Here is a 41,521-nt window from a genome sequence, read left to right on the forward strand (position 1 = left end):
CCTGTCGCCGACGCTTTCGAAACTTAATCCCCGGCACTTGCCCTTCGCTTCCTACCAAATTACTTCGTTAGCAGGATACGAAAGCAAACTAGACCTTAGAGGCCTGCCTTCAGGCTCGCTTCAATAAACTGGTCCAGGTCCCCATCCAGCACTGCCTGGCAGTTGCTGGTCTGAACGCTGGTGCGCAGGTCTTTGATGCGCTGGTCGTCCAGTACGTAGGAGCGAATCTGGCTGCCCCAGCCGATGTCGGATTTGCTCTCTTCCATCGCCTGCTTTTCGGCGTTGCGCTTCTGCATTTCCTGCTCGTAGAGTTTTGCCCGCAGCATCTTCCACGCTTTATCGCGGTTCTGGTGCTGGGAGCGCTCACTCTGACAGGCCACTACGATGCCGGATTCGATATGGGTCAATCGTACGGCAGAGTCGGTTTTGTTCACGTGCTGACCACCGGCACCGGAGGCGCGGTAGGTGTCTTCACGCACCTGGGATTTGTCCACTTCGATCTCGATGTTGTCGTCGATCTCCGGGGAGACGAAAACAGAGGTGAACGAGGTGTGGCGACGGTTGCCGGAGTCGAACGGGGATTTCCGTACCAAGCGGTGTACGCCGGTTTCGGTGCGCAGCCAGCCAAAGGCGTATTCGCCCTGGAAGTGGATGGTGGCACTTTTGATGCCCGCAACTTCGCCAGCGGAGGCTTCTTCCAGGGTGGTTTTGAAGCCGTGGGCTTCGCCCCAGCGCAGGTACATGCGCAGCAGCATTTCGGCCCAGTCCTGGGCCTCGGTGCCGCCGGAGCCGGCCTGGATATCCAGATAAGCGTTGTTCGCGTCGGTTTCGCCGGAGAACATGCGACGGAATTCGAGGGTTTCCAGCTGCTGCTGCAGGCCTTCGAGTTCGCTGGCAACTTCGGCTACGGAATCTTCGTCGTTCTCTTCCACGGCCATATCGAGTAACTCGCGGCAATCACTGATGCCACTGTCGAGATCATCGATGGTTTTCACCACGGCTTCGAGGGAGGAGCGTTCGCGGCCCAGGTCCTGGGCGCGGTCGGGGTCGTCCCAGACACTGGGCTCGGCCAGTTCCAGTTCGACTTCGGTCAGGCGTTCTTTCTTGCCAGCGTAGTCAAAGATACCCCCTAAGAACGTCGGTGCGCTCTTCGAGGTCTTTCAGCTGGTTGAGAAGCGGATTGATTTCCATAGATGCGTCGGCTTCTGTCGGTTAAATCGGGCGCGCATTCTACCTCAGGCTGCCCCGAGAAATAAGGGGGCAGCCCACCGGCGCGGGTGTTTGGCCGGAACTGCGCTCGCGTCAGCGGCCGATGTCCAGTGTAGACGCGATGGCATCTTGAGACGCCCGCAGCGACAGCGCTAGAATGGCCTGACCAATAACAACAATGATCAGGCCAATCTTTGAACGGAGCTGATGTCATGGCGACGAATATGAATCCCCCCCTTCCCCCCCTGTCTCGCCTGCTAACAGGTATATCCGGGACCTCCCGCATTCTGGGGCGCACAGGCCTTGCGGGCCTGTTACTGTCGGTCCTCGCTGTTTCTGCCTGTAAGGAAACGCAACAGCAGGCGTACGACGCGGTAGTCGCGGCCAAATCAGGGAATACCGCGCAAGTGAGCTACCCCACCATTGCGGAAGCTCTGGCACAGGCTCCGACACAGGGCGATGCCCCCTATGTCATCTACCTCCCTGAGGGGGAATACCGGGAAAAGGTGCTGGTGGACAAGCCCAACGTACACCTGGTCGGCGCCGGCCGCGATAAGACGGTCATCAGCTATGGCGACTACGCGGGCATGCCCGCCCCTGGCGCCAAACCGGGCTCGGGCGAGAAAATGGGTACCTTTGCCACCGCGACGCTGACGGTGGAGGCAAAGGACTTTCGCGCGGAAAACCTGACCATTGAAAACAGTTTCGACTTCCTCGCCACCGATGCCCTGCCCAAAGATCACACGGACAAGGTCAATGGCACACAGGCGGTTGCCCTGGAAACCGGCCTTAACAGCGATCGCTCGGCGTTCCGCAATGTGCGCCTGCTTGGCTATCAGGACACGCTGTTTGTGCAGGGAGGGCGCAGTTACTTTGTGGACAGTGTGATCGAAGGCAACGTGGACTTTATCTTTGGCGCAGGACAGGCACTGTTCGAGGACAGCGATATCGTGACGCGCCCGCGGGGTACGGAACGGAAGACAGTGGGTTACGTGACCGCACCGAGTACCGATATCAGCAACGCATTTGGGCTGGTGTTCCTGAACTGCAAACTGCTGAAGGCGCCGGGCGTGCCCGCCGGCTCGTCTCCGCTGGGACGCCCCTGGCACCCCACGACGACCTTTCCCGACGGTCGCTATGCGGATCCGGACGCCATCGGTGCCGCGGTGTTTATCAATTCCTACATGGATGATCACATCACCACAGATGGCTGGGCCTCCATGCGGGGCACCAGCCGGGATGGCAGCAAAAGTACGGTATTCACACCGGAAAGTGCGCGATTCTTCGAGTATCAAAGCCGCGGCCCCGGCGCCAAGTCACACCCTCTGCGACGCCAGTTAAGCGATGCGGAGGCGGAAGCCTATACCCGAGATCGCATTCTGGCGGGCTGGCAACCGTCTTTCTGAGTGGCGAGGCAGTGACCTCGTCAGCGTCTTATTCGCCGCTGGCGAGGTGGTCGAGAATTCCACATTCGGGGAAGTCATCGCCGGCACACGCCTCCGCAAGCCCCCGCAGACTGCTGCGCATAGCCTTCAGGCTTTCCAGCTGCTGCTCAACTTGAAGCAGTTTTTCTTCCACCAGCACTTTGGCGTCGTGACTGCGTCGATCAGGGTTTCGATACAGCGCCAACAGTTCGCGCACTTCCTCCACCGTAAAGCCACAGGCCCGCGCGCGCTGGATAAATTGCAGTGTGGCCACATCGGACTGGCTGTACTCCCGGTATCCATTGGGATTGCGCTGCGGTACCAGCAGATCTATCGACTCGTAATACCGCAACGCTTTTGCCGTCAGCCCCGCACGCTGGGCCGCTTGCGAAATATTCATGGTGAGTTCCTCACAGCAATCCTGTCCATTTGCGGAAATTCTGGAGGTTACCGTAAGGGGAAGGTCAACACGGCACCCGGGCTAGCGCTGCTGCGGCGCACTGCCCGATGTGGCCTGCTCGCAGTCCGTGAACTGGTACTGGCCTTCCTTGGCCGGATCGAAACCCAGCTCCAGCGCTGCATCGAGGAAGCTGGCGGGTATCCGGTGCATCAGCACATCGCCCGTAGCGCCGCCACATACCGCGGGATACATGCGATCGGTTCGCACCGCGCAGCGGGACTCCTGCACCCGGATGCCATTCTGTGCCAGCTCTGCACCACTGGCAGCGAGGCTTTTGCCGCCTCCTTCACACTGCTTGTTACCGCGCGCTTCCATCACCCACAGGCTTTGATTGTCCTGCGACGGCTGACTGGCACCGGGGTCTGCACCCGCCGCATTCTGCCCGGGCTGCTCCGCCCCGCCCTCGGGCTTCTGCTCGCTTGCGGACTCACTTGTAGACTCGCTTGTAGACTGAGTTTCCGGCGCTTGCTTTTGGGAAGAATCACACCCACTGATCGCCAGCAAGCACACGGCCGCAATGGCGACTCTTAGCCATGTATGACACATAAAGCTCTCCTTTTGCCGAATTTCCTTTTCTGAACCCGCTTTACCGAATTCTCAGGCTTTACCGCCCGCGCGCGAAACCTGTCTGTTTCAGCTTAGCGCGAGCCAGCCACCGACGCCGAGCATCAATGTGCCGGCAATCCGGTTCATCAGTCGCACATTTTCACCCTGGTGCAGCAAGCGACTCAAAGTGCGACCGCCACTGGCATAGATCAGCATACAGATAAATTCCAGTGCCAGGATGATACACAACAGTACCACCATCTGCGGCAGCAGTGGTTTCCCCTGATTAATAAATGGCGGCAGTAGCGCGATAAAAAATGCCCAGCCTTTCGGGTTTGCCACCGCCGTCAGAAAACCCTGGCTGACAAGGGCCCAGGGCGGAATTGCCGGTTGCTCACCACTCGAGGGTTCTACCAGAACCATACGCCCGCGCGCGCGCCACATCTGGATACCCAGATACGCCAGATAGGCGCCACCACAGTATTTGAACACCTGGAATGCCGCCGGGTATTTAAGCATGAAGCCGGCGACACCGAGCACCGCGGCAATGGCCACCAGCGCCACACCACACAATTCACCCAGCATCATCCAAAGGGTCCGACGCACACCAAACGCCATGCCCATGGTGAGCGCCAGGGTCATGCACATTCCCGGGGTTATGGAGACAAAGAAAAACGTTGGCACAAACAACGCGAGCAGAGACCAGTCCAGCATTCGATACTCCTCAATTGCATCCAGCTCAGTGATGGGTACCCTGGTGGTTTCCGAAATGGCTGACGAACATGCCGGCGAGCATCAGGCCACAGCCAATTAGCTCGCGACCGCTCAGCATTTCATTCAGGAACAACCAGCCCGCAACCACGGCAAACACAGACTCCAGGCTCATGATCACCGTGGCGTGGGACGGAGCGGCATTGCGCTGCCCCAGCAGCTGGAAGGTGAAGGCAATAGCGGTGGAGAAGATCATCATGTATGCAATCGGCCAGGCGGCGTCCCAGGCTGCCTGCATGGTTGGCTGTTCCACCATCAGCGAAGCCACGGCAGACAGCACCCCGCATACCAGAAACTGGATCGCAGCCAGACGCAACGCATCGTAGCGGTGTACCAGATAATCCGCGGAGAGCACCTGAATCGCAAACACAAAGGCGCTGGCGAACACCATCAGGTCGCCGATTAACTGTGCCTCTTCGGAAAAGTCCGCGAGCCAGTACAGCCCCATCAGCGCCAGGGCCACCCCACCCCAGGTCCAGCGGTTGGTCTTGTGCCCCAGAGACAAGCCGATAATCGGCACCAGCAACAGATAGAACCCGGTAATAAACCCGGCCCTTCCCGCAGTGGTATACAGCAGGCTGACCTGTTGCAATGCCGCGCCGAGAAACAGCCAGAAACCGAGCACCGCACCGCCTGGCAAGCATTTTCGCCAGCGATGATGTACCGGCGTGCCATCCTGCTCGCCGGGCTGCACATCCCGGCGCGAAGAGAGCCAGTAGACAATGGGAATCAGCAACAACCCACCCAGGAAAAAACGCCAGGCGTTGAATGCCAACGGCTCTATGTGCGCCATGGCAATTTTCTGCGGCACAAACGCGAGCCCCCAGAAAAGGGCGGCCAGTAATAACAGAAGCTCGGCTCTCGCCTGTTTTTGATTCATACCACTCACCGGGAAATAGCGGGCGCACCAGTTGCACCCGCTGAAAGAAATAATTTGGGAAACCCGCTGATGCTCAGAGGGGATGAATATGACTGACCATCAGCTGCAGGGACTGCCGCCCGCGAAACTCGTTGATATCGAGCTTGAATGCCAGCTGGACCCTGCCCACCTGAGCCGGCCAGAAATCCGTATCGATATTGAATGCGATGGCATCCAGCGCTTGTTGTGGCGCAGCTACCGGTGCAACCACCATTTTCAGATGGCGCTCGCCGACGATACGCTGCTGCAGCAACAGAAACTCACCGTCAAACTCCGGCTCCGGGAACGCCTGCCCCCAGGGCGCACAGGCGCGCAAAACCGCTGCAGTTTCCATCGAGAATTCTTCCGGCTGCAGCTCGCCATCGGTGTCAATTACGGCCTGTAACTGGGACTCGGAAATCCGGCTGCGTACCGCGGCCTCGAACGCATCAGTGAAAGCCGCCAGGTTTTCCGCCGGTAGGCTCAGCCCGGCCGCCATGGCATGACCGCCAAACTTGCTGATCAATTGCGGATGGGCGGCGGCCACATCGCTCAATGCGTCCCGGATATGCAGGCCGGGAATAGAACGCGCCGACCCCTTGATCAGGTTGTTGTCACCATCGGCGAAGGCAATCACCGGACGATGGAATTTTTCCTTGATGCGGCTGGCGAGAATCCCCACCACTCCCTGGTGCCACGCGGCGTCATACAGGCAAAGACTCCAGGGAAGCCCCTCTTCCCCGAGTTGCAGCTGGTCAAGCGCAGCCATCGCCTCTCGCTGCATCCCGGCCTCGATCGCCTTGCGATCGCGGTTCAAGCCATCCAGTTCTGCCGCCAGTTCTCGCGCCTCCTGCGGATCCTGTGTCAACAGGCAGCGGATACCGGTGCCGATATCGTCCAGACGTCCGGCGGCATTGATACGCGGCCCGAGGATAAAGCCAATATCCGTAGTAGACAGGCGGGCCCTATCCCGCCCCGCCACATCCATCAGCGCCTGGATTCCAGGGCGGCAACGACCTGCGCGTATACGGGCGATCCCCTGATGCACCAAAACACGGTTGTTCTGGTCCAGTGGCACCAGATCCGCCACTGTTCCCAGGGCTACCAGGTCCAGATACTCGGCCATATTGGGTGCTGCGATGCCGGTTTCCTCGAACCACCCCTGCTGTTGCAACACGCTTTTCAGGCGACTGAGGAGATAGAAGATGACGCCAACACCGGCGAGATTTTTACTGGGGAAATCGCAACCCGGCTGATTGGGGTTAATAATGGCATCCGCTTCAGGCAACTCATTGCCCGGCAGGTGGTGATCGGTGACGATGACTTTCATGCCCGCAGCTCTCGCCGCTGCCACCCCTTCGATGCTGCTGATGCCGTTATCGACCGTGATCAACAGGTCTGGATTGTACTCCCGCGCCACCTCGACGATTTCCGGCGTCAGGCCATAGCCGAACTCAAAACGGTTGGGCACCAGGAAATCCACCGGTCCGGCACCGAGCGCCCCCAGAGCCAGCACTGACAGGGTGCTGCTGGTGGCCCCGTCGGCATCGAAGTCGCCGACAATGAGAATTTTCTGTTGACCGCGCACGGCGTCCACCAGCAGGTTGACCGCCGCCTCGACCCCGCGCATGGAGGCGGGACTGTGCAAGCGCGTCAGTTGATGATCCAGCTCCTCGTCGCTGGCGACACCGCGCCCCAGCAATACCCGCTGCAGAATCTCTGGTGTCGTGGAAGTAAAACGGCCAGAGGACAAATCCACTGGCCGTCTTCGAATAATCGCGTTCATCGCATCCGGTCGCTGTCGGTTTTATGGTTCCTGAGTTTACCGGTATTCACCGGCAAACTGCCATTCTACCGCCGACCGGCTGCGGCTCAAGCAGCGCTTAGCCCAGAGCGCTTGAGATGAAATCGTGTACCGCAGAAAGGTCGTTTTGCAGAACTTGCATCCGCTCCTCCCGTTGCAGCAGGTCCTGCATATGGTGTGGCAGTGGAACCTGGGTGCCCGGTAATGCCTTGTCCACGGCCTCGCTGAACTTGGCCGGGTGCGCTGTTGCCAGACACACCATCGGCTCGGCCTTGGATTTGCGTGCGCGCCGCCCGGCTTCCACACCGATGGCCGTGTGCGGATCCAGCAGGTATTCGGTGGATTCGAACACCTCGCGAATCACCTCAACAGTGCGCTCGTCCCCTACCCGCTCGGAGGCAAACAGGGTGCGTGCTTTTTCCAGAACGCTGTCATCCAGCTTCAACGGCGCGCTGCGGTCTGCCAGCAGCTCCGCTACCGACTCGCCATTGCGATCGTAGAGATCGAACAGCAGGCGCTCGAAATTGCTGGATACCATGATATCCATACTCGGCGACAGGCTGTGCACCAGCGGCTTGGGGGAGTGATCGTTCGCACTGATACAACGGTGCAAGATATCGTTGGCGTTGGTGGCGATCACCAGCTGGTTGATCGGCAGGCCCATGCCGCGCGCCAGGTAGCCGGCAAAAATATCCCCGAAGTTGCCGGTCGGCACAGAGAAATTCACCGCACGGTGCGGACCACCGAGACTCAGCGACGCGTAGAAGTAATAGACGATCTGGGCCATGATCCGCGCCCAGTTGATGGAGTTCACCGCAACCAGGCGGCGGCCATCGGGCAGGAACGATTGATCCGCAAAGCTGGCCTTGACCATATTCTGGCAATCGTCGAAATTGCCTTCCAGCGCGATGTTGTAGACGTTGTCCGACAGCACCGTGGTCATCTGCTTGCGCTGCACCTCGGATACCCGGTTGTGCGGATGCAAGATAAAGATGTCGATATTCTCGCAGTGACGGCAACCCTCGATTGCCGCAGAACCGGTATCTCCGGACGTGGCACCCAGCACCACCACTTTCTCGCCGCGTTTTTTCAGCAACAGGTCGAACAACTGCCCCAGGAACTGCAGGGCAAAATCCTTGAACGCCAGGGTCGGCCCCTGGAACAGCTCCATCACCCACTCGTTATGATCGGTCTGCACCAGCGGCGCAATCGCAGTGTGGCGGAAATTGGCGTAGGCGCGGTCGATAATGCCGCGCATTTCGTCTTCAGTGAGATCTTCGGAGACGAACGGCCACATGATGCGGAACGCCAGCTCCCGATAATCCAGCCCGGCCATTTGCGCAATTTCTTCGCGGCTGAAGGTAGGCAGTTTTTCGGGAACATACAGGCCGCCATCGCTGGCGAGGCCAGTGAGAACGGTATCGGCAAAGCTGAGAGACGGCGCGCGGCCGCGGGTGCTGACAAATTTCACGGTGTTGTACTGGTCTGGATAATTCTTGATAGGGGGAATGAGGTGGGCGCAGCGCCCACCTCAATGCATAAAGTGCTGAATCGGATCAGCCGAGGGTTTCGACGCGAATGCGGACTACGGGGTCCTGGATGCTGTCCAGCGCCTCAATCTGGTTGACCGCCTCTTGCAGCTGCGCTTCACGCGCGCGACTGGTCAGCAGTACCACCGGCACCAGCTCTTCATCTTCCGCCGGCTCGTGCTGGATCAGCGCCTCGATGCTGATGCCCTGGTCACTGCAGATTTTTGCCACCTGCGACATAACCCCGGGCTTGTCGAACGCAGAGATGCGCATGTAGTAGCTGGTCTCGGCCTCAGACATGGGCAGGACATCATCCAGATTACCCTGGCTGTCCTGGGTCACACCCGCCAGCGGTACGCGCTGGTCGGGACGCACATTCAGGGTGCGCGCCACATCGACAATATCCGCAATCACTGCAGAGGCCGTCGCCTCGGCGCCAGCGCCGGCACCGTAATACAGGGTCGGCCCGACCGCATCGCCATTGACCAGCACCGCGTTCATCACACCGTTCACATTGGCAATCAGGCGGCGCTGGGGAATCAGGGTCGGGTGTACGCGCAACTCCACACCATCGTTGGTGCGGCGGGCAATGCCCAGATGCTTGATACGGTAACCGAGCTCATCGGCGTACTGGATATCCTCTTTGGCAACACCACTGATCCCCTCGGTGTATACCTTGTCAAAGGCGAGCGGCACGCCGAATGCCAGGGACGCCATGATGACCAGCTTGTGCGCCGCGTCGATACCTTCCACATCAAAGGTAGGATCCGCCTCGGCGTAACCCAGCGCCTGGGCCTGGGCCAGCGCCTCATCAAAACTGCGACCTTTCTCGCGCATTTCGGTCAGGATGTAGTTGCCGGTACCGTTGATGATCCCTGCCAGCCACTGGATACGGTTACCCACCAGACCTTCGCGCAGGGATTTGATGATCGGGATACCGCCTGCGACCGCGGCCTCATAGGCGATGGTGACGCCCTTGTCGGCAGCGGCGGCGAACAGCTCGTTACCGTGCTCGGCGATCAAAGCCTTGTTGGCGGTAACCACATGCTTGCCGTTGGCGATGGCCGCGAGCACCAGCTCGCGGGCCACGGTGGTGCCGCCAATCAGCTCAACCAGGACATCGACATCCGGATTGTTGACCACATCGAATATCTCGCGGGTGACGTTCAGGCCAGTGGTATCGCAGTCCGGATTGTCGCGCCGCGCGCCGATCTGAACGATCTCTACCGGGCGACCACAGCGCGCAGCAATCTCCTCGCAGTTCCGCGCCATGACATTGACCGTACCGCTACCTACGGTCCCGAGACCACAAATACCGATACGTACCGCGGGCAGGCTGCCCGCAGATTTGGAATTTTCTACTACCTTGGTGGCTTCGTCGGCAAATGCGCTCACAACATCCCTCCGCGCATGACTCTAATGGAACACAGCGCAATAACTGGCGTTTAAATCAAAAAAAGGTCGACAACCTTACTGAGATAAGGGGGAAATTGTCAATTAAATTGCGCAGGGCGGTCAAATAACCACCGCAACGCTATTCCACCCACAACCCCATAACGCAGAAGGCCGGCAAGTGCCGGCCTTCTCTGGGTCTTTCTGTCAGCGCCGGACTTAGATGCCCAACGCCTTGGCCAGGGTGTCCGGCGGCAGGTAACCGGGTACCACGGTGCCATCCTCCATCACAATGGTGGGCGTTCCGCGCACATCGATCACCTCGTTACCCATTTTGTACTGGGCCGCCACCGGATTGTTCTTGCATACATCCAGGGGCACATTCTTGCGATTCTTCAGATCAGTGAGCGTCTGGTTGGGGTCGTCTGCACACCAAGCAGTGGCGATCTTGCGGTAGCCCACGGAGTTCAGGCCCGCGCGGGGGAACGCCAGATAACGCACCTCGATCCCCATACGATTCAGCTTTGGCACATCGTCGTGCAGCTTGCGGCAATAGCCGCAGTCCACATCGGTGAACACGTAGATATGTGCCTTGGTTTCCCCTTTGGGAGAAAACACAATCATATCCTTCAGGTCCTGCTGACCCATCACTTCTGCGCGATGGGTACCGCGACGCTTCTCGGACAGGTTCACCACCTTCTGAGGGCCCACTTCAAACAGGTCACCGGCAATAAAATGCCCACCATCCTTGGATACAAACAGCACGTTGCCGCCATTCACATCCACTTCGTACAGACCGGGAACCGGGCTCTCGCGCACATCCCCGAAATTCGCCTGGGGATTTCCCGCGGAGAGCTTGGCCTTGATCTGCTTGGCCGTGGCGTCGTCCACGTCTGCGACAGCAACCTGCCCCAATACGAGTGATGCGGCAGCAACGAGCGCAGAAAGTGGCTTGGCTAGAAAGGTCATGATTCGGTTCGCTCCAGATTATTCGTCATTTTTCGACAGCGCTTGCGGTCGTGGGTTCAGCCCAGTATGGCACCTGTCTCTTGTATTCGAGCAGTTATGCGCGTTTTACTACATGCGGAGCACAATTACCACGCAGCGATCACCCCCGGGGATGATGCTCGCCGTGCAGGGCCTGCAATCTGGCCCTGGCCACTGCGGTGTATATCTGGGTGGTAGACAGGTCCGAGTGCCCGAGCAACAGCTGCACAACCCGCAGGTCGGCACCGTGATTCAGCAGATGCGTGGCAAAGGCGTGACGCAGGGTATGCGGGGACAGCGGCTTGTCGATACCGGCAACCTTTGCCCAGTGTTTGATACGGTACCAGAACGTCTGACGGGTCATGGCAGCGCCGCCGCGCCCCGGGAAACAGGCGTCACTCTCTCCCATCGCCAACAGCTCCGGGCGCGCCGCAATTAGATATTTTCCCAGCCAGTTCTCGGCAGCCTGCCCCATGGGCACCAGGCGCTCCTTGCGCCCCTTGCCATATACCCGCACCACCCCTTGGCGTAGATTCAGCTGGGACAAACTCAACCCCACCAGCTCACTCACCCGCAACCCACAGGCGTAAAGCAGCTCCAGCATGGCCCTGTCCCGCAGCCCGATCGGGGTCTCGGTGTCTGGAGCATCCAGCAGCAGCTCAACATCGCTCTCAGACAGCGATTTGGGCAGCGGCTTGGGAATCTTGGGATTGTCCACCAGTGCCACCGGGTCGTGCTCGATCATTCCCTGGCGCAGACAATGGCGATAGAAACTGCGCAGAGCCGCCAGCGCCCTCGCACTGGAACGCGCCGATTGCCCGGCCTCATGGCGAGCCCCCAGATAGGACAAGATATCCTCGCGAATAATCTGGCCGAGATCTTTTCCGGCGGCGGCACAGTAGTCTGCAAATGCCTTCAGATCCCGACCGTAGGCGGCGCGCGTGTGTTCGCTGACCCCGCGCTCGGCCCACAGCATATCTAGCCAGGCAGTAATCAACCCCTGCGGATTGTGGAAGTTGTTCATTGCGCCATTAAAGCACAGGCCTCCCCCTGCGGTTTCTCCAGGCATAAAAAAACCGGAGACAAGCTCCGGTTTTTTTATGTCGCAGGAAAACTCAGCCGAGTTTTTCCTTGATGCGAGCTGCCTTACCAGTCAGGCTGCGCAGGTAGTACAGCTTGGCCTGGCGAACGTCACCACGACGCTTCACAGCAATGCTATCTACCAGCGGGCTGTGGGTCTGGAAGGTACGCTCAACACCAACACCGTGAGAGATCTTGCGCACGGTGAAAGAGGAGTTCAGGCCGCGGTTACGCTTGCCAATAACTACGCCTTCAAACGCCTGCAGACGCTCGCGGTTACCTTCTTTTACCTTAACCTGTACGACAATGGTGTCGCCCGGGGCAAATTCTGGCAGTTCGGCTTTGAGCTGTTCAGTTTCCAGCTGCTGGATGATTTTGTTGGTCATTTGGAGTTCTCCAAAAGGGTTTTGTGTAGCCTCACGGCTAGATCACCGAATTACTCCCGCCTCCCGGCGAATTCGATATTAATTCTGCTTTTCCGGCGGCGCTTCCTGCAGGAACTCTTCCAGCAGTTGCGCCTGCTCCGGTGTCAGCGCCAGCTTTTCCAGCAGGTCTGGCCGGCGCTGCTGCGTGCGACCCAAGGCCTGCTTGAGTCGCCAGCGGCGTATCTTTTCATGGTTACCGGAAAGTAGGACCTCCGGCACCTTTTCGCCGCGAAAATCTTCCGGGCGAGTATAGTGCGGGCAATCGAGCAACCCCTGAGCAAAGGAGTCTTCCACCGCCGACTGGTCGTGCCCAAGGGCGCCGGGTATCAAACGCGTAACCGCATCCACCAGCACCATGGCAGCGAGCTCGCCACCACTGAGCACGTAGTCGCCAATCGACCACTCCTCATCGATGAGGGCGTCCACCAGTCGCTCATCCACCCCTTCGTAGCGCCCGGCCAAAAGAACCAGGTTACCGCTGTGGGAAAGATGTTCGACTCCGGCCTGATCCAGCTGTCGCCCCTGGGGGGACAGATAAATCGACCGCGCGGGACCCGCTTCTTCCGCCCAGGCACGCGCTTCGGAAAGCGCCTGGGACAACGGCTCGGCCAGCATAACCATGCCGGGCCCACCGCCGTACGGACGATCGTCCACAGTGCGATGCCGGTCACTGGTGAAATCCCGGGGATTCCAGCAGCGCACTTCCAGCAGGCCGTCTTTGACCGCCCGCCCACTGATACCGTAATCGGTCAGTGCTGAGAACATCTCCGGAAAGATGCTCACCAGAGCCACGCGCCTCGCCGCCATCAGAACTCGGGGTCCCAATCGACGGTAATCTGGCCCGCGTCGAGATCGACGCCTGTGATGAATTCACCGGGCAGATACGGAATCAGGCGCTCGCGCCCGTCATCACCGCCCCGCACCACCATCACATCGTTGGCACCGGTCTCCATCAGTCGCACCACTTCGCCGAAGCGGTATTCACGACCTTCAAACTGGCTCACCACCTGCAGGCCCTGCAACTGGTGCCAGTAGTATTCGCCGTCTTCCAGGTGCGGCATTTCACTGCCAGCAACTGCAATATCTCTCTGGCAGAACTGAGCCGCGAGATCGCGGTCGTCCACACCCTTGATATGTACGATCAGGCCTTTGCCGTGGCGCTTGCCTTCATCGATATCAAGAGACTGCCACTGCCCTTCTCCCTGCGTCCCGGCGCCCTGAAGCCACAAACGGGAAAATTGCAGGATATTGTCCATTGGCTCGGTGAAGGAATGCACCTTGACCCAGCCCCGGACGCCGTACACTGAAGTGATACGTCCGACTGTGACCAGTTCTTCGCGAGTTACCGAATGCTCAGCCACAGCCATACCCCGGATACAGACAAATGGGCAAAATCAGGGATCAGGCGGATTCTTTCAGCAGCTTGCTGACGCGATCAGAAACCTGTGCGCCCTGGCCTACCCAGAATTCAACGCGCTCACGGTCGATGCGCAGACGCTCTTCCTGACCACGGGCTACCGGGTTGAAGAAGCCAACACGCTCAATGAAACGACCGTCGCGGGATTTGCGGCTGTCAGTCACAGTCAGGTGATAAAACGGGCGCTTCTTTGCACCGCCACGAGCCAAACGAATGGTTACCATGTAGCTATCCTGTAGTTTCAACACTCACCAGTCACAATTTATGACCGGCATATCCCGCCTCACGGCGGTATTTCAGACATTTGCCGAGACAAAAATCTGCTTTTAAATCAATGCCCAGCGGCCAAGGGCCAGCTGAAAGGCGGCGTATTCTAATGCACCCTTTACGGTTTGTATAGCAGCGAATAACAACGCCAGAATCGCGGGTTACCCCGCCTTACTTTTTACGGAAACCCGGCGGCAGGCCGCCCGGCATTCCACCCATACCTCCGGACCCGCCGAGACCGCCAGTGCCACCGCCCATACCGGGCAGCCCGCCCAGGCCGCGCATCATTTTGCCCATGCCGCCGCCCTTGAGCTTCTTCATCATCTTGCCCATCTGCTTGTGCTGCTTGAGCAGGCGGTTCAGATCCTGGATCTGGGTGCCGGAACCGGCAGTGATACGACGCTTGCGGGAACCGTTCAACAGGTCGGGATTGCGGCGTTCATCCGGGGTCATGGAGCTGATCAGCGCATCCATACGGCGGAACTCCTTGCCCATATCCGCCTGTTGTGCCGCCTGGGCGAGCCCCCCCATACCGGGCATCTTATCCATCAGGGCACCAAGACCACCCATGTTTTGCATCTGTTGCAACTGATCGCGCAGGTCCTCAAGGTCAAAGCCCTTACCTTTCTGTACCTTTTTGACCAGCTTTTCCGCCTTGGAGCGGTCAATATTCTGCTCGGCCTGTTCGATCAGCGAGAGAATATCGCCCATCCCCAGAATCCGGGAGGCAATACGATCCGGGTGGAAGGTTTCCAGGGCATCGGTTTTTTCACCGACACCGATAAACTTGATCGGCTTACCGGTCACGTGGCGCACAGAAAGTGCCGCACCGCCGCGGGCATCACCGTCCGCCTTGGTCAGCACCACGCCGGTCAACGGCAGCGCATCATTGAAGGCACTCGCGGTATTGACCGCATCCTGACCGATCATTGCATCGATCACGAACAAGGTCTCCGCGGGATCCAGGACCTCGTGGAGCTCGCGAATCTCGTCCATCAGCTGGTCATCGATATGCAGGCGACCCGCGGTATCCACGATCAGCACGTCAGCGAACTGCTTGCGCGCCGCCTCTACCGCACCGCGCGCGATATCCACCGGCTTCTGATCCGGCTCGGAGGGGTGGAAAATCGCCCCAACCTCTCCCGCGAGAGTCTCCAGCTGCTTGATGGCCGCCGGACGATAGACGTCGGCGCTCACCACCATCACTTTTTTCTTTTCCCGCTCCTGCAGGTACTTGGAGAGTTTGGCGACACTGGTAGTCTTACCCGCCCCCTGAAGGCCCGCCATCAGGATGACTGCGGGCGGCTGTACGGCCAGGTTCAACGGCGTGGCCGCCTCCCCCATGACCTTGACCAGCTCGTCCTGGACAATTTTGACGAACTGCTGGCCCGGGTTCAGCGCCTTGCTGACCTTCTGGCCAACAGCGGCGGTACGCACCTGCTGCACAAAGGCTTTTACCACCGGCAGCGCCACATCCGCTTCCAGCAATGCCTTGCGCACTTCGCGCAGGGTGTCGCGGATGTTGTCATCCGTCAGGCGAGCCTTACCTGTGACTTTTTTCAGTGCCGACGACAGACGGTCGCTCAGGTTATCGAACATATCACCTTCTCAAATCGTAAATGCCGTAGTGGCCCGGCCTACCGCCGGTACCCCAAAAACGCGGCAGTATAGCTCAGGCGGGCTTTCCAGCACAGGCGCGCTGTGACACACTGCCTGCCCGGAACACATAATGAATCAGCAAGACGGATTTACCCTAATGGCGGCATTCGCCCACTGGATGGCAATTGCACTCTATATAGCCACTACAGTAGTAGCGGCTGTCACCCTGTCTCGCCAATCTCAGTCCCGCAGGCATACCCTGCTACTCGGGCTGTTCACCGGCGCCGTAGCGGCCCACGCCATCTCCCTGAAGTTCACCCTGCTGGCAGATAACGGCTTCCGCTTTGACCTGCTGGCGATGCTGTCGCTGATCACCTGGTCTGTCGCCCTGCTGCTACTGTGCCTTTCACTGCGGCACCAGCTTACACTGCTGATACTCGCAATTGCGCCACTGGCGGCCGTCAGTGAACTCGCTGCGGTACACGCCTGGGGCACCGCTATACCGCGCTCACAGATTTCGCCGGGCATCGCGGCCCACGCACTGCTTTCCATATCGGCTTATGCGCTGCTAACGCTGGCGACGCTCCAGGCCATCTACCTCTACTGGCTCAACCAGCAACTGCACAACCACCGCCCCGCCGGCATGAGCCGGATGCTGCCGCCGCTGCAGACCATGGAGAGCCTGCTGTTTGGCCTGATCGCGTTCGGGCAGCTATTGCTGACCGCATCCTTGATCACCGGCGCCCTGTTCGTAGATGACCTCTTCGCACAGCACCTGGTACACAAAACCGCTCTGTCGATTTTTGCGTGGATCCTGTACAGCATTCTGCTGTGGGGACACTGGAAAAATGGCTGGCGCGGCAACACCGCGGTACGCTGGACCCTCTCCGCATTTGCCGTTCTGCTGCTGGCATTTTTCGGCAGCAAACTGGCATTGGAAGTCATTTTCTCCGGCGGCTGAGCCGCCCGACTTGCGGCATGCGCCGTTCTGATCCAATATCGCCCTGATTCAACAGAAAGAGCTCCCCCTTGAACGACCTGCCGCCCGGCCTGTTATTTGCACTGATAGGCCTGCTGATTGTTATTTCCGCTTTCTTTTCCAGCTCCGAAACCAGCATGATGGCGCTGAACCGTTATCGCCTGCGTCATCAAGCGAAAAGCGGACACCGCGGCGCCAAAAGGGCCATGGAGCTGCTCGCACGCCCGGACAAACTGATCGGGGTCATCCTGATCGGCAACAACCTGGTCAATATCCTCGCCTCGGTAATCGCCGGCGCGGTATTTACCAAACTCTATGGCGAGGCCGGTGTCTGGTACGCCACCGCGGCGTTGACCGTCGTAGTCCTGATCTTCGCCGAAGTCACACCGAAAACCATCGCCGCCCTGCATCCGGAAAAGATCGCATTTCCCGCCAGCCTGCTACTGCGCCCACTGCTCTTTTTACTTTCACCTTTCGTGTGGCTTGTGGGCAGCGTATCCAACGCCCTCGCCCGTCTGGTGGGCGTGGAAGCGGGCAAGGAATCGGAGGCGGAACACCTGGCTCCGGAAGAACTGCGCTCGGTGGTGTTCGAATCCGGCGCACTGCTGCCGACCAAGCATAAAGGCATGCTGCTTAACGTACTGGACCTCGACCAGGCCACCGTGGAAGACATCATGATCCCGCGCAACGAGGTGATCGGTGTGGACCTGGACAACTCCGCAGAAGCCATCCTGCAGCAACTGGCCGAGAGCAGCTTTACCCGCCTCCCGGTTTACCGCGGGGACATCAATCAGGTAGTCGGCATACTGCACCTCCGCCGCGCGGCCCAGATACTGCGTGACGGACCAGAAGACCTTACCGCAGAGACGCTCAAGTCCCACCTCAATGAACCCTACTTTGTCCCCGAAGCCACCCCTCTCCCTACCCTGCTGATGAATTTTCAGCAGAAGAAACGCCGCATGGGACTGGTGGTAGATGAGTACGGCGAGGTAATGGGTATCGTTACCCTGGAAGACCTGCTGGAAGAGATTGTGGGGGACTTTACCGCAAGCCCGGTGCCGAGCGACGATGAAGAGATCGTCAAGCAGGAAGAAGGTTGGTATCTAGTGGACGGTGGCACGTCCATTCGGGAAATGAACCGCACCCTGCACTGGCACTTGCCCACTGACGGGCCCAAGACATTTAACGGGCTGATCATGGAGCACCTCGAAAGCATCCCGGAGGGCAATATCAGCCTCTATATCCAGGAATATCTGATCGAGATTGTGGAGGTGTCCGATAAGATGATTACCAGTGCCCGCATCAAAAAAGCTGGGAACTGAGTAAGCGCAGAATTCTGCTGACTGAACCCCGCAGGACTCAGACCAGCTCCAACTGACGCCGCACCGGTGCAAAACTTTTCCTGTGCACCGGTGTTGCACCCAACCGCGCCAGAGCTTCCATATGCGCCTTGGTGGGATAACCTTTGTGGCCCGCCAGGCCATATTCAGGATACTGCTGATCCAGCACCACCATTTCCCGATCCCGGGTCACCTTCGCCAGAATCGAAGCCGCCGCAATCGCGGCAACCCTGTCGTCCCCCTTGACCACCGTATCGCACTCGTAGTGCCACTGCGGCTTGCGGTTGCCATCTACCAGCACATACTCGGGCTGCACCGATAACTGCTCTACCGCCCGCTTCATGGCCAGCATGCTGGCGTGGAGAATATTTAGCTGATCAATTTCCGCGACCGTGGCGCGGGCGACGGCAAAGGCCAGCGCCTTTTCGCGGATCTCATCAAACAGCGCCTCGCGCTTTTTTTCGGATAATTTCTTCGAGTCCGCCAGCCCCGCCACCGGATTCTGCGGATCGAGGATGACCGCTGCAGCTACCACGTCGCCGGCGAGCGGTCCCCGCCCCACCTCGTCGACACCGGCTAGCAGATCACCGGTATAGCTGCAAACATAGGGCGGCAGGGATGATTTGGTTTTCATAGTGACTGAATACTTTGAATTTATCGCTGGATGAGATTACACACGGCATCCGCGGCTTTTTCGGAAGCATCGCGGCGCAACTCCTGGTGCATTTCACTGAAGGTTCTCCGCAGCTGATCTCCCAGCAGAGGATCGTCAAAATAGTTCAGCACCGCCGCCCCCAATGCCTCTGGGGTCGCATCATCCTGGAGAATTTCGGGCACCAGCTCACGCTGTGCCAGCAGGTTGGGCAAGGATACCCAAGGAGTGTGTAACATGCGGGAAAAAATGGCATAGGACAGGCTCGCCATTTTGTACGCCACCACCATGGGCTTGTTCATCAGCATGGTCTCCAGGGTGGCAGTACCCGATGCGATCAGCACCGCATCCGCTGCCGCCAGCGCCTGCTGGGACTGACCATCGAGGATGGTCAACGGCAGCTCCTCCGCACCCGGCAGGTCAGCAACCTGCTGTTGTAGTTGCGCCTTGCGCTCTGCACTGGCAGCGGGCAAAACGAAACGGAGATTGCGACGGCGCTGGTAACACCATTGGGCCGCCTGCAGGAAAAGCGGGCCCAACAAGCGCACCTCACCCCCGCGACTGCCGGGCAGTAGCGCCACTACATGATCGTCATCCGCAAACCCGAGGGCACGCCTTGCCGCCGAGACATCCACTTCCAATGGAATTTCATCCGCAAGCGGATGCCCCACAAAAGTCACAGGGACATTGTGCTCCCGGTAAAACTCCGCCTCGAAAGGCAACAGAGTCAATATATGATCGACCGCACGCGCAATTTTCTTGATCCGCCCCTGACGCCAAGCCCATACCGATGGGCTCACGTAATGCATGGTAGGAATCCCCGCGGAACGCAGCGCCTCTTCAAGGCCCAGGTTAAAGTCGGGCGAATCAATACCGATAAACAGGTCCGGGGGGTTGGCAATAAAGTACTGGCGCAGCGAACGGCGGATTTTCAGAAGCTCGGGAAGACGCTTGAGCGGCTCCACCAGCCCCATGACCGACAACCGCTCCATGGGAAACAGGGACTCGGCACCGAGCGCCTGCATACGAGGCCCGGCGATACCGGTCACCTCAACCCGACCAAAACGCTTTTGCAGCGCGGCTATCAGGCCAGCTCCGAGAATATCTCCCGACGCCTCACCGGCAAGCATACCGATGCGCAACACTTCTCGCTCAGACACGCAGTTACCTCAGCGAACGATGCCGCGGGTGGAGTTTTCCAGGGAGTCGATCCAGGGTTGGATGACCGCTGACTCCTGCCGCAGGCTGGCCAGGGATTCCAGCGCCTCGTCGGTGGTCAAACCGCGGCGATACACGATTTTGTAGGCTTTGTTGATCAGGGCGATCTCTTCCCTACTGAAGCCCCTGCGACGCAAACCTTCCGCATTGATGGTCTTTGCTTCCGCGGGATTGCCAGCCACCATCACATAAGCGGGGACATCCTTTCCGATACCCGCGCCCATGCCGGTAAATGCGTGCTCACCAATGGTGCAGTGCTGATGCACCAGGGTATACCCGCTGAGAATTGCCCAGTCGCGCACAAATACATGGCCTGCCAGGGCCACGTTATTTACCAGGATGGTGTGATTGCCAATAACGCTATCGTGACCGATATGTGCGTAAGCCATCAGCAGGTTGTCATTGCCAATGGTGGTCTCACCCCGATCCTGTACCGTACCGCGATGAATGGTGACGCCTTCGCGAATGACGTTGTTGTCACCAATTACCAGAGTGGTGGCCTCCCCCTGGTATTTCTTGTCCGGCGTATCCTGCCCTACGGTGGCAAACTGATAGATGTGATTGTTTTTTCCCAGCGTAGTAGGCCCACTGAGAACGACGTGGGAGGCGATTTCACAGCCATCGCCGATTTCCACGTCCGGCCCGATGACACTGTAAGGGCCTATCTTCACGCCCTCACCAATTTTCGCCGAGTCGTCGACGATGGCAGTCGGGTGAATACTGGTCTGCATTCTGTGGTCTTCTCCTCACCGGCTCAGTTCAGCCCGCGCCGACTACAGGCCAGAAAGACCCGAAACCGATAGCGCAGACGACTTCGCTACTTTACCCACGAACGGCAAATATAAAAAACTATTTGGTCACAATGAGCCGGACCCATCGCGACCAGGCTGCACTTGCAGCGGAATCAGATTTTTTTGACCGCGCAAAGAATGTCCGCTGACGCCGCCAGCTCGCCATCGACACTGGCCTTGCCGGCAAACTTCCAGATACCGCGGCGCTCGGAAACCACCTCAGATTCCAGTTGCAGACGATCTCCCGGTACCACCTGGCGCTTGAAGCGCACATTGTCGATACCCGCAAACAGATAAAGGTATCCATCTTCAGGTTTCTGGCCCAGGGTTTTGAAACCCAGAATTCCGGAAACCTGCGCCAGGGCTTCAACGATCATAACCCCCGGAAAAATCGGCACTTCCGGAAAGTGGCCGTTAAATACCTCTTCGTTTATCGAGATATTCTTATAGCCCTTGATCAACTTGCCCTCTTCCAGCTCGACGACACGGTCTACCAGAAGAAAAGGATAGCGGTGCGGCAGGTATTGACGAATTTCCTGTACGTCCATCATGGCGATTTGTCCCCAGAAACCACTTCGGGGCGCCAAACGCCCCGAATTTACTGATAAATATCTATTTTAGAACCGAGACCGGCGGCAAGCCGTGCTCAGTCCTCTCCACCTTTCGGTGTACTTTGCGAAATGTCTTCCCGAGAAGCCTTTTCCTGTACAGCCTCTTGCAGCGCCTTTTCAACACCCGTGAGGCGGCGCGCCATCTGGTCAAGCTGCCCGAAACGCACCGCATTGCGGCGCCAGGAACGACTATCGGAAAATGGAATACCACTGGAATAAGACCCGGCTTCCTCGATGGACTTGGTGACGAGGGTGCGCGCAGTGACGTGAGTGCGGTCAGCAACGGTCACATGGCCGACAATTCCCACACCGCCGGCGATCGTGCAGTGCTTGCCGATGATTGCACTGCCGGCAACCGCCGAGCATGCAGCCATGGCTGAGTAGTCACCAATCTGCACATTGTGAGCGATTTGCACCATATTGTCGATCTTGACCCCTCGGCCGATCAGTGTATTGCCGAGAGCGCCGCGATCGATACAGGTGTTGGCACCGATCTCCACCTCATCGCCAATCTCCACCCCGCCCAGCTGGTAGATCTTGGTCCACTTTCCATCGCTCGGCGCAAACCCGAAGCCGTCGGCACCAATCACAGTATTGCTGTGAACGATAACGTCGGCGCCGATGGCACAACCGTGGTAGATGACCACACTGGGAAACAGACGGGTGCGCGGGCCGATGGTGCTTCCCTCACCAACCACGCAACCGGGCCCGATCACCGCCCCCGCCGCCACACTGACGTGGGCCTCGATTGAGCTACCGGCCCCTACATGTACGCTGGGATGCACTTGCGCGGTAGCATCCACCCGCGCGCTGGAATCAACACCGGCAGCATATCGGGGGGTAGTATCGTAGATAGCCGTCGCCTGTGCGAAAGCGTGATAGGGATTGGGAACAATCAGTGCCGAAACCGGACAGGATTCCGCCTGCTCTTCAGTTACCAGCACCGCACAGGCACGGGTTCCGGCCAGAAAACGCCGGTAGTTGGCGCTCGCCAGGAAACTGACCTGGCTCGCATTGGCATCTTGCAGGGTGTTCAGCCCGGTGGGAACCAGATCTGCACTGGCCCCTGCCGCCAGACGCAATTCTGCGCCCAGCTTTTCAGCCAACAGCGCCAGTGTTGGCTGCTCGCTCATGTTAAAGCTCCAAACGCTAACTGAAACGGCTTACTTTGCCGCGTTCAGGCGTTTTACCAACTCTTCGGTAAGGTTGGCATTGGTACCGGCGTAAACCGCAGCGGTGGCATCCAGAACCAGGTCCAGCTTGCGCTCTTTGATCAGCTCTTCCAGAACGGCCTTGGCCTTCGGCAGCTGGTCTTTCTGGAGGTCCTGAACAGCCTGGCCTTCCATTGCACGCAATTTTTTAACCGCGGTTTCAAAATCGGAGCGCTTGAAGTTCATCTTGCGCTGATGCTCGGCCTTTTTCTCTTCAGACCAGGTAACGCCGTTTTTCTGGGCATCTTCTGCCATTTTCTGCACTTCAGAGCGGATACTCTCTGCACTGTTCTGCAGCTGCGAGTATTCGGAACTGGTTTTCAGGGCGTTAATTTTGGACGAGGCCTTCTCAGTGCTCATGATCGCAGCCTGAATATTAACCACCGCGACTTTGGTTTGCGCTACCGCCGCACCGGTGAACAACAGGCCCGCCAGCAGAATTGCACTTGCTTTTACAAATTTGAACACGTTTATTCTCCGTATCTCTGTCCATTTCCCGCACTAACCAGAGCGCGGATTATTATCAATTTCTCTACCCGTTTCCCGGGGCTGCAACCCTATCGAGAATTGGCGCTAGTTTCCATGAGTTTGTCTCGTCCGGATGAGCGGCTTACCCACCCGGGAAAATCACATAGGAACTAATTCGCGATTAGAAGCTGTTGCCCAGAGAGAACTGGAATACTTCGATTTCATCATCCTCGTTCTGCTCCAGCGCTTTGGACAGGCTGAAGGTCAGAGGACCAAAGCCGGTAATCCAGGTCAGGCCCACACCCGCTGAAACATTGAGGTATTTGGCGTCAATATCGTAACAGTTGAGCTGGGTAACGCCACAGTTGGAGCTGAATACATTACCGGCATCGATAAAGAACGCAGACTGCATGGAGCGCTGGTCTTTAACAAACGGAATCGGGAAGATGACTTCCGCACTGCCTTCAACCAGGATATTGCCACCAAAAGGATCCGGCCTGCGGCCGGTAGACTGGGTCGCCAGCTCGCCGGTTGCGGTGTTAAGCAGGTAGCAGCGCTTGGTCACGTTGCCCTCGGCATCCACCGCGCAAGCCTCACTCAGGTATGACTCGGCAGGCGTTGAGCGCGGCCCCAGGGAGTTGCGCTCAAAGCCGCGCACGGACCCGAAACCACCGCCGTAGAAGTTCTCAAAAAACGGCAGCTGACCAGTATCACCGTAACCTTCCGCATAACCAAGACGCGTGCGCAGGCGCAAAGTCAGGTCTTTGGTCAGAGGCCGGAAATACTGGGCGGTATAAATAAACTTGTAATATTCGAGGTCACCACCAGGCAGTGCAATCTCCATGGAAGCGCGCTGCGAAGCACCCCGGGTCGCAAGAATACCGCGGTTCAAAGTGGAGCGCGCATAAGAGGTGGTCAAGGACCAGGAATCGAACTCATCCCCGTAGAGATCCACAAAGCCATCGAAGTCAGTGTTCACCAGACCCGGCCCAATGGGCATACTCAGATCCAGGGCAACGCCGTCATCAACTGCCACGCCTAGCTCGTCCAGTACATCCTGACGATCACTCAGATCGATTTCGCCCGTCACATTACTCAGCGGACGCGGCGAAGCCACAATTTCCTGGACAGAGCTGCTGTGGGTGCTCAACTCCAGGTGGTTAAACCCGACATTCAGACCTATCCGAGAGATTTCAGAAATCGGGTAACCGAAGCTGAGACCCGCACCATAGGTGGTGGTGTTATAGCTGGAGAGGTTGATCTCGGAATAATCCCGCTCCTGATAGAACACATTAAATCCACGGCTGACCCCATCCGGCGTAAAGTACGGATCGGTATAGGAGAAGTTCACCACCGACTGGTACCTGGAGGTATTCACTGCAAAACCAACGGATTTACCGGTACCCAGCCAGTTGTTCTCCTGAACATTGGCGCCCAGCACCAGGCCACTGCCCTGCGCATAACCCACAGTGCCGCCGATAGTACCGGACGGCTGCTCTTCTACGGTGTACTCCACATCGATCTGGTCAGAAGTACCGGGAACCTCGGTGGTTTCCACCTGGACTTCCTTGAAGTAGCCCAAGCGCTCAAGACGCACCTTGGACTGTTCGATACGGGCGGAGGACGCCGATGCAGATTCCATCTGGCGCATTTCGCGGCGCAGCACATCATCGGATGTTCGCGTGTTGCCGCGGAAATTGATCCGTCGTACATAGGCGCGTTTACCCGGATCAATAAAGAAAGTCACCTTTACGGTTTTGTCTTCCTCATTCGCTTCCGGCATGCCATTGACTTCGGCAAAGGTATAACCCTCATTACCAAGACGCTTGGTAATGTAATCGGAAGTCGTGGTCATCAGTACCTGGGAAAAGGTCTGCCCTTTGCGTACCAGCAGCAAGCGGCGGATTTCCTCTTCGGACACGACCGGATCACCGGCAAGCTCCACATCGGAAACCGTGTACACATCGCCTTCCGTGATGTTGACGGTAATGAATACACTCTGCTTGTCCGGGCTCAATGACACCTGGGTGGAGTCGATCTTGAACTCCAGGTAGCCGCGATCGAGATAGTAGGACTCGAGTCGCTCCAGGTCGCCGGTCAGCTTTTCACGGGAGTATTTGTCGTCACTGTTCAGCCAAGATAACCAGCCGGTGGTCTGGAGTTCGAAAATCTCCGCCAGCTCATCATCGGAAAATGCGCGGTTGCCGACAACATTAATATGCTTGATGGCGGCAACGGAACCTTCATCCACCACAACCTTCAGTTCAACCTGATTACGCGGCAGCTCTTTGACTTCAGTTTTTACACTGGCGCCGTAGCGGCCCTGCGCTACGTACTGGCGCTGCAGTTCCTGGGCCAACCCCTCGAGGGTCGCGCGCTTGAAAATCTGGCCTTCCGCGAGGCCATTGTCGTTCATGCCCTTGAGCAGATCTTCGGTCTTGATCGCCTTGTTACCGGTGATTTCGATTTTTGAAATCGCCGGACGTTCACGCACGGTAATTACCAATACGCCACTTTCGCGGCCTATCTGGATATCCTGAAAGTATCCAGTACGGAACAGTGCGCGGGTTGCGCTCTGGATATCCAGGCTTTCGATCTGGTCACCCACCCGTACAGGCAGTGCGGCAAAAACTGAACCGGCAGAAACCCGCTGCAGGCCCTCAACGCGAATATCGTTGACCACAAACGACTGGGCATAGGCAGCAACTGGCAATGCCAAGCCAAGCGAAGCCGCTTTCAGGAAATTCTTCATCTACTAATTCCGAGTTGTTATTCGCAATTCCAGCCGGGCCTGATTGCCCGTTCATATTCCACCCCACCTACGGGAGGTAGAACCCTATAGACGCAGGATGTCGTTGTACAACGCCAGCGCCATGATGCCGAGCACCATCGCCATACCCACCTGCAGTCCAATCACCTGCACTCTCTCCGATACTGGAGAGCCCTTTATGGCCTCAATACCGTAGTAAAGGAGATGCCCACCGTCGAGAACCGGGATAGGCAGCAGGTTCAACACACCGAGACTGATACTCAGCAGCGCCAACAGTGACAGGAAAGACTGCCAACCTGCATCCGCCGAAGTGCCGGCCACTTTAGCAATGGTGATTGGGCCGCTCAAGTTACGGGTAGAGAGCTGCCCGAACAGTAATTTTTTCAGGCTTTCAAGCGTAAAGACCGTCTTGCCCCAGGTTTCCTCAAGCCCTTTATTCAGTGCGCCGAGTACACTGTAGTGATAGCGGCGCACCTTGTCTTCGGGCCAGGAAGCCGCCACCGGCAATACACCAATGCGCCCTATGGTCTCGCCGCTGTCCAGCTTCACTGCATCGGGGGTAATCGACACCCGTTGCTCCGCACCATCACGCATTACGACGACTTCCACCGCCTGCTCCGGGTGCGCCTTGATATAGTCCGTCCACGCATCCCAGCTATCGAAACTGCGCCCATCGCTACCGACCACTTCGTCGCCGGCCTGCAGACCGCCACGCTCGGCGGGGGTGTCGGGGTTTACCCGCGCAAGCTTCATACTCACCGAGGGTATCCAGAGCTTTAGGCCAATCTCTTCCAGGGGGTCCGGCACTTCCCGCCCGGCCAGCCAGCGCTCGATATCTGCGTACATGTGATACTCGAGGGACGAGTCCGGGTAGCGCACCGAGAACTTGATATCCCCGGAGTCCCCCAGTCGATTGGCCAGCTGCCAGTTCAGCGCCTGCCAGGTCGGCGTGGGCTGGTCGTCAATGGCAAGGATTTCCTGGCCGGATTCAAGACCGGCCACAGCCGCCAGGCTGCCCGGCTCCACCGAGTCCACAATTGGCACGGGGCCCGAGGTGCCACCGAGGAAAACACCCCAGAACAGCACGATCGCCAGCAAAAAGTTGGCAACCGGGCCTGCGGCGGCAATCGCCATCCGTTTCCAGACGCTCTTGCGGTTAAACGCCTGGTCCAACTCCTCTGGCGCCACTGTACCTTCGCGCTCATCGAGCATTTTTACATAGCCACCGAGCGGGATCGCGGCAATGGTGAACTCAGTACCGTGACGGTCGTACCGGGACACCAGACGGCGACCGAAACCGACGGAGAAGCGCAGCACCTTGACCCCGCACCAGCGCGCCACAATAAAGTGGCCAAACTCGTGAAAGCTCACCAGCACACCGAGGGCAATCAGGGCCCAGACTGCAGTCTGTAAAAAATCTAGCATGGGGTCAGTTTACATTGATCTCGATTGCGGGCACGGCATGCCCTTGTGGGTGCCGTACAGCTCTTCCAACACTTCACAGGCCCGCTCACGAGCGATCCGGTCAGCGAGTTCGACTGCATCCAGGTCTGTCAGTTCAACCACCGGGGTGGTTTTCATGACCTTTTCGATCACCCGGGCAATCCCCGGGAAAGGCAAATCGCCGCCGAGAAAGGCGTCGACGGCGATCTCATTGGCAGCATTCAGAACCGTGGGGGCACTGCCGCCGGCTTCCATCGCTTCCCGCGCCAGTCGCAGACAGGGAAAACGCGCCTCGTCCGGCGCCTCAAAGTCGAGCCGCCCTTGGGTAATCAGATCCAGCGCCGAAACCCCGCTGTCGATGCGCTCCGGGAATGCCAGGGCATGGGCAATCGGAGTACGCATATCCGGGTTACCCATCTGCGCCAACAGGGAGCCATCACGATACTGCACCATGGAATGGACGATACTCTGGGGATGCACCACCACCTGGATATCCGCCGGGGTGGCGTGAAAAAGATAGCAGGCCTCGATGAATTCGAGCCCCTTGTTCATCATTGTCGCGGAATCTACGGAGATTTTGCGCCCCATAGACCAGTTGGGATGATTGCACGCCTCATCCGGAGTCACATTATCGAGCGCCTCGAGCGCAGTGGTGCGGAAAGGCCCGCCGGAACCGGTCAGAAGAATACGCTCAACACCCGCCTGCCGCAGGTCATCACACGGATACGGCAGGCACTGGAATATGGCATTGTGCTCACTGTCGATGGGAAGTAGCTGTGCGTCACTTCCCGCCAGCGCCGCCATAAACAGCGGCCCGGCCATCACCAGGGATTCCTTGTTGGCCAGCAGCACCTTTTTGCCGGCTCGCACCGCGGCGAGGGTCGGTTGTAGTCCCGCCGCACCCACGATAGCGGCCATTACCACGGCCACCTCCGTGTCAGACGCCACCCGGCACAGGGCATCCACTCCCCACAGTACCTCGGTGGGCAAATCTTCGTTGCGCAACGCCAGCTGCAACTGCTGCGCCTTCTGCTCATCCAGCACCACCGCATAGCGCGGTGCGTACTTTCGGCACTGCTGCGCCAGTTCCTCGACCCGATCACGTGCGGTAAGGGCAAACACCGAGTACTTGTCAGGGTGACGCGCAAGTACATCCAGCGTGCTGACGCCAATGGAGCCGGTGGACCCGAGTACACAGACGGGTTGTGGGATCGTGGAATGCATGGAAACGAACTACCTCAGGGCCCCGATAGCGAATCGGACAGATCCGGTCGCGGGGCCAATTTTCGTCGACGGTGCAATGGCGGGGACAATCACAAACAAAATATGCGCTAAGCCTGAATAGGGTTACAGATATTTTGGCAATTCGCTGGCAAGCGCCGCCATGGTGAATACTGGCAGCGCTGCCGTGAGGCTGTCGAGCCGGTCAAGAATACCGCCGTGCCCTGGCAGGATACGACTGCTGTCCTTAATACCGCGATGACGCTTGAACATACTTTCGACCAGGTCGCCAATCACAGAAGCCAGCGCCGTCACGAGCACGCCAAAAGTAAACAATATGGTGTTTTTGGTCGGCAGATCGAAGGCGAAAGAGACTGCCAAGGCCAGTACCAGACAGGCCGCCAGCCCCCCGAAGAAACCTTCCCAGGATTTGCCGGGGCTCACCTCGCGTGCCAGCTTATGCTTGCCGAATTTGCGGCCCACGAAATAGGCGCCCACATCGGCAGCAACCACAACAGCCACTACGAACAGCACCAGCCAGGCACCGTGTTCCTGCCCCTGCAGAATGACCACAGACAGCCAGGCCGGAACCAGCACAACAAGCCCGATCAGGCCGCGGGCCCAGCGATTACCCCATAACATGGCACTGGCCGGATATCCCTGCACCCACAAAAATGCCAGCGCCCACCAACCGCAGGCTACCGCCAGAATCTGGCGAGCGCGATCCGTGTCAGGATTGGAGAAATCAAAATTGAAAACATAGCGCGCGGTAGCAACCAGTGCCGCACCCAACGCTGCCAGGAATACAAACCGCAATGCGCGATTCAGGTTAGAGAGGTTGGCCCACTCCCAACCGCCCAGCACGATGATCGCGCCAACGGCAAGGGAAAACCATTGCAGAGGCACCCAGAAGAGCAGCCCGAGGAAAAAAGCGACCAACACCAGCGCGGTAATTATTCGTTGTTTTAGCACCGTTAAACCCTTGATCTATTTATTCTGGTGGCTGGCTGGGTACGGCACCCAGTCATCCAGCGCACATTCCAATTTTCTGCCTTGGCCTCAGGCGTGCGCTTCCAGGCCACCGTCACTCCGGCCGCCGTAACGGCGATCCCGCCGGCGGTATGCGTCCAGAGCGCTATCCAGCTCCTCAACGCCGAAATCAGGCCACAGCGTTTCCGTGAAATAGAACTCACTGTACGCAGCCTGCCAGAGAATGAAATTACTGATTCGCTGTTCACCGCTGGACCGGATCAACAGATCCACCGGCGGCAGGTCCGCCAACTGTACACGCTCGCCCAGCGCCGCATCGTCAATCGACTCCGGGGAACGCTCACCACGCGCCACCTCTTCCGCCAACGAACGGGCTGCTTGCGCGATGTCCCACTGGCCACCGTAGTCTGCAGCGATCACCAGGGTGCCTTTACTGCCCTCCCGGGTCAGCGCTTCAGCCTCGGCAATAGCCCGTTGCAGGCGCGGGGAAAACCGGTCGCGACGCCCGATAACCCGCAATCGCACACCCTGTTCCTGCATTTTGCGCGCCTCTCGACGCAGATAGGAGTGGAACAGGGTCATCAGCAGCTCCACCTCTTTGGGCGGGCGCTGCCAGTTCTCACTGGAGAAGGCGAACAGCGTGAGCACCTCGATATCGCGCGCCTGGCAGGCCTCGATCAGATCGCGAATCCGCTCGACACCCGCTTTATGTCCGGCGGATGGGGACAGACCCCTCTGGGCCGCCCAACGACCGTTGCCATCCATAATGATGGCTACGTGCCGCGGCCCCAACTGTTCGTGCGCTGCCACACCGGTACCGCCAGTAGACATCAGATTTCCATCAGGTCTTTTTCTTTCGCTGCCAGCGCCTTTTCAACCTCGGCAACGTATTTGTCGGTCAGTTTCTGGATCTCATCCGCTGCGCGGCGCTCATCGTCTTCGGAAATCTCCTTGTCCTTGACCAGCGCCTTCACTTCCGCCAGCGCGTCGCGACGGTTGTTGCGGATGGATACCCGCGCGCTTTCCGCTTCGCCCTTGGCCTGCTTGATGAAGTTTTTACGGGTTTCCTCGGTGAGCATCGGCATGGGAATGCGGATCACGGCACCAGCAGTGCTCGGATTGAGGCCGAGGTCAGACTTCATGATGGCCTTTTCAATCTCGGGCACCAGGTTTTTTTCCCAAGGTGTCACAGACAGGGTGCGCGCGTCTTCCACGGTGACGTTGGCCACCTGGGACAGCGGGGTATCAGAGCCGTAGTAGGACACCTGTATACCATCGAGGATGCTGGGGTGCGCACGGCCGGTACGAATCTTGTTGAAGTTGCTGCCCAGGGCCTCCAGGGCTTTCTTCATGCGCCCTTCTGCTTCTTTCTTGATATCTTCAATCACTGATTCACGTCCTCTTCAATAAGTGTGCCCTCTTCACCGCCGACAACGATATTCAGCAGTGCGCCGGTCTTATCCATGCGGAATACCCGCACTGGCATGTTGTGTTCGCGGCAGAGGCAAATTGCAGTTAAATCCATAACCCCGAGCTTTTTGTCGAGCACCGCATCATAGGTGAGGCGGTCGTAACGGGTCGCATCGGGCACCAGTACCGGGTCAGCGGAGTACACGCCGTCGACTTTGGTGGCCTTGAGTACCATTTCCGCTTCTATTTCGATACCGCGCAGGCAGGCTGCGGAGTCAGTGGTAAAAAACGGATTGCCGGTACCGGCGGCAAAAATCAGAACCTCACCCCGCTCGAGATAGCGAATGGCCGCGCGGCGATCGTAGTGATCCACGATTCCGCTCATCTGGATCGCCGACATCACGCGGGATGAAATATTCGAACGCTCCAGCGCGTCACGCAGAGCGAGGGCGTTCATTACCGTGGCCAGCATACCCATATGGTCGCCGGTCACACGGTCGAGACCGGCCGCATTCAGGGCCGCACCGCGAAACAGGTTGCCACCGCCGACAACCAGGCCAACCTGAACACCGATGCCGACCAACTGGCCAATTTCCAGTGCCATCTTGTCCAGCACCTTGGGGCTGATACCAAACCCCTGCTCGCCCATCAGCTCTTCTCCGCTGAGCTTTAACAGGATTCGCTTGTACTTGCGGTCTTTAATACCTGGCATCCATTGTTCCTCAACTGTCACGGGCTAAATTCTGTGTTGAGACGCAACCGACATTCCGTCGAGCGCCCGCCGAACATTACAACAAATTCGGCGCTTTACCTATGGCCCTGCCCTTCCGGCAGGCCCTCAAACTCTATATTGGGCTCTGCAGAGCGCCCAACTGTTCAGATTCTGAACACAAATTGCAGTAGGCCAGATACTACAGCGGGGCGCCCCGGCAGTATTCTGATGAACACACCGGGAGCACCCCGCTGGCGCCAGCGACACGATGGCCGCCGGCAGTCTCAGGCATCAAGAGCTGGATTTTACCTGTGCAGCCACTTCTGCTGCGAAATCCACTTCTTCCTTCTCAATACCTTCACCGACTTCAAAACGCACGAAGCTCACCACGTCCGCACCGGCATCTTTAACCAGCTTGGCAATGGTAACGTCCGGGTTCTTAACGAACGGCTGCTCCACAAGGCTGTTTTCCTTGAGGAATTTCTTGATACGGCCGCCCATCATCTTCTCGACGATTTCGGCAGGCTTGCCTTCCATATCCGGCTGCGCCTTGATGATTTCCTTCTCTTTCTCCAGCACGTCTTCCGGCATATCTTCCGGCTTCACAACCTGCGGGTTAACCGCGGTTACGTGCATGGCCACATCGCGTGCAACCTCAACTTCGCCACCGCTCAGGGCAACAATCGCTGCGATACGGTTGTTGGAGTGTACGTAGGCACCAACTTTGGGCGCCTCAACAACCTGGATGCGACGAACGCCGATGTTTTCACCGATTTTCTGAACCAGCGCTTCACGGGCGTCTTCCAGCTCACCAGCCATCAGAGCAGCAACATCTTCCTGACGATCGGCAAATGCCTTGTCGACAACCTTGGCAACAAACGCCTGGAAGTTGTCATCACGGGCAACAAAGTCGGTCTCGGAGTTCACTTCTACCAGAACACCGTAGCTACCGTCTTCGGCAACTTTAGCGGCAACAACGCCGTCAGCTGCGGTACGGCCGGCTTTCTTGGCCGCCTTCAGGCCAGAGGCCTTACGCAGGTCTTCAATCGCTTTTTCGATATCACCATCGGCCTCGGTCAGTGCTTTTTTGCACTCCATCATCGGCAGGCCGGTACGCTCGCGCAGTTCTTTTACCATTGACGCGGTAATCGCCATGATTCAATCCTCGGGTTCAGATTCAAATTCTTTGATGGATTTGAAAAAAAGGGGCCGGATAATTGGCCCCTTTTCCCTGCAGCGTAACCCATTTGTGTTACACCGCCAGTAGCCTGCGGCTAGGATTCCCTGATCAGGAATCAGCAGCAGCCTGATCGTCGTTCGCTTCTACGTATTCGCTCTGAGCAGCGCCACCAGCTTCAGCAGTGCCCGCTACTACAGCGTCGGCCACTGCAGTGGTGTACAGCTTGATAGCGCGGATGGCGTCATCATTACCGGGGATTACGTAGTCAACACCTTCCGGGCTGCTGTTGGTATCAACGATACCAATTACCGGGATACCCAGCTTGTTCGCTTCCTGGATGGCGATACGCTCGTGCTCAACGTCGATCACGAACAGCGCGTCGGGCAGGCCGCCCATGTCTTTGATACCACCGATGGAGCGCTCGAGCTTCTCCATGGTACGGGTACGCATCAGAGCTTCCTTCTTGGTCAGCTTCTCGAAAGTGCCGTCCAGGGACTGAGCTTCGAGGTCACGGAAACGCTTGATGGAAGCACGGATGGTTTTGTAGTTGGTGAGCATACCACCCAGCCAGCGGTTGCTGACGTAAGGCTGACCTGCACGCTCGGCCTGCTCTTTGATGGACTTCTGCGCAGCGCGCTTGGTACCAACAAACAGAATTTTCTTCTTCTGCGCAGCCATGCCTTTAATGATTTGCAGGGCTTCGTTGAAGGCCGGAACAGTGTGCTCCAGGTTGATGATATGAATCTTGTTGCGGGCACCAAAGATGAATTGACCCATCTTGGGGTTCCAGTAGCGAGTCTGGTGACCAAAGTGGACACCAGCCTGCAGCATATCGCGCATGCTGACTTGCGGCATAATAAACCTCAGTTATCACATGGAATCGGCGAGCTTAAATACGTCGACCGAATCCCGGGTTACATCCTCCATACCCCCCATTCACCAATCCCCACCATCATCAGAAATGACCGTGAAGACACCCAGGCGAATGTGCCGGTAGTATGTGCGGCGTTTGTTCAGAGCAAAGGAAAATCCTCGCCCCGTTGATTGGTTTCACTCCGGGCACCGCCCAAAGCGGCGCGCTTTATACCATATTCCCCCGGGCGCTGGAAGTATGACGGCCGTCAAAATGCGCCCGATACCACCTCTTTACCAGCCTGTAACCGCCCAACCAGCGGAACCGAACAACTGCTTCGAAACTGGAAGCCTTTGCGACTATAACGTCCCTACATCCGCTTGACGCCCGGAACCCGACACGCACAGCTACCACATTAATGCTGCGGCGCTGTAATTCCGCTACAATACCGCGCCGCACAGCACCGCCGACATAATCGGTGCGCAGCAAATGTGCCCATAAATGCTCAGAACTTCCGGGAATATCCATGACCAATGCTGTAAAGACTCCTGAACAGATCGCCAAAATGCGCACTGCCGGCCGCCTGGCTGCAGAGGTGCTGGAAATGATCGGCGAGTATGTGGTCCCCGGGGTCACAACCGAGGAGCTCGACAGACGCTGTCACGAGTACATCGTCGATGTGCAAAAGGCCATTCCCGCCTGCCTCGGATATCGCGGCTTCCCCAAATCCATCTGCACATCGGTCAACGAGGTGATCTGCCACGGCATACCCTCCGAATCCAAGGTGCTCAAGAAAGGCGACATCATTAATATCGACGTAACGGTCATCAAGGATGGCTGGTACGGAGACACCTCCAAGATGTACTTCGTCGGCAAACCCGCTCCTCACGCGGAGCGCCTGGTCAAAGTCACCCAGGAGTGCCTGTACAAGGCGATCGAGATCGTCCGCCCCGGCACTACCCTCGGGGATATCGGCCACGTGATTCAGCAACACGCTGAAAAGAACTACTACTCCGTGGTCAAGGATTTCTGCGGCCACGGCATCGGCGATGTGTTTCACGAAGACCCACAGATACTGCACTACGGCAAACCCGGTACCGGACAGGTGCTGGAAGAAGGTATGACCTTCACCATCGAGCCGATGATCAACGCCGGCAAGCCCGGCAGCAAGGTACTCCGGGACGGCTGGACCGCCGTCACCGTCGACCGCCGCCTGTCCGCCCAATGGGAACACACCATGGCCGTGACTGCAGATGGCGTCGAAATCCTGACCGCGCGCAAGGAAGAGTCGTTTTAAGTCGAGCCTGGACACCGCGCTTACCCCCAGACTCGCACTTGCGATCAGCACAATCGCGTGAACATGGCCTCTAGCGGCCAGGGAAGGAACAACCGGACCGGGCGCACCCCCGGTGCCGAACCGGAATCTATACAGATGAATTCCATGCAGCTGGCCCATATCCCGCACTTTCAGAAGCCCCTATTCTTCTTCGATCAGTCGCGCTTTCGGCGCGACCTGAACGAGGGCGCACGCCCTACACTGGAAATTTTCAAGGACGCTGTGGGCGCTGCCGATACCCATATGGCGCGCCGGTTTCGCGAGGGCGAGGACGTGCGCACCCTGGTCTACGAGCGCGCCCTGTTTGTGGACTGCCTGCTCCACTACGCCTGGCACCAGTTTCAGTGGCCCGACAATATCAGCCTGCTCGCCGTCGGCGGCTACGGCCGGGGCGAATTACACCCCAAGTCAGATATCGACCTGCTGATCCTGAGCGAGGACAAGCCAGACGAAGCGACGGTGGACAATATCGAGCGACTGGTCGCATTCCTGTGGGACCTGAAACTGGATATCGGTCACTCCGTCCGCACTATCGACCACTGCATGGAGATGGCCGCGGAAGACATTACCGTTGCCACCAACCTGCTTGAGTGCCGCACGGTAGTCGGCAATCCGGCCCTGAGCGAAGCCCTGAGCGAGCGCATGACCCCAGAGAAGATCTGGGCCGCAGACGCCTTCTTCAGTGCCAAGTACAACGAACAGCAAGCCCGCCACAGCAAACAGCAGGGCGCCGAATACAATCTGGAACCCAACATCAAAAACGCCCCCGGCGGTCTGCGTGATATCCAGACCATCAACTGGGTCGCCAAGCGTTACTTCCAGGTACGTACCCTCAAGCAACTGCAAGGTAAAGGCTTCTTTACCGAGGAAGAGTTCGCCATTCTGCAATCCGGCGAGGATTTCCTGTGGCGGGTGCGCTATGGCCTGCATTTGCTGGCCGGTCGCCCTGAAGAGCGACTGCTATTCGATTACCAGCGCGAGCTGGCACGGGAATTCGGCTACAAAGACAACGACACCCACCTGGCTGTCGAGCAGTTCATGCACACCTATTACCGGATCGTGATGGCGCTGCGCGAGCTGAACGATGTACTGCTGCAGTTCCTGGATGAAGTGATCCTGCAGCGGGGCAAGCATCTGCCGGTTACCCCCATCAATGAACGCTTCCAGCTGCGCGGCAACACCATCGAGGCCGCGGTCACCCGCACCTTTATCGAACATCCGCCCGCGCTGCTGGAAATCTTTGTGCTGATGGCCAACAACCCGGAAATTCATGGGGTCCGGGCCTCCACCATCCGCCTGATCCGCGAGCACCGCCACCTGATCGACGATGAGTTTCGCGCGGACCCAACTAACACCCGCCTGTTCATGCAGCTGCTGCGCAGCCCCCGCGGACTTTCCACCCAGCTCACCCGGATGACTCGCTACGGCATTCTCGGCCGCTATTTGCCCGAGTTCGGCCGTGTCACCGGGCAGATGCAGCACGACCTGTTCCACATCTACACCGTGGACGCCCACACCCTGCAGGTGGTTCGCAATATGCGCAGCTTCCGCGGCGAAGACGCGTGGGAGAAGTTCCCGCTCGCTGCCGAGATACTGTCGCGCATGCGCAAACCGGAATTGCTGTATATCGGCGGCCTGTATCACGATATTGCCAAGGGTCGCGGTGGCGATCACTCCAAACTCGGGGTAGCGGATGCGGATACATTCTGTCGTCGCCACGGTCTCTCTGCCCGGGATCGCCGGCTGGTGTGCTGGCTGGTGGAAAAACACCTGCTGATGAGTGCGGTATCGCAAAAACAGGATATTTCCGATCCGGAAGTGGTACACGCATTCGCCGCTGAAGTAGGCGACCGCGAACACCTGGATTACCTGTACGCACTGACCGTGGCGGACATCAACGCCACCAACCCGGATCTGTGGAACAGCTGGCGCGCCAGCCTGATGCGCCAGCTCTACCAGCATACCCAGCGCGCCCTGCGCCGGGGACTGGAGAACCCCATCGATCGCGACGAAATCTACGAGGAAACCCAGGCTCAGGCGCGCAATATGCTGCGCGCCATGGGACTGCCGAGCAATGCGGTGGAAGACATCTGGTCGGAAATGGGTGAGGACTACTTTGTGCGCGAGAGCGCCGACAGCATCACCTGGCACACCGCCGCCATTTACCAACTGCAGAAGGACCCGGAACGGGACGCCGACAGCGATACCGTGGTACTCACCCGCAACTCCGGCCCCGGCGAACACGACGGCGCTACCGAAGTCTTCATTTACACCCCGGATCGCCCCAATGTATTCGCCGCGGTGGTGACCGGCCTCGACATGCTCAACCTGAACATCCACGACGCACGCCTGTACAGCTCTGCCGGCGGCTACACCCTGGATACCTTTTATGTGCTGGACGAGTCCGGCCAACCACTGCTGGATGAGCCCCATCGCCTGGAACAGATCCGCAACACCCTGCAGCAGGAACTGAAACTGGTGGAGGACTACTCCAAGGTGATCCAGCGCCGCACGCCGCGCCGCCTGAAGATGTTCCACCTGCCCAGCCAGGCCCACATCTCCACCGAACCGGAAGACACCTACAGCACTCTGGAAATCACCAGTGCTGACAGGCCAGGCCTGCTGGCCCGCATCGCACGTATCTTCATTACTCACGATCTGCGCCTGCACAACGCCAAGATCTCCACGCTGGGCGAGCGCGTCGAGGATATTTTTCATATCACCGACGCCGACGACAAACCGTTGGACGACGAGCAACTGATCGAAACATTGGAACAGGCCATCTGCCAGGAGCTGGACGCCCATCAGGCGACGCTGCCTCCGCAGCCATAACCGGGTAACGGCACCAGACTCCCAGAATAAACAGCCAGGCAAACAGAGCAATCATGAACCCCAACTTGCAACAGCTGCAGCCCTACCCTTTCGCCAAGCTCGCCAAACTGAAAGCGGGCGTGGAAGCGCCCGCGGACCTCGCGCATATTGCGCTGTCGATCGGCGAACCCAAACATACTCCACCGGCGTTTGTTCGGGACGAACTGATCGACAACCTCGACAAACTGGCCGCTTATCCGGTAACCAAAGGTCTGGATCCGCTGCGCGAAACCATCGCCCGCTGGCTGTGCGAGCGTTTCCAGCTGGACACCGTGAACGCAGACACTCAGGTGATCCCGGTGAACGGTACCCGCGAGGCGCTGTTCGCCTTCGCCCAGGCTGTGGTATCCCCCGGATCCAAGGTCCTGATGCCCAATCCCTTCTACCAGATATACGAAGGGGCAGCCTTCCTCGCTGGTGCCCATCCCCACTTTATCAATTGCCGGGTCGAAACCGGGTTCAAGCCGGACTTCAACGCAGTTCCCGATTCCGTGTGGCAGCAGTGCGACCTGCTCTACCTGTGCACTCCGGGCAACCCTACGGGTGCGTTGCTGGATATCGAAGATCTCAAAAAGCTGATTGCACTGGCGGACCAGTACGACTTCACTATTGCTTCCGACGAGTGCTATTCCGAGCTGTACTTTGACGAAGACAATCCGCCAGTGGGCCTGCTGCAGGCGTGCGCAGAACTCGGGCGCAGTGATTACCGCCGCTGCGTGGTGTTCCACAGCCTGTCGAAGCGCTCCAACCTGCCCGGTCTGCGCTCCGGGTTTGTCGCCGGCGACGGGGATATCCTGGAGAAATTCCTGCTCTACCGCACCTACCACGGCTGCGCCATGCCTGTCCCAACCCAGTACGCCTCTATCGCTGCCTGGCAGGATGAGCAGCACGTTAAAGAAAACCGCGCGCTGTACCGGCAGAAGTTCGATGCCGTACTGGAAATTCTCGACGGCTGCCTGGACGTACAGAAACCGGAGGCCAGCTTCTACCTTTGGCCGCGGGTTGGAGACGGCGAAACCTTCGCTCGCGAGCTGTTCCGCCAGCAGCATATCACCGTGCTTCCCGGCGCCTACCTGGCCCGCGAAGCCAACGGCGTCAATCCGGGTGCGGAATATGTTCGTATGGCCCTGGTCGCCACCCTCGATGAATGCATTGAAGGGGCAAAACGCATCAAGCAGTTCTGCCGATAAGCGCATCCCGTAAACGAATCAACAATGACCGCAAAGAATTTATTGAAAAAAGAACGCGTGGACTACGTGCTCAACCGACTGGAAGAGCTCTACCCGGAAACGCCCGTCCCGCTGGATCACTTTGATGCCTATTCCCTGCTGGTGGCGGTACTGCTGTCGGCGCAGTGCACCGATGAGCGCGTGAACCAGATAACGCCCGGGCTTTGGGCACTGGCAGGCAATCCGTACGATATGGCGAAAGTCCCCGTGGAAAAGATCCGCGAGGTTATTCGCCCCTGCGGACTGTCTCCACAAAAATCGAAAGCAATTCAGAAACTCTCGGAAATCCTGGTCAACGAATACCACGGCCAGGTACCGGAAAATATGGCAGCCCTGGAAACCCTGCCGGGCGTCGGCCACAAAACCGCGAGCGTGGTGATGGCACAGGCCTTCGGCCACCCTGCTTTCCCGGTGGACACTCACATCCACCGCCTGGCCCAGCGCTGGGGACTCACCTCGGGTAAAAACGTGGTGCAGACAGAAAAAGACCTGAAACGCCTGTTCCCCAAAGAAAAGTGGAACAAGTTGCACCTGCAGATCATTTTCTACGGCCGGGAGTTCTGCTCTGCCCGCGGCTGCGATGGCACAGTGTGCGAGATCTGTACTACCTGCTACCCCGCACGCAAACACCCCAAAAAAATCAACAAGGCCTGACTCCGCTATCAGGACGTCGAGTACAGATACAGGAAATTCCATGATTACCATTTACGGCATCAAGAATTGCGACACCGTAAAAAAGGCTCGCAAGTGGCTCGAGCAAAACAATGTGGAGTACCGTTTTCACGACTTCCGCGAAGACGGCATGGGCGATGTTCCCCTGCCCCAATGGCTGCGGGAGTTCGGCTGGGAGCAGGTATTGAACCGACGCTCTACCAGCTGGCGCGCACTGAGCGACGCGCAAAAGTCAGAAATGGATAACGCCAGTGCCGAATCGCTGGCCAGCGAAACCCCCACCCTTATCAAGCGTCCGGTAATGACCAAAGGCGACGACACCCTGTTTGGCTTCAAAGCCGACAGCTACGCCAGCTTCGTCAAGTAACACATGCGCAGCAAGCGAGTTACCGCACACTAAACCACTTGAAAAAATTCAGACTCAGGAAAAGGAAACCATCATGAGCAATGTATACAGCATCGGCTTCGGCGTCGGCACCTGCAACAGCAAGGGCGAATGGCTCGAAGTCTACTTCCCGCAACCCCTGCTGAATCCGGCGGACGAAGTTGCCAGCGCGGTGACCAGCACTCTGAACATTGACGGCGGCAATGTCGCTGTCGCACTGGAGCAAGCGCAGCTGCAACCGCTTGCAGACCAGCTGGAAAGCGCCGGCGCCAACGAGCAAGCAGAGATTCTGCGCCAGTTTACCGGCAGCCAGCGCCCGCTGGTGGCCGTGGTCCTGCACAGTGACGACGCGCCGCAGTCTGTTCCGGAGGCCTACCTGAAACTGCACCTGCTGTCCCACCGCCTGGTGAAACCGCACGGCACCAAACTGGACGGCATTTTTGGCCAGCTGGCAAACGTTGCCTGGACCAACCAGGGCGCCATCGATCTCGAGGAACTGCCCCAGCGCCAGCTGGAAGCGCGTCTGAAAGGCGAGCTGCTGGAAGTTTCCTGCGTAGACAAATTTCCCAAGATGACCAATTACGTGGTACCGAAAGGCGTGCGTATTGCGCACACCGCCCGTGTGCGTCTCGGCGCCTACCTGGGCGAAGGTACCACCATCATGCATGAAGGCTTCGTAAACTTTAATGCGGGCACCGAAGGCCCGGGCATGATCGAAGGCCGTATTTCTGCGGGTGTATTCGTTGGCGCTGGCTCTGACCTGGGCGGCGGTAGCTCTACCATGGGCACCCTGTCCGGTGGTGGCAACATCGTGATCGCGCTCGGCGACGGCTGTCTGCTGGGGGCAAACTCCGGTACCGGCATCCCTCTGGGTGACCGCTGCACTGTGGAATCCGGCCTGTACATCACCGCGGGCACCAAGGTTGCCGTGCTGGATGACAAGGGCGAAGTGGCTGAGTCCGTCAAAGCCCGCGACCTCGCGAACAAATCCGACCTACTGTTCCGTCGCAACTCCAGCACCGGTGCGGTTGAGTGTTTGACCAACAAAAGTGCAGTTGAGCTGAATGCGGAACTGCATAGCAACTAATGTTGCGAGTAGCTACCGGGTCCACCTGATCGTATCCCGGTGGCGGCAAAGCACCTGGTGGAATATTTCGGAATCGCTGTATATACATCCCTGTACGCTCCGGCGGTGCCATCCCTGGCACCGACGGTTCCGAAATATTCCACCAGGTACTTTGCCTTCAACCATATTCATGTGCTTCGCCCGGAGTAATGGGTAACTCCATCTAGCTCCGATGAAACTCTGTACGTAGATACGAAGGTCCGGCTGGCGGGGACTCCTTGCGAGACCTTCCGCGAGAGGGACCT

The 41,521-nt window shown here is 58.3% G+C and carries 39 protein-coding genes; 9 read left to right on the forward strand and 30 right to left on the reverse strand.

The annotated features are described in order from the left end of the window. Window positions 1–95: 95 nt before the first annotated feature. A protein-coding gene (gene prfB, locus B4U49_RS11795; RefSeq protein ID WP_143735637.1) for a peptide chain release factor 2 occupies window positions 96–1,191 on the reverse strand; the annotation gives its coding sequence in 2 pieces (ribosomal slippage) (window positions 96–1,118 and window positions 1,120–1,191; 1,095 coding nt in all). A 230-nt stretch (window positions 1,192–1,421) separates the two neighbouring features. Here prfB and B4U49_RS11800 point away from each other — a divergent pair. Continuing rightward, entirely contained in the window at window positions 1,422–2,615 is a 1,194-nt protein-coding gene (locus tag B4U49_RS11800; RefSeq protein ID WP_204903030.1) for a pectinesterase family protein, read from the forward strand. A 28-nt stretch (window positions 2,616–2,643) separates the two neighbouring features. Here B4U49_RS11800 and B4U49_RS11805 read toward each other — a convergent pair whose 3' ends face one another. From B4U49_RS11805 to ffh, 14 genes are all read right to left on the reverse strand, one after another. Then, complete coding sequence (locus B4U49_RS11805) at window positions 2,644–3,033, reverse strand: MerR family DNA-binding protein (RefSeq protein WP_078084800.1); 390 nt, start codon at window positions 3,031–3,033, stop codon at window positions 2,644–2,646. A gap of 81 nt (window positions 3,034–3,114) precedes the next feature. Beyond that, window positions 3,115–3,639 (reverse strand): hypothetical protein, encoded by a 525-nt coding sequence (locus tag B4U49_RS11810; RefSeq protein WP_143735638.1) that lies wholly within the window; start codon window positions 3,637–3,639, stop codon window positions 3,115–3,117. Between the two features lie 87 nt (window positions 3,640–3,726). Beyond that, a complete protein-coding gene (locus tag B4U49_RS11815; protein WP_078084802.1) occupies window positions 3,727–4,353 on the reverse strand; it encodes a LysE family translocator in 627 nt (208 codons plus the stop codon). A 25-nt stretch (window positions 4,354–4,378) separates the two neighbouring features. Then, the gene (locus B4U49_RS11820; protein WP_078084803.1) at window positions 4,379–5,290 is read right to left on the reverse strand and encodes a DMT family transporter; all 912 of its coding nucleotides are present in this window, start codon (window positions 5,288–5,290) and stop codon (window positions 4,379–4,381) included. 73 nt (window positions 5,291–5,363) lie between these two features. Continuing rightward, the gene (gene recJ / locus B4U49_RS11825; protein WP_078084804.1) at window positions 5,364–7,094 is read right to left on the reverse strand and encodes a single-stranded-DNA-specific exonuclease RecJ; all 1,731 of its coding nucleotides are present in this window, start codon (window positions 7,092–7,094) and stop codon (window positions 5,364–5,366) included. A gap of 97 nt (window positions 7,095–7,191) precedes the next feature. After that, window positions 7,192–8,583, reverse strand: a complete 1,392-nt coding sequence (thrC, locus tag B4U49_RS11830) for a threonine synthase (protein ID WP_078084805.1) — start codon at window positions 8,581–8,583, stop codon at window positions 7,192–7,194. 85 nt (window positions 8,584–8,668) lie between these two features. Continuing rightward, window positions 8,669–9,976, reverse strand: a complete 1,308-nt coding sequence (locus B4U49_RS11835; protein ID WP_078084835.1) for a homoserine dehydrogenase — start codon at window positions 9,974–9,976, stop codon at window positions 8,669–8,671. A gap of 276 nt (window positions 9,977–10,252) precedes the next feature. Beyond that, window positions 10,253–11,002: a DsbC family protein gene (locus tag B4U49_RS11840; RefSeq protein ID WP_078084806.1), complete on the reverse strand. Its 750-nt coding sequence runs from the start codon at window positions 11,000–11,002 to the stop codon at window positions 10,253–10,255. A gap of 139 nt (window positions 11,003–11,141) precedes the next feature. Further along, window positions 11,142–12,044, reverse strand: coding sequence for a site-specific tyrosine recombinase XerD (gene xerD, locus B4U49_RS11845; RefSeq protein WP_078084807.1), 903 nt, complete (start codon window positions 12,042–12,044; stop codon window positions 11,142–11,144). Between the two features lie 91 nt (window positions 12,045–12,135). Next, window positions 12,136–12,486, reverse strand: coding sequence for a 50S ribosomal protein L19 (gene rplS, locus B4U49_RS11850; RefSeq protein ID WP_078084808.1), 351 nt, complete (start codon window positions 12,484–12,486; stop codon window positions 12,136–12,138). A 78-nt stretch (window positions 12,487–12,564) separates the two neighbouring features. Further along, a complete protein-coding gene (gene trmD / locus B4U49_RS11855) occupies window positions 12,565–13,332 on the reverse strand; it encodes a tRNA (guanosine(37)-N1)-methyltransferase TrmD (protein WP_078084809.1) in 768 nt (255 codons plus the stop codon). Further along, a complete protein-coding gene (gene rimM, locus B4U49_RS11860) occupies window positions 13,332–13,886 on the reverse strand; it encodes a ribosome maturation factor RimM (protein ID WP_078084836.1) in 555 nt (184 codons plus the stop codon). Before rimM ends, trmD begins: the two co-directional genes overlap by 1 nt. 40 nt (window positions 13,887–13,926) lie before the next feature. Next, window positions 13,927–14,166, reverse strand: a complete 240-nt coding sequence (gene rpsP / locus B4U49_RS11865; protein WP_078084810.1) for a 30S ribosomal protein S16 — start codon at window positions 14,164–14,166, stop codon at window positions 13,927–13,929. A 214-nt stretch (window positions 14,167–14,380) separates the two neighbouring features. After that, complete coding sequence (gene ffh / locus B4U49_RS11870) at window positions 14,381–15,808, reverse strand: signal recognition particle protein (protein ID WP_078084811.1); 1,428 nt, start codon at window positions 15,806–15,808, stop codon at window positions 14,381–14,383. 130 nt (window positions 15,809–15,938) lie between these two features. Between ffh and B4U49_RS11875 the strand changes: the two genes are divergently transcribed. Beyond that, the gene (locus B4U49_RS11875; RefSeq protein ID WP_239692603.1) at window positions 15,939–16,769 is read left to right on the forward strand and encodes a cytochrome C assembly family protein; all 831 of its coding nucleotides are present in this window, start codon (window positions 15,939–15,941) and stop codon (window positions 16,767–16,769) included. A 68-nt stretch (window positions 16,770–16,837) separates the two neighbouring features. Then, entirely contained in the window at window positions 16,838–18,109 is a 1,272-nt protein-coding gene (locus B4U49_RS11880; RefSeq protein ID WP_078084812.1) for an HlyC/CorC family transporter, read from the forward strand. 37 nt (window positions 18,110–18,146) lie between these two features. On the opposite strand, the gene rnhB is transcribed toward B4U49_RS11880, so the two are convergent. The 15 genes from rnhB to rpsB all read right to left on the reverse strand — a co-directional run bounded on the left by rnhB (window position 18,147) and on the right by rpsB (window position 33,659). Next, window positions 18,147–18,761, reverse strand: coding sequence for a ribonuclease HII (rnhB, locus tag B4U49_RS11885; RefSeq protein ID WP_078084813.1), 615 nt, complete (start codon window positions 18,759–18,761; stop codon window positions 18,147–18,149). A gap of 20 nt (window positions 18,762–18,781) precedes the next feature. Then, window positions 18,782–19,909: a lipid-A-disaccharide synthase gene (gene lpxB, locus B4U49_RS11890; RefSeq protein ID WP_143735639.1), complete on the reverse strand. Its 1,128-nt coding sequence runs from the start codon at window positions 19,907–19,909 to the stop codon at window positions 18,782–18,784. A 39-nt stretch (window positions 19,910–19,948) separates the two neighbouring features. Beyond that, on the reverse strand, window positions 19,949–20,728 hold the full coding sequence (lpxA, locus tag B4U49_RS11895; protein ID WP_078084815.1) for an acyl-ACP--UDP-N-acetylglucosamine O-acyltransferase: 780 nt from the start codon (window positions 20,726–20,728) through the stop codon (window positions 19,949–19,951). 173 nt (window positions 20,729–20,901) lie between these two features. Continuing rightward, a complete protein-coding gene (fabZ, locus tag B4U49_RS11900; RefSeq protein ID WP_078084816.1) occupies window positions 20,902–21,339 on the reverse strand; it encodes a 3-hydroxyacyl-ACP dehydratase FabZ in 438 nt (145 codons plus the stop codon). 95 nt (window positions 21,340–21,434) lie between these two features. Continuing rightward, window positions 21,435–22,532: a UDP-3-O-(3-hydroxymyristoyl)glucosamine N-acyltransferase gene (lpxD, locus tag B4U49_RS11905; protein ID WP_078084817.1), complete on the reverse strand. Its 1,098-nt coding sequence runs from the start codon at window positions 22,530–22,532 to the stop codon at window positions 21,435–21,437. Window positions 22,533–22,562: 30 nt separating this feature from the next. After that, window positions 22,563–23,078, reverse strand: a complete 516-nt coding sequence (locus B4U49_RS11910) for an OmpH/Skp family outer membrane protein (protein WP_078084818.1) — start codon at window positions 23,076–23,078, stop codon at window positions 22,563–22,565. Between the two features lie 181 nt (window positions 23,079–23,259). Further along, entirely contained in the window at window positions 23,260–25,830 is a 2,571-nt protein-coding gene (gene bamA / locus B4U49_RS11915; RefSeq protein WP_078084819.1) for an outer membrane protein assembly factor BamA, read from the reverse strand. Between the two features lie 84 nt (window positions 25,831–25,914). Continuing rightward, window positions 25,915–27,273 carry an RIP metalloprotease RseP gene (rseP, locus tag B4U49_RS11920; protein ID WP_078084820.1) on the reverse strand — a complete coding sequence of 453 codons (1,359 nt, stop codon included), beginning with the start codon at window positions 27,271–27,273 and terminating at the stop codon, window positions 25,915–25,917. Window positions 27,274–27,282: 9 nt separating this feature from the next. Next, window positions 27,283–28,515, reverse strand: a complete 1,233-nt coding sequence (gene ispC, locus B4U49_RS11925) for a 1-deoxy-D-xylulose-5-phosphate reductoisomerase (protein ID WP_078084821.1) — start codon at window positions 28,513–28,515, stop codon at window positions 27,283–27,285. A gap of 123 nt (window positions 28,516–28,638) precedes the next feature. Further along, window positions 28,639–29,484, reverse strand: a complete 846-nt coding sequence (locus B4U49_RS11930) for a phosphatidate cytidylyltransferase (protein ID WP_078084822.1) — start codon at window positions 29,482–29,484, stop codon at window positions 28,639–28,641. 87 nt (window positions 29,485–29,571) lie between these two features. Then, window positions 29,572–30,333 carry a polyprenyl diphosphate synthase gene (gene uppS / locus B4U49_RS11935; protein ID WP_078084823.1) on the reverse strand — a complete coding sequence of 254 codons (762 nt, stop codon included), beginning with the start codon at window positions 30,331–30,333 and terminating at the stop codon, window positions 29,572–29,574. Beyond that, window positions 30,333–30,890: a ribosome recycling factor gene (frr, locus tag B4U49_RS11940; RefSeq protein ID WP_078084824.1), complete on the reverse strand. Its 558-nt coding sequence runs from the start codon at window positions 30,888–30,890 to the stop codon at window positions 30,333–30,335. Before frr ends, uppS begins: the two co-directional genes overlap by 1 nt. Then, entirely contained in the window at window positions 30,887–31,624 is a 738-nt protein-coding gene (pyrH, locus tag B4U49_RS11945; RefSeq protein ID WP_078084825.1) for a UMP kinase, read from the reverse strand. The genes frr and pyrH overlap by 4 nt, the downstream gene beginning before the upstream one ends. 291 nt (window positions 31,625–31,915) lie before the next feature. After that, window positions 31,916–32,779, reverse strand: a complete 864-nt coding sequence (gene tsf / locus B4U49_RS11950) for a translation elongation factor Ts (protein ID WP_078084826.1) — start codon at window positions 32,777–32,779, stop codon at window positions 31,916–31,918. A gap of 133 nt (window positions 32,780–32,912) precedes the next feature. Further along, window positions 32,913–33,659 (reverse strand): 30S ribosomal protein S2, encoded by a 747-nt coding sequence (gene rpsB, locus B4U49_RS11955; protein ID WP_078084827.1) that lies wholly within the window; start codon window positions 33,657–33,659, stop codon window positions 32,913–32,915. Window positions 33,660–34,183: 524 nt separating this feature from the next. Here rpsB and map point away from each other — a divergent pair. From map to dapD, 6 genes are all read left to right on the forward strand, one after another. Further along, window positions 34,184–34,954, forward strand: coding sequence for a type I methionyl aminopeptidase (map, locus tag B4U49_RS11960; RefSeq protein ID WP_078084828.1), 771 nt, complete (start codon window positions 34,184–34,186; stop codon window positions 34,952–34,954). Window positions 34,955–35,089: 135 nt separating this feature from the next. Next, window positions 35,090–37,825 (forward strand): [protein-PII] uridylyltransferase, encoded by a 2,736-nt coding sequence (locus B4U49_RS11965; protein WP_078084829.1) that lies wholly within the window; start codon window positions 35,090–35,092, stop codon window positions 37,823–37,825. A gap of 53 nt (window positions 37,826–37,878) precedes the next feature. Next, window positions 37,879–39,054: a succinyldiaminopimelate transaminase gene (gene dapC / locus B4U49_RS11970; protein WP_078084830.1), complete on the forward strand. Its 1,176-nt coding sequence runs from the start codon at window positions 37,879–37,881 to the stop codon at window positions 39,052–39,054. Between the two features lie 24 nt (window positions 39,055–39,078). Beyond that, window positions 39,079–39,747 carry an endonuclease III gene (gene nth, locus B4U49_RS11975; protein WP_078084831.1) on the forward strand — a complete coding sequence of 223 codons (669 nt, stop codon included), beginning with the start codon at window positions 39,079–39,081 and terminating at the stop codon, window positions 39,745–39,747. A gap of 40 nt (window positions 39,748–39,787) precedes the next feature. After that, complete coding sequence (locus B4U49_RS11980; protein ID WP_078084832.1) at window positions 39,788–40,132, forward strand: ArsC family reductase; 345 nt, start codon at window positions 39,788–39,790, stop codon at window positions 40,130–40,132. A 73-nt stretch (window positions 40,133–40,205) separates the two neighbouring features. Continuing rightward, complete coding sequence (dapD, locus tag B4U49_RS11985) at window positions 40,206–41,237, forward strand: 2,3,4,5-tetrahydropyridine-2,6-dicarboxylate N-succinyltransferase (protein WP_078084833.1); 1,032 nt, start codon at window positions 40,206–40,208, stop codon at window positions 41,235–41,237. The last annotated feature ends 284 nt before the right edge of the window (window positions 41,238–41,521 follow it).

This window comes from Microbulbifer mangrovi (assembly GCF_002009015.1).
GTDB lineage: Bacteria > Pseudomonadota > Gammaproteobacteria > Pseudomonadales > Cellvibrionaceae > Microbulbifer > Microbulbifer mangrovi.

What these genes read in the sequence shown, in the direction of transcription:
- dapC (WP_078084830.1), top strand. Translation starts at nt 37,879, where the DNA reads ATGAACCCCAACTTGCAACAGCTGCAGCCCTACCCTTTCGCCAAGCTC.
- B4U49_RS11965 (WP_078084829.1), top strand. Translation starts at nt 35,090, where the DNA reads ATGAATTCCATGCAGCTGGCCCATATCCCGCACTTTCAGAAGCCCCTA.
- B4U49_RS11815 (WP_078084802.1), bottom strand. Translation starts at nt 4,353, where the DNA reads ATGCTGGACTGGTCTCTGCTCGCGTTGTTTGTGCCAACGTTTTTCTTT.
- pyrH (WP_078084825.1), bottom strand. Translation starts at nt 31,624, where the DNA reads ATGCCAGGTATTAAAGACCGCAAGTACAAGCGAATCCTGTTAAAGCTC.
- xerD (WP_078084807.1), bottom strand. Translation starts at nt 12,044, where the DNA reads ATGAACAACTTCCACAATCCGCAGGGGTTGATTACTGCCTGGCTAGAT.
- rplS (WP_078084808.1), bottom strand. Translation starts at nt 12,486, where the DNA reads ATGACCAACAAAATCATCCAGCAGCTGGAAACTGAACAGCTCAAAGCC.
- trmD (WP_078084809.1), bottom strand. Translation starts at nt 13,332, where the DNA reads ATGGCGGCGAGGCGCGTGGCTCTGGTGAGCATCTTTCCGGAGATGTTC.
- rpsP (WP_078084810.1), bottom strand. Translation starts at nt 14,166, where the DNA reads ATGGTAACCATTCGTTTGGCTCGTGGCGGTGCAAAGAAGCGCCCGTTT.
- rnhB (WP_078084813.1), bottom strand. Translation starts at nt 18,761, where the DNA reads ATGAAAACCAAATCATCCCTGCCGCCCTATGTTTGCAGCTATACCGGT.
- uppS (WP_078084823.1), bottom strand. Translation starts at nt 30,333, where the DNA reads ATGTCTACTGGCGGTACCGGTGTGGCAGCGCACGAACAGTTGGGGCCG.
- lpxA (WP_078084815.1), bottom strand. Translation starts at nt 20,728, where the DNA reads ATGCAGACCAGTATTCACCCGACTGCCATCGTCGACGACTCGGCGAAA.
- map (WP_078084828.1), top strand. Translation starts at nt 34,184, where the DNA reads ATGACCAATGCTGTAAAGACTCCTGAACAGATCGCCAAAATGCGCACT.
- B4U49_RS11800 (WP_204903030.1), top strand. Translation starts at nt 1,422, where the DNA reads ATGGCGACGAATATGAATCCCCCCCTTCCCCCCCTGTCTCGCCTGCTA.
- B4U49_RS11810 (WP_143735638.1), bottom strand. Translation starts at nt 3,639, where the DNA reads ATGTGTCATACATGGCTAAGAGTCGCCATTGCGGCCGTGTGCTTGCTG.
- fabZ (WP_078084816.1), bottom strand. Translation starts at nt 21,339, where the DNA reads ATGATGGACGTACAGGAAATTCGTCAATACCTGCCGCACCGCTATCCT.
- bamA (WP_078084819.1), bottom strand. Translation starts at nt 25,830, where the DNA reads ATGAAGAATTTCCTGAAAGCGGCTTCGCTTGGCTTGGCATTGCCAGTT.
- lpxD (WP_078084817.1), bottom strand. Translation starts at nt 22,532, where the DNA reads ATGAGCGAGCAGCCAACACTGGCGCTGTTGGCTGAAAAGCTGGGCGCA.
- ispC (WP_078084821.1), bottom strand. Translation starts at nt 28,515, where the DNA reads ATGCATTCCACGATCCCACAACCCGTCTGTGTACTCGGGTCCACCGGC.
- nth (WP_078084831.1), top strand. Translation starts at nt 39,079, where the DNA reads ATGACCGCAAAGAATTTATTGAAAAAAGAACGCGTGGACTACGTGCTC.
- B4U49_RS11840 (WP_078084806.1), bottom strand. Translation starts at nt 11,002, where the DNA reads ATGACCTTTCTAGCCAAGCCACTTTCTGCGCTCGTTGCTGCCGCATCA.
- B4U49_RS11980 (WP_078084832.1), top strand. Translation starts at nt 39,788, where the DNA reads ATGATTACCATTTACGGCATCAAGAATTGCGACACCGTAAAAAAGGCT.
- rpsB (WP_078084827.1), bottom strand. Translation starts at nt 33,659, where the DNA reads ATGCCGCAAGTCAGCATGCGCGATATGCTGCAGGCTGGTGTCCACTTT.
- rseP (WP_078084820.1), bottom strand. Translation starts at nt 27,273, where the DNA reads ATGCTAGATTTTTTACAGACTGCAGTCTGGGCCCTGATTGCCCTCGGT.
- lpxB (WP_143735639.1), bottom strand. Translation starts at nt 19,909, where the DNA reads ATGCTTGCCGGTGAGGCGTCGGGAGATATTCTCGGAGCTGGCCTGATA.
- recJ (WP_078084804.1), bottom strand. Translation starts at nt 7,094, where the DNA reads ATGAACGCGATTATTCGAAGACGGCCAGTGGATTTGTCCTCTGGCCGT.
- B4U49_RS11875 (WP_239692603.1), top strand. Translation starts at nt 15,939, where the DNA reads ATGAATCAGCAAGACGGATTTACCCTAATGGCGGCATTCGCCCACTGG.
- B4U49_RS11820 (WP_078084803.1), bottom strand. Translation starts at nt 5,290, where the DNA reads ATGAATCAAAAACAGGCGAGAGCCGAGCTTCTGTTATTACTGGCCGCC.
- ffh (WP_078084811.1), bottom strand. Translation starts at nt 15,808, where the DNA reads ATGTTCGATAACCTGAGCGACCGTCTGTCGTCGGCACTGAAAAAAGTC.
- dapD (WP_078084833.1), top strand. Translation starts at nt 40,206, where the DNA reads ATGAGCAATGTATACAGCATCGGCTTCGGCGTCGGCACCTGCAACAGC.
- B4U49_RS11805 (WP_078084800.1), bottom strand. Translation starts at nt 3,033, where the DNA reads ATGAATATTTCGCAAGCGGCCCAGCGTGCGGGGCTGACGGCAAAAGCG.
- tsf (WP_078084826.1), bottom strand. Translation starts at nt 32,779, where the DNA reads ATGGCGATTACCGCGTCAATGGTAAAAGAACTGCGCGAGCGTACCGGC.